Annotated in this window: 40 protein-coding genes and 4 pseudogenes; 17 read left to right on the top strand and 27 right to left on the bottom strand. The window is 70.3% G+C overall.

Features of this window, described 5'->3' with window-relative positions; genetic code table 11:
• Positions 1 to 347: 347 nt before the first annotated feature.
• Together QMO56_RS23295 and QMO56_RS23290 are read right to left on the bottom strand one after the other, a co-directional pair.
• Positions 348 to 1,256 carry a 3'-5' exonuclease gene (locus tag QMO56_RS23295; RefSeq protein ID WP_283529648.1) on the bottom strand — a complete coding sequence of 303 codons (909 nt, stop codon included), beginning with the start codon at positions 1,254 to 1,256 and terminating at the stop codon, positions 348 to 350.
• 482 nt (positions 1,257 to 1,738) lie between these two features.
• Positions 1,739 to 3,583, bottom strand: a complete 1,845-nt coding sequence (locus QMO56_RS23290; protein ID WP_283529647.1) for a DUF4209 domain-containing protein — start codon at positions 3,581 to 3,583, stop codon at positions 1,739 to 1,741.
• 208 nt (positions 3,584 to 3,791) lie between these two features.
• Here QMO56_RS23290 and QMO56_RS23285 point away from each other — a divergent pair.
• Positions 3,792 to 4,241: pseudogene (locus QMO56_RS23285) on the top strand (transposase); the annotation flags it as partial.
• Positions 4,242 to 5,147: 906 nt separating this feature from the next.
• Here the strand turns inward: QMO56_RS23285 and QMO56_RS23280 are convergent.
• Positions 5,148 to 5,669 carry an OB-fold nucleic acid binding domain-containing protein gene (locus QMO56_RS23280; protein WP_283529645.1) on the bottom strand — a complete coding sequence of 174 codons (522 nt, stop codon included), beginning with the start codon at positions 5,667 to 5,669 and terminating at the stop codon, positions 5,148 to 5,150.
• 543 nt (positions 5,670 to 6,212) lie between these two features.
• On the opposite strand from QMO56_RS23280, the gene QMO56_RS23275 reads away from it, so the two are divergent.
• The gene (locus QMO56_RS23275; protein WP_283529644.1) at positions 6,213 to 7,118 is read left to right on the top strand and encodes a replication protein RepA; all 906 of its coding nucleotides are present in this window, start codon (positions 6,213 to 6,215) and stop codon (positions 7,116 to 7,118) included.
• Positions 7,119 to 7,324: 206 nt separating this feature from the next.
• Here QMO56_RS23275 and QMO56_RS23270 read toward each other — a convergent pair whose 3' ends face one another.
• From QMO56_RS23270 to QMO56_RS23250, 5 genes are all read right to left on the bottom strand, one after another.
• Positions 7,325 to 7,843, bottom strand: a complete 519-nt coding sequence (locus tag QMO56_RS23270; RefSeq protein WP_283529643.1) for a hypothetical protein — start codon at positions 7,841 to 7,843, stop codon at positions 7,325 to 7,327.
• Complete coding sequence (locus QMO56_RS23265; RefSeq protein ID WP_283529642.1) at positions 7,819 to 8,535, bottom strand: hypothetical protein; 717 nt, start codon at positions 8,533 to 8,535, stop codon at positions 7,819 to 7,821. The genes QMO56_RS23270 and QMO56_RS23265 overlap by 25 nt, the downstream gene beginning before the upstream one ends.
• A 177-nt stretch (positions 8,536 to 8,712) precedes the next feature.
• Positions 8,713 to 9,273 carry a hypothetical protein gene (locus QMO56_RS23260; protein ID WP_283529641.1) on the bottom strand — a complete coding sequence of 187 codons (561 nt, stop codon included), beginning with the start codon at positions 9,271 to 9,273 and terminating at the stop codon, positions 8,713 to 8,715.
• Between the two features lies 1 nt (position 9,274).
• Entirely contained in the window at positions 9,275 to 9,928 is a 654-nt protein-coding gene (locus QMO56_RS23255) for a ParA family protein (protein ID WP_283529639.1), read from the bottom strand.
• Positions 9,929 to 11,536: 1,608 nt separating this feature from the next.
• The gene (locus tag QMO56_RS23250) at positions 11,537 to 12,433 is read right to left on the bottom strand and encodes a recombinase family protein (RefSeq protein WP_283529638.1); all 897 of its coding nucleotides are present in this window, start codon (positions 12,431 to 12,433) and stop codon (positions 11,537 to 11,539) included.
• A gap of 269 nt (positions 12,434 to 12,702) precedes the next feature.
• Here QMO56_RS23250 and QMO56_RS23245 point away from each other — a divergent pair, with 269 nt between their 5' ends.
• The 4 genes from QMO56_RS23245 (at position 12,703) to QMO56_RS27040 (ending at position 19,623) form a co-directional block, all read left to right on the top strand.
• The gene (locus QMO56_RS23245) at positions 12,703 to 13,869 is read left to right on the top strand and encodes a hypothetical protein (protein WP_283529637.1); all 1,167 of its coding nucleotides are present in this window, start codon (positions 12,703 to 12,705) and stop codon (positions 13,867 to 13,869) included.
• Entirely contained in the window at positions 13,866 to 14,171 is a 306-nt protein-coding gene (locus QMO56_RS23240; protein ID WP_283529636.1) for a hypothetical protein, read from the top strand. Before QMO56_RS23245 ends, QMO56_RS23240 begins: the two co-directional genes overlap by 4 nt.
• A 789-nt stretch (positions 14,172 to 14,960) precedes the next feature.
• Entirely contained in the window at positions 14,961 to 18,401 is a 3,441-nt protein-coding gene (locus tag QMO56_RS23235) for a DEAD/DEAH box helicase (RefSeq protein ID WP_283529635.1), read from the top strand.
• A gap of 406 nt (positions 18,402 to 18,807) precedes the next feature.
• Entirely contained in the window at positions 18,808 to 19,623 is an 816-nt protein-coding gene (locus tag QMO56_RS27040) for a hypothetical protein (protein WP_408906548.1), read from the top strand.
• Between the two features lie 157 nt (positions 19,624 to 19,780).
• On the opposite strand, the gene QMO56_RS23220 is transcribed toward QMO56_RS27040, so the two are convergent.
• From QMO56_RS23220 to QMO56_RS23200, 5 genes are all read right to left on the bottom strand, one after another.
• Positions 19,781 to 22,882, bottom strand: coding sequence for a molybdopterin dinucleotide binding domain-containing protein (locus QMO56_RS23220; RefSeq protein ID WP_283529634.1), 3,102 nt, complete (start codon positions 22,880 to 22,882; stop codon positions 19,781 to 19,783).
• Positions 22,883 to 22,885: 3 nt separating this feature from the next.
• Positions 22,886 to 24,028, bottom strand: coding sequence for an NrfD/PsrC family molybdoenzyme membrane anchor subunit (gene nrfD, locus QMO56_RS23215; protein WP_283529632.1), 1,143 nt, complete (start codon positions 24,026 to 24,028; stop codon positions 22,886 to 22,888).
• On the bottom strand, positions 24,025 to 24,747 hold the full coding sequence (gene dsrO / locus QMO56_RS23210) for a sulfate reduction electron transfer complex DsrMKJOP subunit DsrO (protein WP_283529631.1): 723 nt from the start codon (positions 24,745 to 24,747) through the stop codon (positions 24,025 to 24,027). The genes nrfD and dsrO overlap by 4 nt, the downstream gene beginning before the upstream one ends.
• Before the next feature lie 169 nt (positions 24,748 to 24,916).
• On the bottom strand, positions 24,917 to 25,258 hold the full coding sequence (locus tag QMO56_RS23205; RefSeq protein ID WP_283529630.1) for a helix-turn-helix transcriptional regulator: 342 nt from the start codon (positions 25,256 to 25,258) through the stop codon (positions 24,917 to 24,919).
• Positions 25,248 to 26,780, bottom strand: coding sequence for a multicopper oxidase family protein (locus QMO56_RS23200; protein ID WP_283529629.1), 1,533 nt, complete (start codon positions 26,778 to 26,780; stop codon positions 25,248 to 25,250). Before QMO56_RS23200 ends, QMO56_RS23205 begins: the two co-directional genes overlap by 11 nt.
• 136 nt (positions 26,781 to 26,916) lie before the next feature.
• On the opposite strand from QMO56_RS23200, the gene QMO56_RS23195 reads away from it, so the two are divergent.
• The 9 genes and pseudogenes from QMO56_RS23195 to QMO56_RS23155 all read left to right on the top strand — a co-directional run bounded on the left by QMO56_RS23195 (position 26,917) and on the right by QMO56_RS23155 (position 34,281).
• Positions 26,917 to 27,309 carry a DUF302 domain-containing protein gene (locus QMO56_RS23195; protein ID WP_283529628.1) on the top strand — a complete coding sequence of 131 codons (393 nt, stop codon included), beginning with the start codon at positions 26,917 to 26,919 and terminating at the stop codon, positions 27,307 to 27,309.
• A gap of 196 nt (positions 27,310 to 27,505) precedes the next feature.
• The gene (locus QMO56_RS23190; protein WP_283529627.1) at positions 27,506 to 28,291 is read left to right on the top strand and encodes an OBAP family protein; all 786 of its coding nucleotides are present in this window, start codon (positions 27,506 to 27,508) and stop codon (positions 28,289 to 28,291) included.
• Between the two features lie 25 nt (positions 28,292 to 28,316).
• Entirely contained in the window at positions 28,317 to 28,793 is a 477-nt protein-coding gene (locus QMO56_RS23185) for a YgaP-like transmembrane domain (protein ID WP_283529626.1), read from the top strand.
• 221 nt (positions 28,794 to 29,014) lie between these two features.
• Positions 29,015 to 29,491: a DsrE family protein gene (locus QMO56_RS23180; RefSeq protein ID WP_283529625.1), complete on the top strand. Its 477-nt coding sequence runs from the start codon at positions 29,015 to 29,017 to the stop codon at positions 29,489 to 29,491.
• Positions 29,401 to 30,234, top strand: coding sequence for an MBL fold metallo-hydrolase (locus tag QMO56_RS23175; RefSeq protein ID WP_283529624.1), 834 nt, complete (start codon positions 29,401 to 29,403; stop codon positions 30,232 to 30,234). Before QMO56_RS23180 ends, QMO56_RS23175 begins: the two co-directional genes overlap by 91 nt.
• Positions 30,195 to 30,635, top strand: a pseudogene (locus tag QMO56_RS27035) (rhodanese-like domain-containing protein); the annotation flags it as partial. The gene QMO56_RS23175 and the pseudogene QMO56_RS27035, both read left to right, overlap by 40 nt.
• 145 nt (positions 30,636 to 30,780) lie before the next feature.
• Positions 30,781 to 31,635, top strand: a complete 855-nt coding sequence (locus QMO56_RS23170; protein ID WP_283529623.1) for a substrate-binding domain-containing protein — start codon at positions 30,781 to 30,783, stop codon at positions 31,633 to 31,635.
• Between the two features lie 36 nt (positions 31,636 to 31,671).
• Positions 31,672 to 32,858: pseudogene (locus QMO56_RS27030) on the top strand (IS701 family transposase).
• Between the two features lie 310 nt (positions 32,859 to 33,168).
• Complete coding sequence (locus tag QMO56_RS23155; protein ID WP_349362382.1) at positions 33,169 to 34,281, top strand: IS481 family transposase; 1,113 nt, start codon at positions 33,169 to 33,171, stop codon at positions 34,279 to 34,281.
• On the opposite strand, the gene QMO56_RS23150 is transcribed toward QMO56_RS23155, so the two are convergent.
• From QMO56_RS23150 to QMO56_RS23105, 10 genes are all read right to left on the bottom strand, one after another.
• Complete coding sequence (locus tag QMO56_RS23150; RefSeq protein WP_283529622.1) at positions 34,259 to 34,849, bottom strand: phosphatase PAP2 family protein; 591 nt, start codon at positions 34,847 to 34,849, stop codon at positions 34,259 to 34,261. The two genes, QMO56_RS23155 and QMO56_RS23150, sit on opposite strands and share 23 nt — an antisense overlap.
• Positions 34,850 to 34,961: 112 nt before the next feature.
• Positions 34,962 to 36,452 (bottom strand): HAMP domain-containing sensor histidine kinase, encoded by a 1,491-nt coding sequence (locus QMO56_RS23145; protein WP_283529621.1) that lies wholly within the window; start codon positions 36,450 to 36,452, stop codon positions 34,962 to 34,964.
• A gap of 3 nt (positions 36,453 to 36,455) precedes the next feature.
• The gene (locus QMO56_RS23140) at positions 36,456 to 37,058 is read right to left on the bottom strand and encodes a DedA family protein (RefSeq protein ID WP_283529620.1); all 603 of its coding nucleotides are present in this window, start codon (positions 37,056 to 37,058) and stop codon (positions 36,456 to 36,458) included.
• Positions 37,059 to 37,140: 82 nt separating this feature from the next.
• A complete protein-coding gene (locus tag QMO56_RS23135; RefSeq protein WP_283529619.1) occupies positions 37,141 to 37,473 on the bottom strand; it encodes a hypothetical protein in 333 nt (110 codons plus the stop codon).
• A gap of 29 nt (positions 37,474 to 37,502) precedes the next feature.
• Positions 37,503 to 38,263 (bottom strand): IS5 family transposase gene (locus tag QMO56_RS23130; RefSeq protein ID WP_408906547.1). Its coding sequence is split into 2 segments (ribosomal slippage): positions 37,503 to 37,940 and positions 37,943 to 38,263, totalling 759 coding nucleotides; the frame shifts between segments, so codons are not numbered across the junction.
• A gap of 71 nt (positions 38,264 to 38,334) precedes the next feature.
• Positions 38,335 to 38,745: a hypothetical protein gene (locus tag QMO56_RS23125; RefSeq protein ID WP_283529616.1), complete on the bottom strand. Its 411-nt coding sequence runs from the start codon at positions 38,743 to 38,745 to the stop codon at positions 38,335 to 38,337.
• Between the two features lie 162 nt (positions 38,746 to 38,907).
• On the bottom strand, positions 38,908 to 39,609 hold the full coding sequence (locus tag QMO56_RS23120) for a response regulator transcription factor (RefSeq protein WP_283529615.1): 702 nt from the start codon (positions 39,607 to 39,609) through the stop codon (positions 38,908 to 38,910).
• On the bottom strand, positions 39,606 to 40,223 hold the full coding sequence (locus QMO56_RS23115) for a cytochrome b/b6 domain-containing protein (RefSeq protein WP_283529614.1): 618 nt from the start codon (positions 40,221 to 40,223) through the stop codon (positions 39,606 to 39,608). The genes QMO56_RS23120 and QMO56_RS23115 overlap by 4 nt, the downstream gene beginning before the upstream one ends.
• Positions 40,224 to 40,694: 471 nt before the next feature.
• Positions 40,695 to 40,877 (bottom strand): hypothetical protein, encoded by a 183-nt coding sequence (locus tag QMO56_RS23110; RefSeq protein WP_283529613.1) that lies wholly within the window; start codon positions 40,875 to 40,877, stop codon positions 40,695 to 40,697.
• Positions 40,878 to 41,330: 453 nt separating this feature from the next.
• Positions 41,331 to 42,884: a multicopper oxidase family protein gene (locus QMO56_RS23105; RefSeq protein ID WP_283529612.1), complete on the bottom strand. Its 1,554-nt coding sequence runs from the start codon at positions 42,882 to 42,884 to the stop codon at positions 41,331 to 41,333.
• A gap of 822 nt (positions 42,885 to 43,706) precedes the next feature.
• On the opposite strand from QMO56_RS23105, the gene QMO56_RS23100 reads away from it, so the two are divergent.
• Positions 43,707 to 43,868 (top strand): hypothetical protein, encoded by a 162-nt coding sequence (locus QMO56_RS23100; protein WP_283529611.1) that lies wholly within the window; start codon positions 43,707 to 43,709, stop codon positions 43,866 to 43,868.
• Between the two features lie 13 nt (positions 43,869 to 43,881).
• On the opposite strand, the pseudogene QMO56_RS23095 reads toward QMO56_RS23100, so the two are convergent.
• Positions 43,882 to 44,642 (bottom strand): annotated as a pseudogene (locus tag QMO56_RS23095) (IS5 family transposase).
• Positions 44,643 to 44,933: 291 nt separating this feature from the next.
• On the opposite strand from QMO56_RS23095, the gene QMO56_RS23090 reads away from it, so the two are divergent.
• Entirely contained in the window at positions 44,934 to 45,140 is a 207-nt protein-coding gene (locus tag QMO56_RS23090; protein WP_283529610.1) for a heavy-metal-associated domain-containing protein, read from the top strand.
• Positions 45,141 to 45,264: 124 nt separating this feature from the next.
• Here QMO56_RS23090 and QMO56_RS23085 read toward each other — a convergent pair whose 3' ends face one another.
• From QMO56_RS23085 to QMO56_RS23075, 3 genes are all read right to left on the bottom strand, one after another.
• Positions 45,265 to 45,930, bottom strand: a complete 666-nt coding sequence (locus QMO56_RS23085; protein ID WP_283529609.1) for a hypothetical protein — start codon at positions 45,928 to 45,930, stop codon at positions 45,265 to 45,267.
• Positions 45,930 to 46,733, bottom strand: a complete 804-nt coding sequence (locus QMO56_RS23080) for a DUF4396 domain-containing protein (protein WP_283529608.1) — start codon at positions 46,731 to 46,733, stop codon at positions 45,930 to 45,932. Before QMO56_RS23080 ends, QMO56_RS23085 begins: the two co-directional genes overlap by 1 nt.
• A 169-nt stretch (positions 46,734 to 46,902) precedes the next feature.
• Complete coding sequence (locus tag QMO56_RS23075; RefSeq protein WP_349362381.1) at positions 46,903 to 47,286, bottom strand: hypothetical protein; 384 nt, start codon at positions 47,284 to 47,286, stop codon at positions 46,903 to 46,905.
• Between the last annotated feature and the right edge of the window lie 198 nt (positions 47,287 to 47,484).

Below are 47,484 nucleotides of genomic sequence, written 5' to 3'. Positions count from 1 at the left end.
CATCCGCAGGCGCGCTCGCCCGGCGGAACGGCTCCGGGCGGGCTACGCCCACCCTCCGCCGCACCGCCGGGCGCTCATCATAATTGCCGATTACCGCTCATCGTAATCGCCGGGCGCCATGGCGGACCCGTCTACGCTATCTACTCAATGATCACCTACTTCCACGCAGGTCTTCGGCCACAGAATTTCGCCCGACTGAACAGAAATGCAGTCCCACACCGCTGAGCGGAGGGCCGCTCAGAGCACGGGCCCGAAGAGCCCTTTGAGGAGGCTCAATTTAGCCTCGCGATCCGATCACGTTTTCAACGGCGCAGAAGAAGCCGGTGCCGGGGGGAGCCCTCATCTCCTCAGCACCGGTCGGAGAAGCGCTCGTAGGCGGTCAGCGGTCGCATCGGCAGCTGGACGTCCTGGCGGTAGATCTCCGCCTGCAGGAAGGCCAATTCCGCCGCCCTTTGGTCTTCCGCCACGTCGATGAACCAGGCTCGCGGCTGCCCTTCGCCGTTCCAGCGGTAGCCGCGCGCCTTCAGGCGGTCCTTCGCCTCGAACGGCGCCTGCTCCGCCCAGATCCGCCAGCGCGTCTGCCGCGCGCCCTGCAGCAGCTGCGTCAGCGCGGTCCCTCTGGACTTCGGCAGCGGCCGCGCCAGGATCGCCAGGGTCGCCTCGCGGTCGTGATGCGCCCGGTGCTCGTCGAAGAACAGCCCGTGCCGCATGGCCAGATACCCCAGCCGGGTGCCCTCGAACCCCTCCCCCGCCCAGTCCACCCCGGAAAGCGAACAGGCCCAGGGCTTGGTGACGAAGGCCTCGCAAAACCGCTCGGCGAAGCGGCGGTCGAAGGATGTGTTGTGCGCCACGATCAGCGCCGCCGCCGCGACGAAGTGCGCCACCTCGGCCGGGTCGATCTGCTGCCCGGCGACCATCGCATCGGTCAGGCCGGTCAGCGCGGTGACCGCCGGCGGGATGGGCCGGGAGGGCTGGCGCAGCCGGCTGAACGGCGCGCCGACGTCGTAGAGGGTGCCGTCCAGCCCGTAGGTGAAGGGCAGCATGGCGAACTCGATGATCTCGTCCTGCGCCGGATCCAGCCCAGTGGTCTCGAGGTCGAGCAGGATCCCCAGCCGGGTCGGGGTGCCGGGCGGGCAGTCGCTGGCCGGCCGCGGCACGATCCGGCGCAGCACGCGGTAGCACCCGCTCGCCTCCAGGGCGGCAGCCATGGCCTCCAGCGCGTCGGGAGCAGGAGAGTTGGGTAGCGGCACGTCCATCGCCGCTCCATGGACCAGGATGCGCCAGACTGCCAAGCTTGCTGTGTGGCTCTCGGCGGTCTGCTCGTGGGCGGCGGCTTCAACGTTCTCGGGGTGGACGAATTCGTCGCGCTGCTCCTCCCGCTCGCCGCCTGGAGGCAGGGTCCGACCGGCGGCTTTGCCGCTGCGTCCGCCCGTACCAACAACTTCCTGGTTGTGCTACGCGGCGGCACTGCGCTCCTTTGGCTCGGACGGGCGGATGTCCTGGGACTGGTATGAGGCGAATGCGGCGGCGGTCGTGCCGCGCTACGAGGCGGCCGATCCCCGGGCGGTGCACGGCTGGCTCGCCGACCTGCTGCCGGACCGGCCGGCGGCGGTGCTCGACATCGGCGCGGGCAGCGGACGCGACGCCGCCTGGCTCGCCGGCCTTGCTCACTCATCTGCCTCAACGCGCTTCAGCGCAGGTTTTGAAAGGCGCTGTAAACAGACCGGCGATGCTGGCGTCACGCGATGGTGCCAAGCGCCGGGGCAATCTTCTCCTTCCAATGCCGGACGAGTGGAAGGCAGGTCAGGCGATAGATGAGCCAACAGGCATAGATCGCGTCCGTGTGGTAGCATCCCCCGGCTGACAGCTTCCCGTGAGCAATCTCGTGCCGGAGTGCTGGCCCCGGCTTATGGTTAAACAGCAAGTCGATCTCGTTGATCAGATCCGGCCCGAACACCTGCTCCAGCTCCACTCGGAGGTTCTCGAGCAGACCGCTGAGCGAGCGATCCTCCTGCAGGAGGTCCGGCTTGATCTTTGACGTCTCGCGACTGGCGTTCAGCAGGACATGGCGTAACGAGTTCTCCAATTGCGGCACCAGCAAGTGTACCGCCGACGCGAAGTCTCCCTGCCAGAACCGGGCGAAGCCCAGCGCGAACAGATGCTCGTGGCCGGGTGGCACAAAGATGCTTGCCTGCACAATGGGGTCGAAGTGCCGTTCCTCAAGCGGAAAACTTGCTACCCCTAGCCGCCGCGCCACCTCAATACGGCCGCCGACGACATGGTGCCGCCAAATGTCTAGATAGCGCATCGACTGTTCAGCCACCCACTTGGAGCCCGGATCACCGTCGGGCAGAGCAGGTGGAAGCTCGGCAACGGTCTTCCCTTCCGCGTCGACGTATGTCGAGCCGAAGAGAGTGCCCGAGAGCCAGCCGTCTCCGCGCGTCTTGACGGCCTGCTCGTACAGTTTGGCCTGCGTAAGGGGGCTGACGATTAGCGCAAACCGGAGGAGAGTATCGGCCAGCCCCAACCCTGCGAACCTCTCCTCCGTAGCCTTCACCTCCTCGGTGAGGTCAAGCTCGTACGTGAATTGCGCAATCTCATCGAGCGATGCGTCCTGGAGATCGCGCAACTCGCGCCGTAGCGCCTCGATGCGCTCGCGTGGTCCACGGGCGGCCCGAAGCTCCCCAATAGCCTTTCGGGTCCAGTATGCGCGCGCCGACGCGCCGCTAACCGCGTTGCGCATTCGCAAGGTTTCCTCAACCGCCGCCAACTGACAGCGGGTCTTAGCTTCGGCATCCTTCTGCTTGCCGTGGCATTCGGCTGCCAACAGCCATGCAGGCTGTACAGCCATAGGGTAATCGATGCCGTTGCGTGCGGAGGCCACGCGCTCCGCGTCCTCAGCAACAGTGGCTGCATCCAGTAAGCCGTAACCAAGCCCGAGCCGGGCAACCTTGACGTAAGGGACACAACGCTCGCCTTCCCGGACCCGGCGGTAGAGCGCGGCGAAGGTTGCGCGCACCTGCTCCGGCACGTCGCCCCGCTTCCGCGTGAGTGCAACAATCTGCAGGGGCCGCTGCATCGTTTCTACCACGTCCAGGAGAAGGTCCTCCCGGTCGCTGAACCGCGACGCTAGCCTGCCAGCAAGACGCCCCGCCGCGATCTCAAGGTACGCCGCGATCGCAGCTTCCGCAGCATCCCGCCGTTTGCGTTCGTTGTACCAGACGACATCCGCCACCCGGGCGCGGAGGGCCGGATGCTTGATGGACTCGAGCGCGTCGGCGAGCACGCTCGTTTGCTCGCCACGAAGATCGCTTGCGGTGTAGCTGCGGCCATTCTGGCCTTGCCAGCGTGGTCCCCAGGACTGAGCAGGATCTTCGAGCCGCAAGTGGAAGGAGCATAGCACCGCGAAGAGAGCGTATCCACGCTGCGCGGCGGCGTCCCCGCCAGTCTCCGCACCTTTCGCCGCGCGGAGCAGGGCGCTTTCAACCGCATAGACGTCGCCATGCTCGACACCGCCGAGCACGGCATTCAGGTCCAAGACGGCTAGATCGCCACGGGATGCCAATAGCACGTTGTCGCTCACTGGAGGTTCTTCCATGCTCGTGCAGCTATCCGTTTCGAAATAGGCCAAGGTTATGCTTAGACTATCCGGACGAAACACGCGACATGGGGAGGAGCATAAGAGCAGACGGGGCGCACCTCCCTCGGCAGCCGCTCTCGCCAGTTCCTTGGCCGTTGCTTCCTCAGCTCTCGGGCTCTGTGACGCCGGGTAGCGGAGTTGGCGTTACGCCGAGGTGTTGCTGGTCGGGGCTATCCTGGCGCCAAGCGAGCGCACGGTGACCAGCCTGCTCCGGGTCACCAGGCTCGCGCGGGAACGGTACTTTGTGAACTTCCATCGGGTGCTCAGCCGGGCGGTCTGGAGTTCCCGGGCGGCATCGCGCCTCCTGCTGGGGCACCTGATTGAGACCATCGCGCCGAGCGGGCCGGTGGTGCTGGACATCGACGACACCATTGAGCGCCGCCGCAGTAGCCGGATTGTCGCCAAGGACATCTACCGTGACCTGGTGCGCTCTTCCCACGGGCACTTCGTGAAGGTCTCCGGCCTGCGCTGGATCAGCCTGACGCTGCTGGCTCCTGTTCCCTGGGCCGGGCGGATCTGGGCACTTTCCTTCCTCACCGCCCTGGCCCCTCTCCGAGCAGTATGGCCGGGTGCCTGGTCTCCGGCACAAGAAGTTTACTGACTGGGCCCGCCAGCTGGTGATGCAGGCCCGCCGCTGGCTGCGGGGCGCGACATCGCCGTGGTCGGCGACAGCGGCTTCGCCTCCCTGGAGCTGCTGGCCGCCTTGACCCGCCACAAGGTCACCGGCAGCACGCGCCTGCGCCTCGATGCGGCGCTCTACGACCCGGCGCCGCTCCGTTTGCCTCGAACCAATGGCCGCCCCCGCACCAAGGGCGCCCGGCTCCCCAACCTGTCAGAGGTGCTGAGGGACGGCGACACGCGCTGGCAATCGCTCCTGGTCCCAGACTGGTACGGCGAGGGCGAACGCAAGGTCGAGATCTGCTCAGCGAGTGCCGTCTGGCGCCATGGCGGGATGCGTGTCGTGCCGATCCGCTGGGTGCTGATCCGAGATCCCCACGCCGGTTCAGCCCGCAGGCCCTGCTGTGCACTGACCTCTGCCACACGCCCGATCAGATCCTGGACTGGTTCGTCCAGCGCTGGCAGCTGGAGGTCACCTTCCAGGAGGCCCGTGCCCATCTCGGCGTCGAGACCCAGCGACAGTGGTCGGACCTCGCTATCGCCCGCACGACGCCGTGCCTGCTCGCCCTGTTCTCCCTCGTCACCCTCCTGGCCGCAAAGCTCAGACCCTCAGAACGCAACGCTACAGCGAGCAGCGCCTGGTACCACAAGGAACGCCCGACCTTCAGCGATGCCCTCGCCGCCGTGCGACGTCACATCTGGTGCGAGCAAGGTTTCCTCACCTCCCGGCCCAGCGGCCACGGCGCAAAACCTCGGCGAGCGCTCCAGCACGCCTGGGCTTACGCCCTCTGCCACGCCGCCTGATGGCCAAAGTCGAGGTAAGCAGCCCACACACCGCGTTGGCCGTCTATTGGAAGTCTCCTGTCGGCACCTTGATGCCCGGCCTCAGTCACGGATCCGGAATGGAGATGTCCTGCGCCTGGTGAATGGCTCGGTCCGCGGTATCTCCCTGGCCGCCTTCCCGCTGCACGACGCCCTGAAGCATCGCCGTGAAGCCTTCCACCTGCTTGACGATGACGTGGATGACCTCGCCCTCCCGCTGCACCCGGCCGCGGATGCCCATCATGCCTGCCGACAGGATCACCCGGCGCCGCTCCTCGAACAGGGATGGCCAGATGATCAGGTTGGCGATGCCGGTCTCGTCCTCGACGGTGATGAACATGACGCCCTTGGCCGAGCCGGGCTTCTGGCGCACCAGCACCATGCCCGCGAGTGCAATCCGCTGGCCGTCCCGGGTCGAGGCCTGGTCGCCGCAGGGGACCATGCCCATGGCCGCGAGGTCCCGCCGCAGGAAGGAGAGCGAGTGTGCGCGCAGGCTCAGCCCGGTGCTGCGGTAGTCTTCCACCACCTGCTGGCCCTCGCGCAGGGCGGCCAGGCTGACCGGCGCCTCGACGATCTCGGGCTCCGGCATGCTGGCCTTGTCGGTCGCCGCGAAGAGCGGCAGTGCCGCCTCGGCCCTCAGGGTCGAGCCAAGTGGACGGCGGTGAATTGGATGGGCGCTCGGTCCCGGCGTCCGAGATTACCCAGAGAGATGGAACAAAAAAGAACAAGATTCGGCCCGGAGTCATGATCCGGTCCCTCCCTGGACTCCTGCGGGGCGACCAAGGGGAGGCTGGACTCCTGTGGGATCCGAGTCGCCTGCCGCACAACCGATGGATGAGCCGCCGTGCACAGGGCGAGCCTGGGCTCCTGCGGGTATCCCCTGGACTCATGCGGGAGGGCCGAAGCTCAGCTTCAACGACTTACCGAGTTATCCACTGGGTTCCTGCGGGCCACTTCTAATAAAGTGTTCTAATACTTCTCAAATAGCTCATCCCGCAGAAGTCCAGGTGGACGCGGCAGCCCCAGCTGGAGCAAGTTCGAAGCGTGATTTGGGGCAACTGCATTGGAGGACGGCGCAATGGGGACGGTCCACCGGCTCATCGAAGAGCACGGTCGACAAGGGGCATTGAGAATGGCTCCGACCGACGGGGACCGCCGCGCCATCGAAGCCGCCATCCAGTACATGGCCGACGAGGACGCCGGTGTCGGTTTCCTCTACAGCGGGTGGTGCCAAGCCGCCCTGCCCCACAAGAAGCTCGCAGACGACGCCGCCTGGAAGATTGAGACTGACCGGGTCACGCTGATCGTCGAGCCTGGGCGCCGCAACATCCCCGGCGGGGGCATGGAATGGGTCGGCGCGCCTTACGGCTCGCGAGCCCGGCTCATTCTGCTGTTCCTGCAGAGCGAGGCACTCCGGACCAATTCCCGGGACATCGAACTCGGGAGAAGTCTGCACATGTGGCTCGGGCGCCTCGGGATCCCTATCGGCGGCAAGAGCTTCAAGGACGTCCGGGAGCAGGCTGAGCGCCTTTCCAGGTGCCGGATGACCTTCCACATCACCGCGGGCGACAGGGCCGGGCTGGTCAACCAGAACATCGTGGACACCGCGATGTTCGTGCAGGAGCCTTCGGCCGAAGGGCAAGGGTCCCTCTTCGTCGAAACAGCTCGGTTGTCGGAGACCTTCTTCGAGCAACTCCGGAAGCACCCGGTGCCGCTGGAGGAGTCTGCGATACGGGCGATCTCAAACAACTCGCAGGCGCTCGACATCTACTGCTGGCTTGCCTACCGGCTGCATGTCCTGCCGTCAGGGAAGCCGATCTCGGTGTCCTGGCGGGCGCTGTTCGGACAGTTCGGGGCTTCCTACAAGCGCATCGACCACTGGAAGGAGCGCTTCATAGACAGCCTGAAAATTGCGACCGCGGTCTACCCGCACGCAAACATCGAGGTGGCACCCGCGGGCCTCGTGCTGAGCCAGTCCCGCCCACCGGTAGCTCCCCGCCTCGTTTCTGGCGGGTCTCCCGCAAGAGCCCAAGGATAAGCGGCGCCGTTTTCCTCGGCCCCGCAGAAGTCCAAAGAAAACGGCAAGCCGAGCCGTGGCTTCCGCGCTCAAGGAAAATCCCGGACGCCTCAAACGGCCGCTAGCATTTCGTGCGCTGGAGCCCGCAGGCGTCCATGACGCCTTCCCCTCGCTCCCCGCAGGAGTCCAAGGATAACCGGCACGCTTTTCCTTACGGCGCGAGGGCGTCAGGCGCCCGAACGGTCCCGTCGGGGCTTCGCCTTGGAGATGTCGACCACCTCGGCGCCCTTAGCCCGCAGACCTGGCACCTGCGGCGTGACAAGCCGGATGGCCTTGGGAGGCATCGGCACCTTGTGGGGGACGGTCCAGGCGGTGCCCGGCTGCGCAGCCGTCGCCTGCTCCACCATCAGCGGCCACCAGTAGACCAGGGCCCGTGTCAGGTCGTGGATGGGGAGCTGCCCCCAGCGGCCGTCTAGCAGCATCAGGACGAGGCCGGAGGCGCGCCAAGCGTCGAGGCGGACCGAAGCCCGGAGGATCTCGCCATCGCGGGTGATGACGGCGTAGCGCCCCCTCGCCCCCAGCAACGGCATCCACTCCTCGTCCGGGGCGTCCGCGGCGAAGCCGAGTTCGGTGAGGGTCGTGATGCGCCCGAGGGGCTGCATCCTGCCGATCTTGAGGAGATCCAGCGTCCGCGGGCCGAAGTTCTGGTCCAGGACGAAGGTCAGGCTGCCTGCTTCGCCTGCCATGCCCCCTCGAACTCGACGGCATCCCGCACCTGGGCGGGACTTAGCTCGTACCAGTCGGCGACCACCTTCACGCCCGCATCCCCGCCGCCCTCGGCCGCTACTGCCTGGGCGAGGATGTCGGTGCGGATCCCCTTCCCAGCGATGATGGGGGCACCGAACTGCCGGTCCGGGGCCAGCACCACCGTGTGGTCGCGGCCGAGCGGCCACCACTCGCCCGCCTCGTCGCCCACGAAGACGACGTCGCGGAAGAGGGACGGTTCCACGACCTCGCGGAACTCCCGCTGGTCGGAGAGCACGTTGATCAGCTCCCGCTCGCGCCCCTTCGCCTCGAGGTCGATGAAGACGTGGTTCCCGTCGCTGCGGAACTGCTTCGTTACGAAGGGGTTCGGCGTCCCGTAGACCCCCTGCGCCTTGGCGGCCGCCCGCTTGATGGTGGGCAGCCCGAGGCCGCGATCCTTAAATGCCTTGACGAGCATCAGGGTCAGGAGCTGCTCGAAGTCGAGAACCAGGCCGCCGTCAGCCGAGCGCGCCTTGGCGAGGTAGCTGATGGGGGCGGACTGGCGCCGCTCACCGCGGTAGGGGTACTCGTAGCCCTCGACCCAGCGGCGCGCCGTCTGAGGGTCGAGGTGGGCCAGCCGAGCCGCGACGCGGATCGGATAGGCACCCCTCCCGTAGACCTTCGGCCGCTGCATCTCCGCCACCATCGCCTCACGCCCTCAGGGCGCCTCCCGTTTCGAATCCGATTCTCCACCACTCTCGGCTTCTCGCAAGGAAACGCAAGGCCAATCGGATGTTGGCAGCCATCCTCGCGTGGAAACTTAGGGCCACCGCTGAAAACATGTTTGCAAGCAATCCAGCAGCAAAGCAGGTCAGAACCCTAGCTTCTTCAGATAGGCAACTATGGCGTCGTTGATGATGTCCTGGTGCTTCATTCGTAGAGAGTAGGCCGCATCCTCGAGGCGCTCCTTTGTGCTCACCGCAATCCTGGTGGTGAAGGGGACCCGAGGCTCGTCGGCCGGACGCGGCACCCTCCGCGGCTGCGCCGGGACCCCTGCCCTGCCCCGTGCGGGGGCGGTGGCGCGTCGCGGCAACGGTGCTTCCCCTTCCTCGTCATCCTCCGCATCCGGGATGTCGTCGGCGCGCCAGCCAGGAGCCCGCGCGCCCTCCCCTGCCTTCCCGGCGGGCTGCGGCGCCTCAGCTGCCGGGGCCGGTGACGGGATGGGGTCAGCCGCAGGGGGCTGGGGCGGAGGAGCCACCTCCCCTTCCCGGCGGTCGCGGAGGAACTTTGGGAGCGGCGGCTTCTCCGGCGCGGCTGGGGTCTCGGCGGGCTGCGCAACCTCCTCCTCGATACCCGGGCTGCCATCGGTCGGGGGCGCACCAAGGCCGCGGCGTCGGCCGAGCGCCTTCAGCTTGTTCTGATCGACGGCCATGTCAGGAGGTCCCCTCTTCGCTCTCCTCGCCGCCCACGGCGGCGTCGACGAGAGCCTCTACGACGCTCTCGGCGGCCGACTTCAGCTGGGGATACCGAACCTCAGTGATCGCCCTGCCCTCATTTTGGATGGCGCGGAAGGCGGGGCGCTCCGGTACGTAGCCCGGCGCCACCCGGTAGCCCGCCTCCTTAATGTATGCGCGGGCGGCATCGGCCTCGGCGTCGGTGCCAATCCGGGACAGCACGAAGAGCAGCCGGGCCGCCGGAATCCCCGCCTTTGTGAGACTGTTCGCAGTCCTCACCGCGGGTCGGAGGTCGTCAAGGCTCGCGCCGGTTGGCAGCGCAACCAAGTCGCTGACCTTGGCGATCTCGACCGTCTCCTTGTCTGCCCGCGCGGGGCCGTCGAGGACGAGCAGGTCGACGCCGTCCGAAGCGCGCAGAGCTTCCTTGGCGGTCTTGTGGAGTTGCACGGAAACGGCCGGTTCGATTCCGGCGGCAAGGCGGTCCCGGTGCCAATCCACGGTCGTCCCCTGCCCCACGTCGAGGTCGCCAATCTTAACGGTCAGGCCACCGCGGGCCGCCTCAACGGCAAGAGCACGGGCCAGCGAACTTTTCGACACGCCGCCCTTTTGGGAACAGAACGAAACCGTTGCCAACCCGTTGCTCCAATGATGTTTCCGGCATGCGGGATTAGCTGCCTCCTGGCTGGACTGTCAACGTTCTTGCCTGAATGCCGCGCTCCTTGCACGCAAACATGTTTGCAAGAAAGAAACTAGACGCCCCCCCCCCCCTCGCCCCTCCCAAAAAATCTGCGGCCCTTAGCAACCGGGCTCCGGCACGAAGTCCTGAGCCTTCGGGCTGCGCTGGACCGAGCGGGGCGCGTCAGCCTCAAGCGTGCGGGCACCGCGGGTCCCCGCGCTCCGGGGAAGCCGTCCGTAGTAGCGCTGCGAGGCCCCGGTGTCCCCGAGCCACTTGGCGCAGGTCTCAAAGTCCGCGCCGCTGCTGCGGAGATCCGCCGCCCGCTGGTACCTGAGATCGTAGAAGCTGATCCGCTGTCCTCCATCGGTCACCGGCGACGTCTCCGATGCCCATCAACCGGGCCGCCGGGCTCTGCAGCGCGCCCGCACCCGGACGACCCCCCCCTGGGAGCGGCGGCCGCAAGCCGTGCCAGGTGCCGGGCAGGACCGCCCTCAACGGCGACGGGCAGGCGTCGCCAGGGCTGACCGTGGTCGCCCCGAACCTTAGCCACGGAGATTGCGACCTCCAGGATATCCGGTCCGGCGAGGCGGACTGCGACCTCGGCGCATATCTCCGACAAACGGCATCCGCTCACCGTGAGGACGGTAAGGGCATCCAAATGGACGAAGCGGCGCCCCTTGGCCGCCGCCCAGAGCTCCTCCATCCAGTCGGCCGGGAGCGAGCGGCTCCCTGCGCGCTTCGAGCGACCAGGCGCCTCCTGGCGCCCGTTCTCGACGAGGCGGGTTGCCCAGACGCTGGGGTTGCCACCTCCAGCACCCGGGGCTGCGCGGGTGATGAGGTCGGCTGTGGCGTCGAAGGCGGGAGCTGGGGGGCTCATGCGCCCAAAATTTTCAGTGGCTTTGTAAAGGTCCGGGTCGGGTAGGGGTCACACGGGAGCATGGCCGTGGATCGCAGATCTGGGGGTGGTGTAACGCTTGCCGCGATCGGGTTCCGGCGCGGCAGCGTGCCGGGTGCGGCAATGGAGCGCCGGTGGTGCAGGGGAAGGCGGGATCAAAAAATGTCGGTGCTCCGCACCGACGCCCGCGTTCCTCTCTGCCCGCGGGCACCGTGCGCGCGCCTACGAGGCGGAGGTAATGCGGAAAGCAGCGGAGCAGGAAGGTAAGTCAGAAGGATGGAAAGACAGGCGAATTGCAAACATGTTTGCAGACATACCGCACTGGAACTGAAGGGCCGGGCAGGCAGCTATCTGGAATGAGCAAAGCCATACAGCCTTCCAGAGGGAGGTACAGCAATCATGTTTGCAAACAACATTGCTGCACAGGGGCTCGCCAGGCATTCATGAGCCTGCCCGCTCGTTCGATCTCGCCGCCGCTATTAGCTGCCCCGGCAGCCCTCGGGGGCAGCCGCGACGCGCCGATTCCGTCTATCAAGCGGACTTCGTGCCTGAAGGTACGCCGAGGGCCGGTGGCCTGGTCGCGCACCGAGAGAGGCCGCCCGGCGGCGATGCCGCGCCGAGCGCGGCTGCTCCGAGGTGACCCGCCCGCTGGTTACGGCGGCGGATCGGTCTACGGGGCCGGCAGCAGGCCGGCCTTCCGGGCGCGGGCGAGGACATGCGCGACCGAGCCCGGGCGCCAGGTGGTGCCGCCGCGGGGCGTCCGTTCTCGGATCGCCTCCAGCCGGGCGCCGATCGCGCGCAGCGTCGCCCCCGGGTCGGAGCGGACAATGCCAGCCACCACGGCGAGCAGCCGGTCGGGCGCCGGGGCCGGCCGGGCCGGGGCGAGCAGCTCCCGCTCGGCCAGCCCCTCCGCCACCAGCCGCCGCACCGCCCGGACCAGCCGCTCGCCGGTCCAGCCGGGCACCCCCGCGGCGCGGCGTGCGTTGAGGTAGCGGACGACATCCTCCCAGGGCCGGCCATCCTGCCGCAGCCGCCGCACCGCCGGCAGCCAGGCGTCGGCGCCGGCGATCAGCCGGGCGAGGTAGGACGCCCGGCGCGCCGCGGAGGCCTTCTGCCGCGCCGCCGGATCGCCCGCCCGCAGGCCCGGATTGCCCGGCCGGCTGCCCCGGGCGACGGCGGCGCGCATGCCGCTGCGGGTGCGCTCGCGGATCAGCGCGCGCTCGAGCTGGGCGGCGGCGCCGAGCACCTGCAGCGTGAACAGCCCCTGCGGGCTGGCGGTATCGACCGGATCGCGCAGGCTGCGGAAGTGCACGCCGCGGGCCTGCAGGCCTTCGACCACCGCCAGCAGGTGCGACAGCGAGCGGGCGAGCCGGTCGAGGGACACCACCACCAGGGTGTCGCCGGGGCGGAGCTGGGCGAGGGTGCGGGCGAGCACCGGCCGGTCGCGGTCGCCGCCCGAGGCGTGCTCCTCGGCCACTGTGTGGCAGCCGGCGGCGTGCAGCTCGTCGCGCTGCCGCGCCGTCGCCTGCTCCTCGGTGCTCACTCGCGCGTAGCCCACCCACGCCATCCGACGATCCTCCTCGCCTGCGGCCTGGAAGGGAACGCCGCGCGGCGGGTCTGTCAAGTTGCACAAGATGCGACGAACCGGTCCTTTGCCGGCGCATCAAGAGCGACGAAACCCGCGCCGGGGCGGCCAATCGGCTGGTATGGCGCGGGACGGCGGCGGGTCGGGAGCCGGTGGGCAGGGGTGGGCCGCACGGCGGCGCTAAAAAGCCGTCTTTTGAAGGCAAGGCCCGTTTAGGGTAAATTCCGGGCGCAACCGGGGGGAGGGGGCCGATGGTCCTGTTGGCGAGGACACGGCATGACGGCCCGCCGCCGCTGGGCGACCCCGCCCTGCTGGCGGCGCTCGCCACGGCCAGCGCGGCAGTCGCGCGCCTCGACGCGATCGCCCCCCTCCATCCGCTGCGGGAGGCGCTGCTGCATCGCGCGCGCCTCGAGGCGGCGCGGCGCCAGGCCGCGGCGGACGGGGCCCTGATCGATCCCTGGCAGCTCGCCGCCGTGCTGGAGGGCCTGCCGCTGCGAGCGATGCGGGACAGCACGCGAGCGATCGACGCCGGCGCGCTGCACGACGCCGCGCGCCTCGCCCTCGACTACCACGGCTGGCTCGCCGCACCCGGCGTCTCGGCGGAGGGCGCGGTGCGGGCGGCGCTGGCCGCGCTGGACAGGGAGCGGCCCACCGGCGTCCCGCTGCTGGACGCCGCCTGGGGCGCCTGGCGCTGGATCGAACTCGGCGGGGCGCGCCCGCCATTGCGCGCCGCACTGGTGCGGCGCTGGGAAGCGGCGGGCCTGCTGCGCGCGCCCCTGCCGCTCACCGGGGCCGCGGCGCTCGGGGCTGGCCAGCCCTGGGAGCCGTCCCGCTGGATCCCGGTCTTCCTGCGGGCGATTGCCGCCGAAGCGGGGACGGCGCTGGACCTGCTCGTCGAGATGGAGCGGCGCTGGCGTGCGGCGCGGGCGGCGGTGGCCGCCGGGCGGCGCAAGACCTCGCGCATGCCCGCGGCGGTCGACCTGCTCGCCGCCGTCCCGCTGGTCTCGGCCACCACGCTGGCCGCCGCGCTGGACCTGTCGGTGAAGGCAGCCTGTGCGATCCTCGACGACCTCGTCCGCCACGGGGTGGCGGTGGAGGTGACGCACCGCCAGAGCCGCCGCCTGTTCGGCCTCGCCGGCCTGGCGCCGCTGCGCGAGGCCGCCGCGCCGCCGCGCCGGCCGGTGCCCGGGCGGGGGCGAGGGCGGCCCCGCGCGCTGCCGCCCGAGAGCGAGGCGCTACCCGCGGCGGAGACAGTGCCGCCCCTGCCGCCCGCCGCTCCGCTCGCGCGGCCGGCCTTCGACTACAGCGACCTGGCGGCGGCGATGCAGGCCGTGGACGCGGCGCTCCGGACGGCGCGGGCGGGGCTCGCCCGGGCGGCCGGGAGCGGCGGGACGGAGGACGACGGCGCGGCGGGGTGAGGGGCGCCGCAGGAGCGTTCCCGGGAGGCCTGGTCGCACCGGCTCCGCGCGATCTCCTGCTGGCGCGGGGGCGCCGGCCGCGCGTTGCTCTGGCGCCGCTCTCCATCACCACGCTGACCGACCCGTTCGTTGCTGCCCTGGAGACCAGCGCCGGACGGGTGCCGCTGGAGCAGCGCAGCGTCTGGTTGATGCTGGCGGCCGAGCTGGTGCGGGTGAAATCGCAGCTGCTGGCGCCGGCCTGGCTCGCTGCCCGGCCGCAGCTCGGGCGCGACGTGCCCGCGCGCGGCCACAAGCCGCGATGATCCTGGCCTTTTGGGAGGCCTCCCTCGTCAGGCTCGAGGGATGGCCCGCTCCGGAGAACGCGGCGCCGGCTCCGCCTTCCCTGCCGCTCGACCTCGATCGCCCCGCCGGCGGCGCTGGCGCGGATCCGCCGCCGGCTGGCCGACCATCCGGAGAGCGGGCTTCTATCGTTTTTTCTGCCGGCGGTCCTTCTCGATCAGCCCCAGGCCCTTTTGAAACGACGGGCCGCCCTCGCGTCCACCTATATGGCCGGGCTCGAACTGGCGCGGGAGGAGAGGTTGGAACTCGAGCAGTCGAAGCCGTGCGCGCCCGGATGCGGGGGGCGCTTCCGGTCTCATCGCCCGGAGCGTCCCGGCAGGCCGGCTGCTCGGGTCGGGCCGGATCAAAGTTGGGTTCTTTTTGCGTCCAAGGCCCCTACCTGGAGCCAACCTGTCCCGACTTTCCGCCCCTCCAGTCCGACCACTGCCGCAGCGGATGCGGGGGCAACGGAGGCGGCTGCGCTGGCGTCCTCAGGCGCGGCGGAACTCCGGCCACCGCTCAGGATGTCGGGTAGGGTAAGGAAGGCAAGTCGGGGTAAGTCGGGTGGGGTGATCTCCCCGCGACCGCCCTGTTCCGTTCGTGGCACCGCATCAAGAGGCCCGGACATGCCCTGGCCGAGATCACCCGGCCGACGGGAACCGGTTCCGCCGGCTATCCGGCGGGCCTCTCGCCGGATCGCTCCCGGTTGGCTGGTCGCCCGTCGGGGCGGTATCAGTGAAGCTGCCAGGGTCGGAGGAGCGGAGTGAGCCGGGGTGCACATCACGGACAAGGACATCCGTCAGGCCGTCTCCCGCAACGCCTTCCAGGCCGGCCTGGAATACTGGTCCGCCCGGCGGGAAGCGGCTTTCCTCTCGCCTGACGGCCGCCTGCTCAGCGCCAAGGTTCGCGGCAGCGCGCGCAGACCCTATCAGCAGACCGTGCATCTCCGTCGCAGCCGCGACGGCGGCGTCGTGATCAGCGGCACCTGTACCTGCCCGATTGGCTTCAATTGCAAGCATGTGGCGGCCGCGCTGTTCGCCTGCCGGGAGCAGCCGTCGGCCGGCGCTGAGGATGCTGTCGAAGCGGAGAGGGCAAGGGGTTCGCTTTCACCCTTCCCGGGCATGGCGCGCCCGGCTTCCGCATCCCTCTGGCCTCCAGGGTCTGGCCAGCACAGCGCTGTCCCGGCCGGAAGCGTATCGCCGGCGATCGCCGCCTGGCTGAACCGGGTCGAGGCCGCCGGCGAGGAGGAGAGCGAGGACTACCCGCCTGCCATCCGCCGGCGCCTCCTTTATGTCCTGCGGCCCGAGCCAGGCTTGGGCGGTCTCGGGGTGGAGCTGGTCTCAACCGAGCTGAAGCGCGACGGAACCCTGTCGGGCCGGACGAAGCACTACACGCCGTCCCAGCTCCTGCACCCGGCGCAGCAGCCCCGCTTCCTGCGCCCTTCCGATCGCCGCATCATCCGCCGTCTCGCCGCCCTGGGCAGTACGGGCGAGAGCGGCGAGGAGTTCATCGAGACGCTGCGCCGCATCCTGGCCACGGGCCGCGGCCGCTGGGGCAGGCATGACGGCCCGGTCCTTTGCGAAGGACCGTCCGTCGCTGCCCAGCTGGCCTGGTGCATGTCCGAGAGCGGGGCGCAGCACCTGGATCTCGGTCTGCCGGCAGGGCTGCAGGCACTACGGCTGGCCGCACCCTGGTACCTGGACACCGCGGCCAGCCGGATCGGGCCGGTGCAGCTGGACCTGCCGCCCCGTCTCGCCCACGCTCTGCTCGCGGCGCCGCCCCTGCCGCCGGAGGCGGCCCGCCATGTGCAGGCCGAGCTGGCCCGCCGCCTGCCGGACCGGCCGCTGCCATCGCCGCAGGAACTGCCGCCGCCGCAGGACCTGCAGGCCCCCCCGGTTCCCCATCTCTGCCTGACCTCCGGCGAGCTGCCCTTCGACCCGCATGCGCCGCTGCGCCACAGTGGCCTGCTTGGGCGGGTAACGCCCGCACCGGTTCGGCTGCCTCTGGCGCATCTCTCCTTCCAGTACGGGCCGGTCCGGCTGCCGGATGCCTCCGGCGCTGCGTCAACCGTCCTGCAGGACGGACAACTCTACCGCGTCATCCGTGACCGCGCCGCCGAAGCCGCAGCTGCCCGTCGGCTGCAGGAGCTGGAGTTCGACCGCCTCGGCAGCCTGATCCTTTCATTGTCCCGGCATGCGCAGGCCGACGCATGGCTGCCGCTGGACCCGGACCCCGGCGTCTGGATCGACGTGATGCTGCACGAGGTGCCGGCCCTGCGCGCCGCCGGCTGGACGATCGAGGTTGCGGAGGACTTCCCGCTCCAGCTGGCCGAGGCTTCGGGCGACGTCATCGCGGAGGTCCACGAGGGCTCCGGGATTGACTGGTTCGACATCGGCCTCGGCGTGATGGTGGATGGCGAGCGGGTTGACCTGCTACCCGCGCTACTCGACCTCCTCTGCGAAGCAGGTCCTGACGCCTCGCGGCTGACGGAGAGCCCGGCGGAGGGTGAGGGCGATACTCCCTTCCTGCTTCCCCTGGCCGATGGCCGGCTGCTCGCCATGCCCGGCGCGCGGCTCCGCGAGTTCCTGGCGGTGCTGCTGGAACTCTTCGCCGGGCGTGATGTGGAACTGGCCGATGGCCGCCTGCGCCTGCCGCGCGCGCATGCCGCCGACCTCGCCCTGCTGGAGACGGCCAGTGCAGCGAGCGGTGTCGTCTGGCAAGGCGGCGAGGCCCTCCGCGCGCTGGGCCGTCAACTCCGCGACACCGGGGGCATCCCGCCGGCCGTCTTGCCGGACGGTTTCACGGCGGTGCTACGCCCCTATCAGGCCCGGGGCGTGGACTGGCTGCAGTTCCTGCGTGCCACCGGGCTGGGAGGCGTGCTGGCCGACGACATGGGTCTGGGCAAGACGGTGCAGGCCCTGGCGCACATCGCCATCGAGCAGGCGGCAGGCCGGCTGGACCGGCCGGCGCTGGTAGTCTGTCCCACCAGCCTCGTCGCCAACTGGCAGGCGGAAGCGGCGCGCTTCGCGCCGGGTCTGCGCGTGCTGGCGTTGCACGGCCGGGAGCGCGGGCGGCATTTCGACCGGATCGGCGCGCACGACCTGGTCCTCACCACCTATCCGCTGCTCACCCGCGACCACGCCGCGCTCACCGCGCAGGACTGGCACGTGGTGGTCCTCGACGAGGCGCAGACGATCAAGAACCCGCAGGCCGGAACCACGAAGCTGGCCGGACGGCTGCGCGCGCGGCAGCGGCTGTGCCTGTCCGGCACGCCACTGGAGAACCACCTGGGCGAGCTATGGTCGCTGTTCGATTTCCTGATGCCGGGCTTTCTCGGCGACCGGCAGGGTTTCGGGCGGCTCTGGCGGGCGCCGATCGAGCGCGGCGGCGACACGGCACGGCAAGCCGTGCTGGCCCGACGGGTGGCACCCTTCCTGCTGCGGCGGACCAAGGCGGAGGTGGCTGCCGACCTGCCGCCCCGCATGGAGATCGTTGAGGCGACCACGATGGAAGCCGGGCAACGCGCCGTCTACGAGAGCATCCGGCTGGCCATGCACGCCAGGGTGCGCCAGGCGATCGCGGAGCGCGGGCTGGCGCGCTCGGGCATCATCATCCTGGACGCATTGCTCAAGCTGCGGCAGGCCTGTTGCGACCCACGGCTGCTGAAACTCACCACGGCCAAGGCCACCAGGGCGCGCTCGGCCAAGCTGGAGCGCCTGATGGAGATGTTGCCGGCCCTGCTGCAGGAGGGCCGGCGCATCCTGCTGTTCTCCCAGTTCACCACCATGCTGGCGCTGATCGAGACCGAACTCGACCGCGCGCGCATGCCCTACGTCAAGCTGACCGGGCAGACGCGCGACCGGACGACGCCGGTGCGGCGCTTCCAGGCCGGCGAGGTGCCGCTCTTCCTGGTCAGCCTCAAGGCGGGCGGCGTGGGGCTGAACCTGACCGCCGCCGATACCGTCATCCACTACGACCCCTGGTGGAACCCGGCGGTCGAGGACCAGGCCACCGACCGGGCGCACCGCATCGGGCAGGAGAGGACGGTCTTCGCGCACCGGCTGATCACCGAAGACACCATCGAGCGGAAGATGGAAATGCTGAAGGCGCGCAAGCAGGCGATCGTCGCCGGCATCCTCGGCGCCGGCCCCGGCGTCACCCTCGACGTGACCGAGGCAGACCTCGAGGCGCTGTTCGCGCCCGTGGATCCCTGAGGGCCGGCTTCGGGCAGGGATCCCTCGCACATTTGCGCCGTCATCCTGACAGGGTACGGGTCGTGGCATGGCAAGATCGGTCCACCTCCTGAAAAGGAGGCCTTCCTGAAGTCGGGTCCTCAACCATGGGGAGGGCACTGCAACGGCCAGGACGTGGCATGCTGCGGAAGAGACCGTCAGCAAGCTGTGGCAGATTGACGTGCTGATGGCACAGGGGCGGCCGGGGCCGCGAAAATGGCCGCCAGCCGATCCAATGCCTCTCCACTCCACCGACGCAAGTCCAGTGACGGGTTTGCCCGGCACGTTGGGACCTCCGTTTGGCGACAGAGATCCTTCGCGTACCGGCCCGCAGCGGCCAGCACCCCACCCCCATCCCGGATCGAGACGGTCGTGCCGGTCACGATGGTTGTCGCTGAACAACGATTACTATCTCTGCCGGACCAAGACCCAGATGCGCTTGATGGTGCCTGGTGAACGCTGCTCAGCGCGCTACATTCCGGCACGCGCGCTGGAGGATCTGGTCTGGCAGGACCTGTGCAAGGTGCTGACCACGCCTGAGATCGTCACCCACGCCATGGAGCGCGCTCGGGGTGGGCACTGGCTGCCGCAGGAACTGCAGGCCCGCCAAGCCAACCTCCGCCGCGGCCGGGCAACACTGAGCCAACAACTGGAGCGGCTCACCGAAGCCTACTTGGCTGCCGTGCTGACCCTGGAGGAATACGAACGTCGACGGCGTGACGTGGAGCGCCGTCTCCTGGCCCTCGACGCCCAGGAGCAGGCGCTCCGACAGGATGCCATGCAGCATGACCAGGCTGCTCAGCTCGCCGCCCATGCCAAAGACTTCTGCCGCCGCCTCCGGGCAGGCTTGGCCGACGCCGATTTCGACCGTAAGCGCGTCCTCCTTGAACTGCTGGTCGACCGGGTCATCGTTACCAATGGCCACGTCGAGATCCGCTACGTCGTTCCAACCGGCCCGAACGGAGAAGGCCAGCCGTTTTGGCGATTGCGAACAGACTATCTAGAGCGTCTTGTGCGGACCATAGCTGGCGGGCGCATCAACCCAGCGACCATCGGAACGCGACACGTGGATGATGCCGCTGATCACCTCATTGGCCCGGGGCGGCAGTACGGGCGATATGGCTACCGCCGGATTACGGCCCTGCTCCAGGCTGAGGGCCGCCACTGCAACCACAAAGCGGGTGGAGCGGATCTGACGCCGTGAGGGGCTGAAGGTTCCTACTCGGCAGCCCAGGCTGGGCGGCTCTGGTAACCCGCTCAGCCATCGAAGGCTGACCGCCCATGATATGGTGCTCCACCGGGGACATGTCGTCCCGGCACGGCCGGATGGCCGGGACAGTGCCCGTCCCGGCCGTCTTCTCTCAAGCCCTGGCGATGCGCGCCGGCAAGCCTTGGCGCACGGCGGTGCCGGCCACGGGGTCCAGCCAGACCGAGAAGCCGGGCCGCGACGGATCCGGGATGCCGAGGTCGTTGAGGTTCACCCCGGTGGCGAGGCCCGGCCGCTCCTGCTGCCGAACGCCGCCGATCTCATGCGCCCGGGCACCGAGCTCGCGGTGGCCGAAGCCATGCTCCACCGCGAGCACGCCGCGCATGACACCGCGGCGCAGGATGGCCGTAGCCTCGGCGGTCCCGCCCGGGGTCTGAATGCGGATGCGCTCGCCGCTGCGGATGCCGAGACGCGCCGCGTCCTCTGGATGGATCGCCACCGGGTTGTCGGGCTTCAGCCCACGCAGCCGGTCGGCACCGATGGCATAGCTGTTCACCAGCACCGATTTCTGGCTGACCAGCAGCAGCGGCCACTCCACCTCCGGGTGGCGGGCGCGCATCGCCGTGCCGTCGGCAAAGGCGGGCGGCGTCCAGCCCGGCACGCCCGGGAAGCGACGGCCGGTGACGGCGCTGCGGGCGGCGGCCACCTGCTCGTTGTAGAGGTGCAGCATCCGCATCGGCTTGCCGGCGAAGCGCTCGCCCTGGAAGGCCTCGGCGGCATCCTGGTAGCGGCCGCCGCGCGCCAGCACATAGGCGACCTTGCGCCATTCCTCCGGCTTCAGGGTCGCTTCCAGGGCGCTGCGCAGCCGGTCTAGGCCGACCAGCTCCAGCTCCTCCTCCGGCGCGTTCGGCACCGACTGGCCGGCAAAGGCGATGTTGGCGCCGGCGCGCAGATACCAGTCCTCCGCCCGCTCCAGCGGGTGCGGATTGCCGTCCTTGTCCTTGATGGCCCGCGGGCCGAAGCCCGGCAGGCCCATCGCCGTGGCGCAGGCGATCAGGAAGGACTCCAGCCCGATCGGCTCGCCCGCCTCGGTCTTCGCGGTCTTCGGCTCCACCACCGGCCAGCGCGCGGTGGAGGCGCGCGTCGGCACGCCGCCCCAAGGTTGCGCCCAGCCCCAGCTCTCGTAGAGCAGGCTGTCGGGCACGATGTAGTCGGCATAGGCGCCGGTCTCGTTGATAAAGGGGTCGATCGCCACGACCAGCGGCAGACGCTTCGGATCGCGCAGCGCCGCGTCCACCTGGGCGCGCAAGCCGGGCACGCCGTAGATCGGGTTGGCGCCCCAGACAAAAAGCGCCTTCAGGAGATAGGGATACCCATCAAGGGCACTGACGAGCCACTCGCTGGCGAGTTGCGGCGTGCCGGCCGCATACCACGGGCGCTCGGCCGGATAGGCCTGCCCCGTCGCCTGCTTCCGCCTGAACTCGGAGGAGCGTTCGTAGGCCTGGTTGCTGCGCGACAGCGTCACCCCGCGCGGCTGCACCATGCCGTCGAACTTCGCCAAGTCGTAGCGCGAGCCGGGGCCGGCTTCGGGGAAGCCGCCGCCGCCCTGGAAGGTGCCGCCCTTCCAGTGCAGGTTGCCGATCAGCGTGTTCAGCGTGACCAGCGTGAAGGCACTGGCGAAGCCGTTTCCGGCCATGGTGCCGCCATGGGTGTTCACCGCGGCCTTGCGGCCATGGCTGGTGAACTCGCGCGCCAGCCCGGCGATGGTCTCGGCCGGGATGCCGCAGATCGCTGCATACTCGTCGAGCGTATGGGCGAAGGCGCTTTCCCGCAGCAGGTCGGCCGCCGAGCGCAGCCGCAGCGGCTGGCCGCCGATATCGGACACAGCGTCGTGCAGCAGCACCGCCGGACCCTCCATCGCCTCGGCTGGGCGCAGTTCGCCGGTCGTGGGATCGGCAGCGACCGGACTGTCCTCTTCGCCATAGCGCTTGCCCTCGAACGGCAGGCCGATGTCGGAGGCGCGCAGGAACAGGCCCTCGCGCGGATGGCCGGGCTCGGCCACCACCAGATGCGTGGCGTTGCTGAAGGACGGTTCGCCCGCCTTCTGCGCCGCCTTGGCCGAGGGCTGCGACAGATAGGCCTCGTTCCAGCGCCGGTTCTCGATCATCCAGCGCATCATGGCCATGGCGAGCGCGCCGTCCGTCGTCGGGCGAATCGGGATCCAGCGACCGCGGTCGCGGGCGGCTAGGCTGTCCGAATTGCCTAATACCGGATCTATGACGACGTAGTGCAGCCCGCCGTCCCGCCGTCCCTTGGCCAGTTGCCAGCCCTGGCGCTTGAACGGATTGCCGGCGTTGGCCGGGGCTGTGCCGCAGTAGATGACGAACTCGGCGTTCTCCAGGTCCGGCTTGGCATGCGGCATCTGCCGCAGATTGCCGAAGGCCGCGCCCGAGCCGGCCCGGTAGGAGCCGCTGCAATAGGCGCCGTGAACCGCAAAGTTGATGCTGCCGAAGGCCTGCTGCATGAAGCGGCGGGCGAAGCTCTCGCGCCCCTCGTTGGTCGCGTAGAGCATGGCCACTTGGTTCACCTTCGGGCCCAGCTCCGGTGCCGAGGGGTCGATCGGCTCCATGCTGCGGAGCGCGCGCAGGCCGTCCACATGGCCTTCCCCGAACAGATCGCCGCCCTCCACCACTTCGCGCACCAATTGGGCGAAGGAGATCGGCTCCCACCGCCCGGCGCCGCGTGGGCCGACGCGCTTCAGCGGCATCAGGATGCGGGAGGAGCTGTCCATCTGGGTCAGCACGGCCGCGCCGCGGCCGCAGGCGGTGGAGCGACCAGCCAAGCCCTTCTCCTCATGCCGCGACAGGGCGGCGAAGCTCTCCCGGACCGGGGTCTCGTAGGGCAGGTGCGGGTCCGTGGAGAGCGGGCTGTAGGGATTGCCCGCCACCCGCAGCACGCGGCCGCTGGCCTTGTCCACCCGCACCCGCACGCCGCAGAGGGTCGTGCAGCCCAGGCACATGGTGTAGCTGACCTGCTGGCCTGGGTTCGGCGTCACCGCACCGGTCGCGGTGTCCACCCGGAATTCGGGCGGCAGGGAGCGGCCATGAATGTTCGGCGCGGCATTGGCCGGCTTCGGCGCCAGGCTCCCGGCCACGCCCTCCACCACCTTGCGGGCGGTCTCGGAATAACCAGTGGCGAAGGCGACCAGCCCGGCGCCGGCGGCGCCGGCCTTCAGGACGTCACGGCGTTGGGTCACGGTTCAGGCCCTCCCGGGCGCGGCAGGGGTGACAGGCGCGGCGGCGGCCTCGGCGGCGCGGGCGGGGCCCGCCGCCTCCCAGGGCAGCAGCGCAGTCAGCGCGATCAGCAGGAACAAACAGAAGCCGCCGGTGCCGAGGATGCCAAGCAGCCCGTCATGCCCGAGCGGCAGGTGGTAGGCGTAGAGGCCGGCGCCGGTCTTCGGCACGGTCTGGCCGCCAATGAAGACGGTCCAGCGGAACATCCAGGCGGCATGCAGGGCGATCAGGCCTGACAGCCAGCCGGTGCCCGCCGGCCGCCACAACGCCAGCGCCGCCGGCACCGCCGCGGCGAGTGCGGCCCAGATTGCGGTCACCCGCCACTCCGGCGAATGCGCGACGCTCGCCAGCGCCGCCGCGTGCGTGGCATCCAGGCCGAGCAGGCCGGTGGCGAGCCAGGCGCCCCCCACTGCCAGCGCCGCGGCCAGCGAGAGGGCCAGCAGCCGGTTCAGCACCGCCTCCATGCCGCGGTCGCGCGGTGGCAGCAGCCGGTCCAGCACCAGCACCAGGCCGATGGCGCCCGCGAGCGCAGTGACGGCGAACTGCACCGGCAAGAAGGGCGTGGCCCAGAGCGGGCGCGCGCGTAGCACCATCACCTCCATGCCGGTGTAGAGCAGCACCAGCGCGGCGAAGCCGGCGGCCCAGGCGGCGGCCAGCGGCAGCAGCCGCGGCAGAGGCGGCAGCCAGGGCAGCGCGGCGAGGCGCCAGGCGCGGCGCAGCAGCCCCGCCCGCGCCGGCGCCGGCGCGGTGGCAAGCCCGGGGCGAAGCGCCGCCCAGGCATAGAGGCAGAGGCCGCCGAGATAACCGGGGATGAAGAAGGCGCCCCAGGCCATCCAGGAGTTCAGGTTGGGATGGGCATAGAAGCGCCAGAAGCGGCCCGGCTGGTGCAGGTCGGCCAGCAGCGCGACGGGCGCGGCGAAGCCGCAGACCAGCGCGCCGATGAGGGCGAGGCGGGCGAGGCGCAGCCAGGCCGGGCGGGCGAAGGCGAAACCCGGCAGGGTCAGCAGGAAGCAACCGACCGAGAGGCCGATCAGGAAGAAATACTGCACCGCCCAGGGCAGCCAAGCCGCCTCGCGGGTGACGTTCAGGACCTCGACGACGGGGTTCACGACCGTGCCTCCTGCCTATGGGAGGGATGCCACAGCGTCGGCTCCGCCTCGACCTTGCCCAAGAATGCGTCATCGAGGCCGAGGTAATAGACGCGCGGCCCGGTCTCCATTTCAGGCTTCAGGACCTTGGATTCGTTCTTCGCGAGAAGCCTGCTGACGGTGCTGCCCGGGTCGTTGAGGTCGCCGAAGATGCGGGCGCCGCCGACGCAACTCTCGACACAGGCGGGTAGCAGCCCGGCATCGACGCGATGGGCGCAGAAGGTGCACTTGTCGGCCTTCTGCGTCTCGTGATTGATGAAGCGGGCGTCGTAGGGGCAGGCCTGGACACAATAGGCGCAGCCAACGCAGGCATCGGCGTTCACCACCACGATCCCGTCGGCGCGCTGATAGGTCGCGCCCACCGGGCAGACCGGGATGCAGGGCGGATCCTCGCAGTGGTTGCACAGCCGCGGCAGCATCACCATGGCGGTGCGGTCGCCCTCGCGCACCTCGTAGGTGGAGACGATGGTGCGGAAACTGTCCTCCGGCACCGCGTTCTCCATGATGCAGGAGACGGTGCAAGCCTGGCAGCCGATGCACTTGGCCGTGTCCACTACCATGCCCCAGCGCGGGCCGCCGACCTGGGCGCGGATCCCGGGTGTCGCAGCCTCGGCCGCGCCGACAGCGCCCCCCAGGGAGGCAGACAGGCCGGAGAAGAACGACCGGCGCGAAACGGACATAAGAAAAGCCCCCTAACATCAGGCGATGCTGAAATAGCCGGGATGCCGGGGGTGAACGTTGATGTGGATCAAGGGGGATGCCGCCTTCGCGCAGCACGTCATCCGACACGCGCGGAGGCAGAGGGCGGGTGAGCTTCGGCTCACACCTCGCTGTGGCGCAGCGCCCAGTTCAGCGGGCGCAGAATGCTCGGTGCAGGACGGCGATCACCTCAGCCGCAGGCCCGCTCGTGAGGCTGTAGGTCACGTTGTGGCCGTTACGTTCGCCGCGGACCAGGCCCTCGGCGCGCAAGCGCATCAAATGCTGGCTGACCAGTCCCTCGCGCGCGCCGATCCGTGCGGCGAGCACGCCGACCGCCAGCGGCCCCTCGGCCAGCGCGCAGAGGATGCGTAGCCGCCAGGGGTTCGCCAGCGTCTTCAGGAAGTCCGCCGCACGCTGCGCGTCTTCCGTGAGGACGTGGCTGGCGTCGCTCTCGGCGAGCGCGGTCGGCCCGCCTTCCGCGTCAGGCGACAACGAACTGCGCCATCATGCCGTTGTCCTCGTGCTCCAGCACATGACAGTGGAGCATGAAGGGCGCGTGGTCCGGTGCCGGCTGGGTGAAGCGCACCAGCAGCTCGGTCGGCCCGCGCACCAGGACCGTGTCGCGCAGCCCCTGGTCCCGCGGGTCGGCCGGTCCGCCGTCCCGGCCCAGCACCTCGAAATGCACGCCGTGGATGTGCAGCGGATGCGCCATCATCTCTCCCGACGCTTCCCAGATCTCGACATCGCCGAGGCGGATCCGGGCGTCGATGCGCCCCATCTCGAAGGGGCGGCCGTTGATGCCGTGCATGCCGCCCATGGCTCCACCGGGGCCGCCTATGCCGCGGCGGCCCATCATGCCACCGCCCATTTCCCCCTGCATCATGCCCCCCATGCCCATCCCCATGGTGAGGGCGACGCGGCGGCGGCGCACGGCCTGCGACGGATCCGACCGCTCGCGGGAGACGAGGCGCCCGGGAATCCTCGCCGGGGCGGCCTGCCCGGTCAATCGCGGCTCGAGCCGCAGGACGGTCTGGCCCTCCCCGGTCATGTTCGGGGCGAAACCGCCCATCCGGGCCATCATCCCCATCATCGGCAGGTTGGTGTCCGGCGCGGTGCGCAGCGCCACCGGGCGCCCGTCGGAGAGGTCGACCAGCACCTCCGCCCTTTCGCCCGGAGCGAGGCGGATCGCGCGGAGCGGGACCGGGCGCTCCAGCAGGCCGCCCTCGCTGGCGATCCAGTGGAAGGCGCGGCCGTCCTCGAAGGAGAGGTCGAAGAGGCGCGCATTGGCGCCATTCGCAAGGCGCAGCCGGACCAGCCCCGCCGGCGGGCGCGCCACCGCGTCGGGCGTGCCGTTGGCCAGGATGGTGTCGCCCCGCCGGCCGAGCATCATCGCCGGCATGCCCCCGGGCAGCACCAGCACGCCCTCCTCGAACTGCCGGTCCTGCAGCACCACGGGGATATCGTCCACGCCGTAGTCGAAGGGCAGGCCCAGCGCCCGTTCCTCCTCATCAGTGACCAGCAGCAGGCCCATCAGGCCGGCATAGACCTGCTCGGCCGTGCCGCCATGGACATGGGAATGGTAGAGCAGGGTCGCCGCGGGCTGCCGGATGGGGAGGCGCGGCCGCCAGGTCGCGCCCGGCGCTATCATCTGGTGCGGCCCGCCATCCAGCGGCCCCGGGACGAGCAGGCCGTGCCAGTGCACGGTCGTGCCCACGCCAAGCGCGTTGGCGACCGCCACCTCCACCTCGTCGCCGCGGTGCACGCGAATGGTGGGGCCGAGATAGCTGCCGTTGTAGCCGAGCGTGCGGCTCGCCGGCCCGCCGGGGAAGAAGATCGTGCGCCCGGCCTGCGCGCGCAGCGCCACCGACTGGCCCTGCCGGCGCGCGTCAATCAGTTCGGGGATGCGCAGCGCCTGCGGTTCGGCGGATCGCGCCGGGCGCAAATGGATCGCCGGCAGGAAGCCAGCCAGCGTCGTGGCGGCGAGGAGGGAACGGCGCGTCGGGAGGATGGCCAAGTTCGAGATCCTGTTCGTCTGCCTCAAGCCCCGCCGATGTTTCGGGGCTGGCTTTGGCGGCGCTCGCTGCATGCGGCAGGAAACCATCACAGCCCCTGGCGGTTTCCTCACAACCTTTGAAAGTTAAGAGGTCCGCATGTCCTACTGCCACGCCCGGACGACCGGCCTGCCCTTCGACCGCGCGGTCGCTGCCGCCACCGAGGCCCTGGGACAGCACGGCTTCGGGGTGCTGTCCGACATCGATGTGCAGGCGACCCTGCGGAAGAAGCTCGGGAAGGAGACGCCCCCCTACCGCATCCTCGGGGCTTGCAACCCGCGGATGGCCGACCGGGCGCTCGAGGCTGAGCCGCTGATCGGCACGATGCTACCCTGCAACGTCGTGGTGCGCGAGCGCGAGGACGGCACCGTTGAGGCCGCAGCGGTGGACCCGGTCGCCTCCATGCAAGCCGTCAGCAACCCGCGCCTCGCGGAGACCGCCGGTGAGGTTCGGGATCTGCTGCGCCGGGCCGTCGACGAGGCCACCGGCTGAGCCGCGCCGCATCAGGGAGAAGGGCAGACCCATGCCGACCCTGCCCGCCACGCTGGCCCGCATGCGCCGGCTATGCGAGCAGCCAAAGCAGCGAGAAGCCGCAATTCATAAAGCGACGGCGTCTACACGACGTTGCCGCAACAGGAGACGCGCCATGCCGCAACGCACCAGGCCGGGCCGCTTCCGGATTTCGCCCATGGCACTTCTGCTGCTCCCGCTCGCGGCCTGCACCGGCTCCGGGGCCGTGGGTCCGACGGTCCAGCCCGCGGGTGGGCCGGAGAGCGCCCGGACCAGCGCGCTGGCGACGGCAGCCTCCGCCGTGCAGCGTGACGCACCGACAGCGAATCTCGACGTCTACCTCGTTGGCTTCCACCCGATGAAGGACGACCCCTCGCACCAGTTCGAGGCGCACCACTTCTGCCACGTGGCGAACGAGGACCTGATGCAGTGCGCCTTGTTCGACGGCAACACCCGCTCGGCCAATCTCACCGGCATCGAATACATCATCTCCGAGCGGCTCTTCGGGCAGCTGCCGCGGCAGGAGCGCCAGTACTGGCATCCGCACAACGGCGAGATCCTCTCCGGCCAGCTCGTCGCGCCAGGCATCCCGGCCGCAGCGGAGCACGCGCTGATGGCGAGCAAGATGAACAGCTACGGCAAGACCTGGCACACCTGGGACGTCTCCGCGGGAGGCGTGCAGGGCGGCTCGCTGCCGCTCGGGCCGCCGCGGCTGGCTTGGTCCTTCAGCCGCGAGGGCGAGGCGCGCCCCGGCCTCGTGGCGGCGCGCGACCGCCGCATGGGCATCGACACCGTCGAGCGGCGCCGCGCGCGCCAGGACCTGGTGCCACTCGCGCATCCGCAGGCGGGGGTGGACGCGCTGCGGGGCCGGTTCGGCCGGCCGACCCTGCCCATCCCCGGTGTGGTCGATGCCGGCGCTGGATCGCTGGCGCGGTCGGGCTCGCCGGCTTCGTCCGAACGGTAACGTTCCATTCCCCGGGAGAAAGACCATGCCCTTCCTGCCCCCGACGACCAGGCGCGTTGCCGAGCACAGCAGCGCGGCCATCAGCCACCGAATCCGTACTGATATTGAGCGCCGGGTCCGCCAACTCGCCGAACACCCGGAGGGCATCGACCGGCGTCTGCGCGAACTCGACCGGGAGTGGGACGTCGAGCGCACGCTGGAGGCCAACGCCGCCACCCTCGCCCTCGCGGGGGTCGTGCTCGCCGCGACCGAGGACCGACGCTGGCTGTACCTGAGCGGCGGCGTCGCGGCCTTCCTGCTGCAGCACGCGCTCCAGGGATGGTGCCCGCCGGTGCCGATCTTGCGGCGCCTGGGCGTGCGGACCGCCGAGGAGATCAACGCCGAGCGCACGGCCCTCAAGGCGCTACGCGGCGACTTCCGGGGTGTCGAAGGCGATGCCACGGCGGCGGAGGCTGGCCCCGACGCCCGGGCGAGCGCTGCCCTGGCGGGGGCCTGGGCGTGAGCGGGCCCATGCCGACCGCTCCCTTGCTCGGGCGCCGCCCGCTCCTGGCCGGTGCGGCGGTGGCGACGGTCGGAGCCGAAACCGCGGCGGCGCAGGACGCCGCAGGGGCCCCAGGATGCCATGGGTCTTCCCGGCGGTGCCGGGCTTACGGCCGGGTCGTCGCGCTGCCCGACGCGCTATAGCAGCCCGCTCCCGCGCTCCGCTACAGGGTGGCCTTCGGCGTGACGCAGGCACCGCGCGAGCGGGAGGGCCGGAATACCGGCCTTGACCACGTGGCCCGCCTGCTGAACCTGCTCGCGCTCCGGCACGTCACGCCCGCGCCCGACGACGTCGTCGCGGTCCTGTACGGGGCGGCCACGCCCGCCGCGCTCGCCGCCGGCGCGCACCAAGCGCGCTTCGGCGGGCCGAACCCGAACGCGGAGCTGCTCCGCCTGCTGCGGGAGCGCGGCGTTGCCGTCGAGGTCTGCGGCCAGGCTCTCGCCGAGCACGGCTTCCGCCCCGGCGACGCGGCGCCGGAGGTCACGGTGGCGCTGTCCGCGCAAATCGCGCTGGCGAACCGCCAGTTGCGCGGCTGGGCGGTGCTCGCCGCCTGCAAAGGAGAGACGACATGGCCCTGGTGTTCCGGAGCTTCTACACGGAAGGTATTTCGCAGCTCTCCTATCTGGTCGGCGATGACAGCGCCGGCCTCGCGGCGGTGATCGACCCGCGCCGCGATGTCGGCCTCTATCTCGACGCCGCGGCCGCGGCGGGGCTGCGCATCGCGCACGCCATCGAGACCCACATCCACGCCGACTTCGCCTCCGGCACGCATGAGCTCGCCGCCCGGACCGGCGCGGAGATCCTGGGCGGCGAGGGCGACTACGGCTTCCCCCTGCGCCGCCTGCGGGATGGCGAGGAGATCGCGCTCGGCGGCGTGCGGCTGCGGGCGCTGCACACGCCGGGCCACACGCCCGAGCATATCTGCCTGACCCTCTCGGCCGAGGGCCAGGGCGAGGCACCCTTCGGCGTCTTCACCGGCGACACGCTGTTCAATCTCGATGTCGGCCGCCCCGACCTGCTCGGCGACCAGCAGGAACGGCGCCACGCGGCGGCGCTGCACGAGAGCCTGTTCGGCCGCCTGCTGCCGCTCGGCGACGGTACCGAGGTCTGGCCGGGCCACGGCGCCGGCTCGGCCTGTGGCAAGCAGTTCGGCGACCGGCTGCGCAGCTTGATCGGCAACGAGCGGCGCGTCAATCCGGCGCTGAAGCCGCGCGGGCGGGAGGAATTCGTGGACTGGCTCCTGGACGGCATGCCGGAGCCGCCCCGGTGCGGGGCGGCGAGGTGCCCGTGCCGCCGCCGCTGCCGCCGGCCGAGCTGGAACGGCGGACGCGGGAGAGCGCCGTGCTGGTGGACACGCGCTCCATGTTCGCCTTCGGTGGCGGCCATATCGCCGGCGCGCTGAACATTGGGCTGGGTGAGGAATTCCCGACCTGGCTCGGCTGGATGGTGGAGCACGGCACGCCGATCCTGCTGGTCGCCGAGGGGCCGGCGCAGGCGCGCGAGGCCGCGGCGCACGCCTTCCGCCTTGGCTACGACGAACTGCCCGGCTATCTCGGCGGCGGCATGGCGGCCTGGGTGGCCTCCGGCCGCCCGATCGCGCATCTCGCGCAATGGAGCGTGCGGGATCTGGAGGCACGTCGTGCCGATCCGGCGCTGCAAATCCTCGATGTGCGCCGGCCCGACGAGTTCGGCGCGGGCTGCGTGCCGGGCGCACGCAACCTCTACGTGCCGCACTTGGCGGAGCGGCTGGGTGAGCTGGACCGGGAGCGGCCGGTCGCGACCTACTGCGGTAGCGGCTACCGCAGTAGGTCGCCGCCTCGATGCTGGCGGCGGCCGGTTTCCGGCAGGTGGCGAACATCCCGGGCTCCTGGAGGGCCTGGCGCAGCGCCGGCCTGCCGGTGGAGGGCTGAGGTCATGTCGCCCGTGCCGCGTCGCCTCCGCGGTACCCTTGCTCGGCGCCGCGGCGCTCGGCGGCTGCGGTGCGGGCGCCGCGCCAAGGAGCCACGAGAGGGCAGCGCCTCCTGCTCCTGCCGGCATCCCCGCTCCCTGGCGGGCGGAGCCGCAGCCGGGCCGTGCCTTCGCCGTGCCGGAGCTCGACATCGCCCTCGGCCTGCTCGGCGATGTCGCGGACCCGCAGCTCGTCGTGTTCTACGGCGGCAAGCAGTTCATGGCCGTGCCGGACCTGCTGCGCGCCTTCCGCGCGGCGCATCCTTGCTACGAGCGCATCTTCGTCGAGACGCTCCCTCCCGGGGTGCTCGGCGACCAGATCGAGCAGAGCGCGCTCGTGGTCGGGAATCTGCGCATCGCGCACCGCGCGGATGTCTTCGTGGCAGGGCGGAGCCGCATCGAGCGGATGCAGCGCGAGGCGGCCGGCCGCCGCTTCGCCGCGACGCGGGCGATCAACCGTAACCGCCTGACGCTGATGGTGCGCGAGGACAATCCCGCCGGGTTGCGCGCGATCGAGGATCTGGGGCAGCCACACCTCCGCGTCGCCATGCCGAACCCGGCTTGGGAGGGCATTGGGCGGCAGGTCGAGGAGGTTCTCCGGCAAGCCGGCGGCGGCGCGCTGCACCGGCGCGTCATGCGCGAGAAGGCCGCAGATGGCAGCACCGTGCTGACGGACATCCACCACCGCCAGACGCCGATGCGCCTGCTCCGCGGTCAGTCCGATGTCGGCCCGGTCTGGGAGACGGAGGTGTTGCACCAGCGCCGCCTTGGCCAGCCGATCACAGGCGTGGAGATCCCGGAGCCGCTCAACCGCACCGGCACGACCCTCGCCGCCGCCTTAGTTGTCCGGTTGTGAGACCTCCTTGGCGTCTGCGGGAGCGGAGGCTGGGTGATGTCTGTGGCGGCATGGTCTGGATCGCTGTTGGCGTGGGAGCAGGAGCTTGCGGCGCTAAAGGATCGGCTTGGGCTCGCCGTGCGGCGACGGGAGTTGCGAGAGTCGATCGGGCACTATGTCGACGGACTGCTGTCCGGGCTCGAACGCAAAACGGGCTGGCTGCTGGCCGAGCGCGCGGGCGAGGCCCGGCCGCACCGGCTGCAGGCGGTGCTGGGACGGGGGCGCTGGGACGCGGAGGCGGCGCGTGACCTGGTGCGCGCCTACGCCGTCGAGGCGCTGGCCGACCGCGACGCGGTGCTGGTGGTGGACGAGACCGGTTTCATCAAGAAGGGCGAGCACTCCGCTGGCGTGGCGCGGCAATACTCCGGCACGGCAGGGCGGATCGAGAACAGCCAGATCGGCGTGTTCCTGGCCTATGCCAGCCGCTACGGCCAGGCACTGATCGACCGGCGGCTCTTCCTGCCGGAGGCCTGGGCGGCGGATCGGGCCCGGCGCGCCAAGGCGGGCGTGCCCGAGGAGGTGACGTTCGCCACCAAGCCCGCGATCGCGCGTGACATGATCGCCACGGCGCTCGATGCCGGGCTGCCCTGTGCCTTCGTGCTGGCCGACGCGCTGTACGGATCGGACAAGCGGCTGCGGGTCATGTTGGAGGGGCGCGAGCAGCCCTACGTGCTCGCCGTGCGCAGCAATGAGCGGCTGATGACCACCGAGGGCAGCTGCGCGACCCGCGATGCCGCCGAGATCGCCGCCGCACTGCCCCCTCCGCTTGGCATCGTCACGCAACGGGCGAGGGAGCCAGGGGACCGCGGCTCTACGACTGAGCTCGGGTCCGCCTGCTGCGCCTGCAGCAGCCGCCCTGGGACCACTGGCTGCTGGTGCGGCGCAGCCTGCGCGATGCCTCCGACCAAGCCTACTACGTCGTCTTCGCGCCGATGGAGACCACGCTCGCCGAACTGGCCGGCGTGGCCGGGCTGCGCTGGACCATCGAAACCTGCTTCGGCACCGCCAAGGAGGAACTCGGTCTCGACCATTGCGAGGCACGCTCCTGGGATGGCTGGCACCGCCACATGACGCTGTGCATGGCAGCGCTGGCCTTCCTCGCGCGGCTCCGCGCCGAACTGGTCCGCAGCGCAGCCAGCAAACCGAACGAAACGAGGCCAGGCGCCGTCGCCGTGGCCGCCTAAAACCAGGACCAGGGCGCAGATCGCCGGAACACCTGCCGCCGCTCTCCACCCCGGAGATCAGGCACCTGCTTGCCCGCCTCGTGCTCGCCGTCGCCCCCATGCGCGAACTGCTGCTCGAGTGGTCCCTCTGGCGGCGGCAGCATCAGGCCGCCGCACGCGCGGCCCACCTCAGATCACGCCGTAAACAGCAACTGTAGTACTAAAGTGTCTGGTCGCAGAACATTGTTGGGATCCGGTGGGGCTGGCCATCGTAGACTACGCCTGCCGTTTCGAGCGCCTGAAGGGCGCCGTGCCGGGAGGCAGGTGAGCCATGCACCAGATCCACCCCAATGCCCGTACCACCCCCGCCGTCCGGGCCGAGATCGCCCGCTCTTCCGAGCCCTCGGGTGTCCTGGCCCGGCGCTTTGGGGTGAGCAGCGAGACCATCCGCAAGTGGCGCCAACGCGGACCGCAAGACTGCCTCGACCACTCGGCCCGGCCCCATAAGCTGCCCTGGAAGGCCACCGAGGAGGAGCGCGCCATCGTCTGCGCCCTGCGCCGGGCCACCAACTTCGCCCTCGATGACCTCACCTTCGTGGTGACCCACTTCCTGCCGCATCTGAACCGCGACAGCATCTGGCGCATCCTCAAGGCCGAGGGGCTGAGCCGAAGGCCACCATCTCCTCCCACCAGGCCGAGGCGAGGCCAGGGCACCTTCCGGGACTATGATCTCGGCTTCGTCCACATCGACATCAAGCACCTGCCCAAGCTGCAAACCGCCAATGGCGAGCGCCGCAAGCGCTACCTCTATGTCGCCATCGACCGCAGGTCCCGCTCCGTCCACCTGGCCGTCAAGGATGATGAGACCGAGCGCAGCGCCATCGCCTTCCCGCGCGAGGCGGCCAAGGCTTTCCCCTTCCGCCTCACCCACGTGCTGACCGACAACGGCAACTGCTTCACACCAGCCTTCGCCCGCGTCTGCGCCGAACTCGGCGCCGAGTACCGCCACACGCGGCCCTACTCGCCGCAGACAAATGGCATGGTAGAGAGGTTCAACGGGCGGGTCGGCAGCGAGGTGCTCGGCATCACCATCTGGTCCCATGCCCAACTGGAGCAGCTGCTGCGAGGCTTCAACGCCGCCTACAATGCCCGTCGTCAGCGCGTCCTCGACGGCAAGACACCCGATCAGGTCGTCAAGGAACGCCTCCGGGCGCGACGAAAGCTCGCCCGACCCAAACCCGAAACACCTGAAGGTCGCGCCGGCCCAGAGGACATCGCCCGCGCACGCCTCATTGCTGAAGCTGCCAAGGAGGTCTCACAACCGGACACCCTTGTGGTGGGCGGGCCTCGTCGCGCCGCGCTGGGGAGCGAGGAGCGGCCGGAATTGTCCGAGGGGAAGCGGCAAGACGAATGCTGGCCGGTCAGGGCGGCGCGCGCGGGTTGACCCTCTCCAGCCAGAGCGCGGTGGCCCAGCAGACTGCCGCCCAGGCGGCGCCCAGCGTCCAGCCCGCCAGGACGTCGGTCGGCCAGTGGACGCCGAGATAGACGCGGCTGAGGCCCACGATCAGCGCGAGCAGCGTGGCGACGGATGAGACGTAGACCTTGAGGCGCCGGTCCGGCTGCACGCGGGCGAGCAGCGCCCCGACGGTCAGAAACACGGCCGCCGACAGGGTGGCGTGCCCGCTCGGAAAGCTCGCCGTGAAGACCCGCATGGCATGCGGCACCAGGTCCGGCCGTGGCCGTCCGTACCCGTCCTTCAGCCCAGATTCGAGCGCCAGGGCACCGAGCGCGCTCGCGGAGAGGGTCAGTGCCTCCGCCCGCTTCCGGGCCAGCGCCAGGTACAACACCACCGTGACGACCAGGAAGGTCAGGACGCTGGTGCCGCCGAGCGCGGTGAAGTCGCGCCCCACCACCTCCAGCCAGGGCGGCCCGTTCGGGTTGGCGGCGTCACCCGGCGCGCGCAGGGCGAGGAGCAGCCTGAGGTCGAAGACCCGCGTGTCGCCCTCGGTCATCTCGCCCGCCAGCGCGAGGAAAAGCCAGACCGCACCCGCCGCGCCGCCAAGCAGTCCGATCGGCAGGTACTCCCGGCTGAGAAGCGGCTTCGGACGGCGATGCCTGGCATCCTCATCCCCGGCTCTCCGGCTGCCTGGTCGCGGCCTGGGCCGGGCCCCCGCGCGACGGGGAAGGAAAGCGCAGCGTGGCGCGGAGGCCGCGTCCCTCCCGCCCGGACGTGCCCAGCTCCAGCGCAGCGTCGTGCAGCTTCGCCACCGCCGCGACCAGCGCGAGGCCCAGGCCGCTGCCGCCGTCCGAGCGGCTCGGGTCCAGGCGGTGGAAGGGCCGTAGCACCTGTCCACGCGCTTCGGAGGGAATGCCCGGCCCGTCGTCCTCGACGACAAGCTCCGGTCCGGCAGGCGGCGCGGAGCCGGGCACCCGGACCCGGATGACGGTCCCCGGCGGCGTATGGCGCAGCGCGTTCTCCAGCAGGTTGGCCAGTGCCTGCATCAGCAGCTCGCGGTCGCCGCGCACTGTCACGCCCGGTGCGATGGCGGTGGTCAGGGTGCGTCCGCCATCCTCGGCCGAGGGGCCGTAGGCCTCCGCCAGATCGTTGGCGATGGCGGAGAGGTCGACCGGCGCGAAGGCGGCGCGGCGCGCTCCGGCCTCGACCTGCGCGATGCGCAGCAGCGCCGCGAAGCTGCGCAGGATCGCATCCGTCTCGGCGAGCGCCGCGTCCATGGCGATCTGGTACGCCTCGGGCGTCGCGGCCCCGTCGCGCGCCGTTTCCAGGCCCTGGCGCAGCCGCGCCAGCGGCGTACGGAGGTCGTGCGCGATCGCCGCGCTGGTGTGCCGCAACTCGTCCACGAGGTCGCGGATGCGGTCGAGCATCGCGTTGATGGCGCCGCCCAGGCGGTCCATCTCGTCGGCCGGGCCGGTGGCGCGGACGGGCACCCGGCGCTCCAGCTCGCCATGCGCGATCGCCTCGGCGGTCACGGCAATCGCATCCACCCGGCGCAGGAAGCCATGCGCGACCAGCACGCCGCCGCCGAGGCCGAGCAGCAGCATGACGCCGCCCGCCCAGAAGAAGGCGCCTTCGATCAGGTCGGCGGTCTCGTCGAGACTTGTCGCGTCGCGCGCCACCGCCAGCAGGCCGCCGCCCGACAGCGACACGGCCCGGCCCAGGATGGCGATCTCGTCCTCGTCCTCGCCCTTGATCTCGAACCAGCCGCCGGCGGCGCGAGGTGGCAAGGCGGGCAGGTCGCCCGCCAGGCGCCGCCCCGCGGCGTCCTCGACCGCGAAGCGCAGGCCCGAACGCAGCCTCTCGGCGCCTTCCTGGCCTGTCAGGATTCGCGCGAGGTCTTCGGCGGTGGTGGTGCCATGGTTCTCGCCGCCCGGCAGCAGGTTGGCGATGTCGGCGGCCACGGCGTCGCTGATCTGCTGCCGCAGCGCTCCCACCGTCGCCCAGTGAACCAGGCCGAACAGGATCGCCGAGGAGAGGACGAACACGGCCGCGTAGAGCAGGGCGAGCCGGACGCCCGACGAGTTGCGCAGCCGCGCGAGGCCAACCACGGCCTGCCGCCAGGATCTCCACGCGCCGCGGCCGGAATGGTCGGTGCGCATCCCTCAGGGCTGCTGGGGCCGCAGGTGGCGCCAGAGGAACCAGCCGAGGCCGAGCGCGAGGGCGGCAAGGATGGCGGCATCGAAGCGGTGCATGACGGCGCGCAGCCGCGGGTCGGCGTTCCACCGCTCGCCGAGCCGGTAGCCGACATAGGCGAGTGCGTAGCACCAGGGCCAGGAGCCCAGGAAGGTGTAGAGCTGGAAGGGAAGCTGGCGCATCCGGGTGATCCCGGCGGGCAGCGCGATGAAGGTGCGGATCACCGGCAGCAGCCGGGCGACGAAGACCGCCGGGGCACCGAACCGCTGGAAGAAGCGGTCGGCGCGTTCCAGCGCCTCCGGCCTGAGCAGGACGAAGCGGCCCCAGCGCTCGACCAGCCTGCGGCCGCCGCGGGCGCCGAGTGCGTAGGCCGCCGAGGAGCCGAGGCTGCACCCGACCGCCCCCGCCGTCGCCGCCAGGGCGAGGCTGAAGCGGCCCGTCGAGGCGAGATAGCCCGCGAAGGGCATGATGACCTCGGACGGCAGCGGGATGCAGGCGGATTCGGCGGCCATGAGCGCGGCGACGCCGCCATAGCCGGTGGCCGAGATGAAGGCGACGATCCAGGTCGCCATCGAGCTCAGAATGCTGTCCAGCAGGATCGTTCTCCTTGGCCGCGGGTGCGGTTCCATACCTGGCGGCGATGCCCCTGGTGGCTCAGGGGGTTTGTTCGGCTTCGACGCCGCCGCTTTCCACCAGGCGGGACAGCAGCAGGATGCAGGCCAGCATGAAGGCGCCAAGCACCGCTGAAGTCGTGGCCCGGCTCAGCGCCATCCCGCCATCCGCAACCGGCTTGCCGAGGAAGCTGCCGAGCGGGCGGGCCAGGATGAAGGCCGCCCAGAACAGCAGCGTGCGGGACACGTCCGTCTGGAAGTAGGCCGCGGCGACCACCGCCAGGCCCGCGCCGAAGACCAGGGCGCCGCCGCCGTAGCCGAGGCTCGTGTCCGCGAGGAAGTCGCCCAGCGCCGTTCCCAGCCTTTGCGAGAACATGATGGCCGCCCATTACGGTGTCGACTCAATCAGGTGATCCAGAAACAGACGCTTGCGACGAGGGCGATGGCGGAGAGGAAGTTTCTGGCGAGGCGGTCGTAGCGGGTAGCGATGCGGCGCCAGTCCTTCATCCGGCAAAACATCCGCTCGATGACATTGCGGCCCCGATAGGCTTTGCGGTTCAGCGGATAGGGGTGGCGGCGCGCGCCGCTGGAAGGGATGACGACCTCGGTTCCCTGGGCTTCCAGGCGCTGGCGCAGATGGCCGGCGTCATAGGCCTTGTCGGCCAGCAGGCGGCGAGGTGGTGCGATGTCATCCAGCAGCGTGGCGGCCACGCTGATGTCGGCGACGTTGCCGGGCGTCAGGATGAAAGCGAGCGGTTTGCCTTCAGCATTGGCCACCGCGTGGATCTTGCTGGTCCGCCCGCCACGTGAGCGGCCGATCGCCTGCGCGGCTTCGCCCCCTTTTTCGCCCCCGAAGCGGAGCGATGGGCTTTCACATGGGTGCTGTCGATGGAGATCTCATCCGGGATGTTCCCGGCGGCCGCCAGGCGCTCGAAGAGCCGCTTCCAGATGCCCTGGGCACTCCAGCGATTGTAGCGGTTGTAGATGGTGGTGGGTGGGCCGTACTCGGGCGGGCAGTCGCTCCAGCGGCAACCCGAACGCAACACGTGAAGGATGCCGCTGATGACCCGCCGGTCATCCACCCGATGCGCGCCCGCTCGACCCTTTGGCAGATGCGGCTCGAGCACCGCCCAGGCCTCATCGCTCAGCCATTCCGATCCGCTCATGCTACCTCCCGCGAAGCATGCAGCGAATCAGAACATGACATGAAAATCAATTACCTGATTAGGTTGTCAACCTAGAACACCTCTGCCTTGCGCGACCGGATCCCTTCCACCGAGACCGAGCCGAGCGAGCAGTGCCAGAGGCCGAGCGTCGCCATCAGCGGCGCGAAGAGGAGCAGCGACCCGCCGGTGTGGCCGATGCCGAGGGAGCGGTCGGCGAAGTCGGCCAGGACGGTCCCGGCCGTCGTGGTGGCGATGCTCGCATTCCAGGAGACCAGCGGATGGAACCGCTGCGCGCTGGCCTGGGCAGTGACGGCGACGGCCACGGCGAAGATGGCGGTGCCCGCCAGGTAGCCGAGGCCCAGGGACATGGTCACCGCGTCGCCGCCGGTCTCGCCGAGCGTGCTGGCGGCGATCTTGATGAGCCGGAATCCGGGGGTGACCTCGGGGACCTTGCTCAGGCCGCTCCCGGTGCTGCCTCTCATGCGCATCCTTTCGCGCCGTCGGCGCGGGCGGGGGCCGGGTTGGCCAGCCTATCCGCCCGGCCGCACCCTGGCCGCCGCCGCCTTGGAGGGTCCTTCCCAAGAGATTGGGATTTCCCAATGTGGCAAGGGGCGGGCCGCCCCGGCGGCCGTGCCCGCCACGCGTCAGGTCGGGAGGGGGGGCTCGGCCTGCTCGGGCGCGCGGAGGCAGTAGCCCGCGCCCCGCACCGTGTGGATCAGCTCCGCGCCGAAGCCGCGGTCGACCTTGCCGCGCAGCCGGCTGACATGCGTCTCGACGATGTTCGTCTGCGGGTCGAAGTGGAAATCCCACACCTTCTCCAGCAGCATGCTGCGCGTCACCACCTGGCCCGCGTGCCGCATGAGGCACTCCAGCAGGCGGAACTCGCGCGGCTGGAGCTCCACACGCTGCCCGGCACGGCGGACGGTGCGCCTGAGCAGGTCCATCTCGAGGTCGGCCACCCGCAGGCGCGTCGGCTCGGCGCCGAGCGGGGGACGGCGGGCGAGGGCGTTGAGGCGGGCGAGCAGCTCGGCCAGGGCGAAGGGCTTCACCAGGTAGTCGTCGGCGCCCGCGTTGAGGCCGTCGACCCGGTCGTCGATCCCGCCCATCGTGGTCAGCAGCAGGATTGGCGCGCGGACCCCAGCGGCGCGGACGGTGCGGACGATCCCCGCGCCGTCCAGCCCGGGCAGCATCCGGTCGATCACCATGAGGTCGTAGGGCTCCGCGGCGGCGAGGAACAGCCCGTCGCGGCCGTTCGCGGCGGCGTCGACGACGTATCCCGCCTCGGTCAGCCCCTTGGCCAGGTAGTCGCGTGTCGACGCGTCGTCCTCCACCACCAGGATCTTCATCGGATGCTCCCCTGCCTGGCGCGCGCCCGCGCCAGGAACATATAGCCCAGCCGCCCCTCGCCCGAGAGCTCATGGATGAGGGCCACGCCGACATGGCCGCCGAGATAGGCCCAGAGCACGGTCACCAGCGCGGAGTGCAGCGCCAGCAGGGCTTCAAGGCCGCCGAACCAGCCGAGCGCGCCCGTCAGCGCCACCGCCGCCACGACGAGCAGACCCAGCCCATGCACCGCCGGGGCCAGGGCCGCGCCGGTGTCGGCCGCCTGCGGCAGGCGTGCGGCGCGGAGCTTCCGGGCCGCCCGGAGCGCGTCTGCCCGGAGCGCGGCGCGGCGGCCCGCCGAGAACCACGGGAAGAGCGCACCCGGCGACACTGCCCGGCGCCCGGGTCGGACCAGGGCGGCCCACCAGAGCAGCGCGACGGCGCCGACGGCGCCCAGGCCAACGAGCCTGTGCGCCAGGAACCAGACGTCACCGCCACCGCCGCCTTCCATTGGCGACGACATGATCGATCCGGTCGTGAGTTGCGCGGCCACGAGGGCTGCGACCGCCAGATGCGCCAGGCGGGTGCCGGTCGCGGGCTCATGCGCCGCCGGGGCGGAGTGATCGGTCTCAGGCACCGTCGTCTCCCTCGGCCGTGGTGAGGCGCAGCACCAGGAGGCCGCCGAGGGCGAGGGGGAGCCTGAGCGCGACCGGCAGCACACCGCTCAGCACCGGCCGCGCTGCGCGGCACACACGCAAGCTCTCGACGTCGAGCAGGAGGGGCGCGGCCCTGCCGGAGCCGCTGCGCGGCCTCCCGGTGCCGCCTGAGGAACGAAGCCGTGGGTCCGAAGCGGTTGCCGGAGGTGCTTGCGCCACGTTGTCTCGCGTGGCCGCCGCGATGGCTGGCGCCATGCCTTGCATCATGGTCGAACTCCTTCCTGCCCGCGATTCTCCGGGGACCCGATCGCGCGAACGAAGACTGCCGCTGTCGCGAAGACAGCGCGTTGGATGCGACTATACGCTTTGCCAATGTGGCCCCGCCTTCCAGCCGGCGGCCGAATCCAGGCAGGAGGGCGAGACCCTTCCGGGAGTTCCTGGAGGCCCTCAGTTCAGCGCGCCGCCGCGCGGGGTGCCGAACCGGCTTCGCTGGCGCCGCGGCTGAGGTGGAGGACCAGGCCGCCGATCACCAGGAGGAACAGGAGACTGGTCGGGACCGTTCCGGAGCCCATGCCTCCCTCGGCCACCGGTTGCGACAGGCGATCGCCGAGCGACGCGCCGAGCGGCCACGTCATCGGGTTCGTCCTTCTCCGGCCAACCGAGCTTATCCAACCGTCGGATTTCCGGGGACCACCTCACCGGCCCACCTGGGCGCCGTCGGGACAGGGCATGCCCGGGCGATGCGGCGGCTGTTCCGCGTCAGGTGTCGAAGGCGTCGGAGCACTCTGCACGACCGTGGCATCCGGATGGCGGGCGTCGTGATCGGCTCCAGACGGGGCCTGGGCCGTTGCGGGCGCCGGCACCGCCGTTCCAACGGCGAGCGCGACGGCGGCCATGCCGCCGCTGGCAGCCCGGATAAGCCTCTGGGCGTCCTCCTTGTTCTCCCCGCCGGTGCGGCGGGTGGAAATTTCCCCCGCGGTTCGGAGCTGCCCCCTTTGGGACCTCAGCGCCTTGATCTGCCTCAGAAGCCGACGCGAGGAGTGGCCGCTCCCGCACCCGGTGGAGCATCGAGAGCGGCCGCACCTGGCTCAGACGAAATCGCTGTAGGCCAGCTCGGTCATCATGCCGGTCGCCATATGGTAAAGGTTGTGGCAATGGAACAGCCAGCGACCCGGATTGTCGGCGTCGAAGGCGACCCGCACCGAGCCGTGGACCGGCACGAGCACCGTGTCGCGCATCGCTCCGGCGATGGGCGTGCCGTTCAGGGCGAGAACCTGGAAGTGGTGCCCATGCAGGTGCATCGGATGGGCCATCTGGCTCCGGTTCACCATTTCCACTTCCACGCGCCAGCCCTGCGAGACCACCAGCGGCTGGCCATGTGCCCAGGTCCGCCCGTCGATGCCCCACCGGTAGGGCTGCATCATCCCGGTCAGGGCAATCCGGTGCACGATGTCGGCGCGGCGCGGCGCCAGCGGCTGCATGGCCTGGAGGCGCCGCTCCAGGGAGAGGTCCACCGCACCCACGGCCTGCCCGGCCGCCTCTGCGACCTTTTCGACGCGGGCACCCGGCGTGGCCAGGATGATGCCCGTCCGCTGCCGGTCGCCCTCGCGTTGGGCGAGAACGGGAAAGGCGCCGCCGCTGGATGGCATCTGGAGGACGACATCGACGCGCTGCCCCTGCGCTATGGGGAACTGCCTGGCGGCGAGCGGCCGGACTGGGTTGCCATCCACCGCCACAATGGTGCCCTCAAGCGCGCCCAGGTCGAGCCAGAAGGCGGTCGAGGTCGCCCCGTTGATCAGCCGAAGGCGGACACGCCCCTTCCGCTCCGTTCTCACCACCACGGGATCGGCGAGCGTCCGGTCGTTGGCCAGGTAGGCGTCGTAGTCGATGTCGTTGAGGTCCATGACCATGCCGGTCCTGGCCGTGCTGCGGCCGCCGGGCATCGCAGCCATGGGCGCCTGCGCATGGCCGCCCATGCTCATCCCGGACATCGCGTGGCCGCCTGTCGGCATGCCCTCCATATGGCCGGAGCCCATCGGCAGGCCGGATGTCGCGCCACCCGGCATTGCCTGGGCGGCTCGCGCAGCGTCGGCGGCCCCGGTCAGCCCGGCCAGGATCTCGCGAGGGTCGCGGAAGGTGAAATCATGCAGGAGCACCACGACCTCCTGAAGGTCGGCCCGTGCGTCCTCTGCCGTCCGCACGACAAGCGGAGCCGCCATGAGAATCTGCTCCTGCAGGCCGTGGTGGGAGTGCATCCAGTGTGTGCCGGGACGCGCGGCATAGTCGTAGGCTTGGCGGCTGCCCGGCGGGATCAGGGCTTCAAGCCCGGTATCCGCCACGCCGTCCTGACGCACGGGGGGCGTTTGGCCGTGCCAGTGCACGATCGTCTCTTCGCTGGTCTGGTTGGCCAGTTCCACGAGGAAGCGTTGACCGGAGGCAAGCGAGATGCCTGGGCTTCCGTCCGGTTGGCGCAGGCCGAAGACGGTGGCCGCCTTGCCGTTGATGTCCAGTGTCCGACGCTCGGCGGCAAGCCGGATCGGTGCTGCTGGCTGGGCGCGAACGCGCGCGCCGCCCCCGAGGGCGAAAGTGGATGCGGCCGAAGCCGTGGCAAGCAGGCCGCGTCGTGTGAGCTTGATGGTCATGGGGCGTTCCGTTCGTCTGAGGTGATTCGCGTGTCGCGGTCTCAGACCGGAAGCCTGGGCGGAGGAACGGAAGGCGCGATCGGCAACCCGGCGCGCAAGGGCTGGGGAGCCGGATGGACTGCTGCGGCGGTCGCTGCGGGCAGGGAGATTGTCCCTCCCACGGGACTGACCCACTGGCTCAGGCAGGGGCCGCAAGCGGCGCAAGCGGCCGGCATGCGGCGAGGCGCCTGGTGGCCTGAGTCAGGCTGAAGCGCCGACTGCGATCCAGCTTGGTGCCACATCGCCGGGCACGGCGACCGTTCAGCGCTGGCCGCCGCCAGAGCAGCCGGGAACCACACGAGCAGCGCCGCCGTCAGCAGGATGCGCGCCAAGTGCACGACTCTGGTCACCCTCCACTCCTCTCGACGGCCTGCATCGGTTTGGCAGGCGTCCGGCGCCCAACCACTCCGGCAATGCGAAGAGGCATCTGGAGGGCGCGTGGGCCATGGTCAACAGGCCTTTCGGGTGAAGGCGTCCTTGCCGAGATCCATCGACTGGAGGGATGCGCGGTGCCGCTGCCAGGCCTCCCACCCGACGGCGCGGGACACCTGGTTTTCACCACTGATGACGCACGCAATTTGGTTCCCCTCCAGGACAGCAAAGGCCAGGGACGGGCAGGGAAGACCACGCTCTCGGAAATGATTTGTCGCAATGTGACAAGGAACCGCTGCCTTGCCGCGCATGTTGGGGAGATGCGGGCTTGTCTGTCGCGGCCTTTGCGTTGCACGGCCGGTCCTCTGCTGCTTCTCAGAGCTCGAAAGGCATCCCATGCGCGCGCAAGAGATGATCCGTACGCACCCGCAGGTGAAGGGCAACATCAACGATGCGCTGATCCGGTGTATCGAGGAATGCTATGCCTGCGCGCAGACGTGCACCGCCTGCGCCGAGGCCTGCCGCAGCTGCGAGAAGGCCTGCCAGGAGGCTGCGGCCAGCGTCACCCCCTAGGTTTTGTGGGCACTTACCTGAGCCAGAGGACGGTGGCGGCGAGGGTGACCATGGCAAGGTAGTTACGGGCGGTCTTCTCGTAACGGGTGGCGACACGCCGGAACTGCTTGAGCTTGGAGAAGCAGCACTCGATGAGGTGGCGCTCCTTGTAGAGCGTCTTGTTCAGCGGGTGCTTGAAGGTGCGCGACGGGTTGTTCGGGATGACGGCGATGGCGCCCGCCGTGGCGATAGCTTGGCGGAAGTGGTCGGCGTCATAGGCGGCGTCGGCCATGACGGCTTCGGGGCGGTCGTCGCCGAGCAGGGCGGCGGCCTGCGGCGCGTCGCCGCGATGCCCGGCCGTGAGCATGATCCGGGCGGGGCAGCCGAGCCCGCGGACGGCCAGGTGGATCTTCGTGCTCAGGCCGCCGCGGGAACGCCCAATGGCCTGATCGCCAGACCCTTTTTTGCCCCCGCCGCGTGCTGGTGGGCGCGAACGATGGTGCTGTCGATGATCAGGTACTCGAAGTCCGGATCATCAGCCATGGCCGCGAAGATGCGCTGCCAGACGCCTTTGGCGCTCCAGCGGCTGAAGCGGCGGAAGGCGCTGTTCCAGGCCCCGAACGCCTCCGGCAGGTCGCGCCAGGGAGAGCCGGTCCGCACGATCCACAGCACCGCCTCGACGAACATCCGGTTGTCACGCCCAGACGTGCCGCAGCTCCGCTCGTCGCCGATGATGTGCTCCGAGATCCGGCACCACTGCGTGTCACTCAGGATCAGCCGGTCCGCCACGCCCATCCGCGCCTCCAAAAGGCAGCCTTGAATCACACCGGAACGGCCGCGGGAAGCCCGAGAGTCCACAAAACCTAAGGGTTGTTGCCGCGCCGGGGTGCCCGAGGCCACCGGCGCTGCCGCCTGCCTCAGCCGAAGGAATCCGACTGTGGCCAGTCGCCCCGACGACCTTCCGTCCAGCCGCATGCTGGCGGGGCGAGGCGCCGAACCTTGCAAAGCCTGTCAGCGGCAGGCTTGACCTTCCCATAATGGGAATCCCCACCTTCGTGGTACGATTGCAACGCGAAGGAGGCATCCATGCTGCGCTTCAAAATCCCGAACATGGCCTGCGGCGGCTGCGCCAAGGGCGTGACCGCCACCCTCCGCGAGGTGGACCCGAACGCCGTGGTTCAGGTCAGTCTTGAGCATCGCGAGGTCACTGTGGAGAGTAAAGCCGCCGGTGCCGACACCTTGGACCGCGCCCTCCGCGATGCGGGCTGGAAGAGCGAGCGCGTGGCGGCCTGACCTTCACGGGGGTCGAGCCTGCGCAGTACAGCAGGCCCGGCCTCCATTCGGTGCTGCCGTCCTCGGGCCAGCAAGCGGTCCTCAAGCCGGAAAGTGTCGAACTTCCCGGCTTGAGGCGGGGCGTTCACCCGCCGCCAGCGGCCCGGGCGGGGTCCGCCAAGGTCAGGGCGTAGTCCTGGCCCAACAGAACCTGGCCGGCGGGCAGCCGAACCGTGTCGGCGCCGATGCCCAGGAAACCGCCCCGGGAGACGAGGATCTCGCCGGTCTCGGCGGCGTAGCCTTTCAGAGTCCCGGCTTCCTCGCCCCTGGCGTTGAGGACCGTGCGACCCTCCGCCTCGGCCACCGCCTGCGCGTCGAGCCTGCGGGGCTCCGCCTCGCCGAGCGGCGCCTGGGCCAGTGCCCGGGAGGCGGACTGGAAGGTGTCCGCCGCCTTCTCGGGCTCGCCGTTCTGCAGCGCCGTGCGCCCTTCCTCGACGCCGCGGCGGGCGTCCCGGAAGGCCTTCCACCCTGGCTCGTCCAGCATCCAGGCGGTGTCGCCGAAGCGCGCCAGGCGGCGCGCCCGGTCCAGCGCGCGCGTCGCCTCGTGCCGGCGCCCTGCGCGCAGCCCCTCGGCGCTCTGCGACATGGCGGTGGCGAGAGCTTGCCGGGCGGCGTCGAACCGCGCGGCCGCTTCGCTCGCAGCCTCCGCGGCCGCGCCCGTTGCCTGCGCCATCGCGGCAGGGGTCAGCGGCAGGGCGGCGGCGATCCAGGCTGCGCCCAGCAAGGTACGCAGAGTGCGATGCGGCCTCATCACCGGGCTCCCTGCGGCGCCGCTTGGCCCTGCTGGGGCTTCCGGTCCTCGCCCTGGCTGTCCTGCATCTGCTTCAGCATGTGCTCCATCCCCTGTCCGTGCTTCCAGCCCATCGAGACCAGCCACCAGTTCATCGGGTAGGTGAAGACGAAGCCGACCATCAGGCCGAGTGCCCCGAAGGTCCAGAAGGCATAGGTGGTGGGCATCGGCTGCATGCCGACCACTGCCGGAGTGACGAGGCGCATGACCAGGCCCATGCCGACCATGACGGTGATCATGGAGAAGAACTCGGCACGGCCGCCCTTCCAGATCGCGGCCAGCCAGCCATTGCCGTGCAGGCGCATCGCCCAGGTCTGGAAGATGAACCAGCCGAAGGCGTAACCGACCGCGTACTCGAACCAGAACTCCTCCCAGAAGAAGAAGCCCATCAGGCGGGCGCCCACCATCGCCGTCATGATGCCGAGGCCGTCGCCCGCGACGCAATGCGTGGCCGAGGCCATCACCTTGCGCCAGCGTGGCTTCGAGAACTCGGTGAAGCGGCGCATCTTCTCCATGCGGCCCTGCACCCTGCCGATGCCCGGCGGCCGGGAGGTGATGAAGTAGAGCGCGATGCCGATGACCGAGAAGAAGAAGATGATGATGGGCCAGCAGGCCTTCAGTGGCGGGTTCAGGGCCGTGTTGGCGGTGAAGGAATCGTAAATCATCCAGGCGGCGCCCAGCGCGCCGACGGCGTACCAAGTAAGCGCAAACCAGGGCTCCGCCATGAAGGGAAGCGTGTTCGCGATGACGTCGAGGATGCTCATGCCTGGGTCCGGCGATCGCCGCCTCCGTTATCCTGTGATGGTGCCGGCCCGGCCGCCAGCGGCAGCTCCTCCAGCCCGACGGCCCGGAAAGCCTGTCCCTCATCCGCCTCCCTCCCTCCGGGCAGGCGTCCCGGGCGGGCTCGCCGCGCCCGGGGTGCCGCCATGCCGCCTAGCTGCCTTTGCTGCCGGGCGCGGCCAGGCTGGTCTGCGGGTAGTCGGACCACTGCTGCGCGCCCGAGGGCGTCGCCGACTTCACCTCGCCGCTGCGCTGCTTGCTCAGCTCGGCCTCCTTCGCCTGCACCTCCTCCGGGGTGTGGGTGGTGCCCTGCGGCTTGTGCTCGACCTCGCCCTTGGTCTGCACGACGTGCTGCTGCGGGTCCTCGACATAGGTCCAGTGCTCGCCCGGGCCCCAGGGACCCTGGCCCTGGTTCCAGGGACCGCGCGCGTCGGCGCCGTTGGACATGTTGAAGTAAGTGTGGGTGTGGCGTGGATCGCCTTGCAGAATGCCAGGCGGGAAGTTCGGCTGGATTGTCTCCAGCGCGGCCGAGAACATCTGGAAATGGGCGATTGTTGATTTTCGGTGAGACCTGACCCGGGAATGGTCAGAGTTTTCGCTGAGAAATGACCCGTGTCTGGAGTGAACCCCTGCGGCTGGACCACTTGGCGCTCCAGAACTGATACACTGGCTGGACCTTCCATCAGGAGAAGGTCATGCCGTCACGAGGCACCTACCGGCGCCATTCGCCGCAGT

This window comes from Roseomonas sp. E05 (genome assembly GCF_030063475.1).
In the GTDB taxonomy this organism is placed as follows: domain Bacteria; phylum Pseudomonadota; class Alphaproteobacteria; order Acetobacterales; family Acetobacteraceae; genus Pseudoroseomonas.
Note: the sequence above shows the minus strand (reverse complement) of the source record. Positions and strands in the feature narration are given on the sequence as shown.

Bases quoted from the DNA above. Each gene is read 5' to 3' on its own strand.
- QMO56_RS23295 (WP_283529648.1), bottom strand. From the start codon at position 1,256: ATGGACGTGCCGCTACCCAACTCTCCTGCTCCCGACGCGCTGGAGGCC.
- QMO56_RS23280 (WP_283529645.1), bottom strand. From the start codon at position 5,669: ATGCCGGAGCCCGAGATCGTCGAGGCGCCGGTCAGCCTGGCCGCCCTG.
- QMO56_RS23275 (WP_283529644.1), top strand. From the start codon at position 6,213: ATGGCTCCGACCGACGGGGACCGCCGCGCCATCGAAGCCGCCATCCAG.
- QMO56_RS23270 (WP_283529643.1), bottom strand. From the start codon at position 7,843: ATGGCAGGCGAAGCAGGCAGCCTGACCTTCGTCCTGGACCAGAACTTC.
- QMO56_RS23265 (WP_283529642.1), bottom strand. From the start codon at position 8,535: ATGCAGCGGCCGAAGGTCTACGGGAGGGGTGCCTATCCGATCCGCGTC.
- QMO56_RS23260 (WP_283529641.1), bottom strand. From the start codon at position 9,273: ATGGCCGTCGATCAGAACAAGCTGAAGGCGCTCGGCCGACGCCGCGGC.
- QMO56_RS23250 (WP_283529638.1), bottom strand. From the start codon at position 12,433: ATGGCGTGGGTGGGCTACGCGCGAGTGAGCACCGAGGAGCAGGCGACG.
- QMO56_RS23245 (WP_283529637.1), top strand. From the start codon at position 12,703: ATGGTCCTGTTGGCGAGGACACGGCATGACGGCCCGCCGCCGCTGGGC.
- dsrO (WP_283529631.1), bottom strand. From the start codon at position 24,747: ATGTCCGTTTCGCGCCGGTCGTTCTTCTCCGGCCTGTCTGCCTCCCTG.
- QMO56_RS23195 (WP_283529628.1), top strand. From the start codon at position 26,917: ATGTCCTACTGCCACGCCCGGACGACCGGCCTGCCCTTCGACCGCGCG.
- QMO56_RS23190 (WP_283529627.1), top strand. From the start codon at position 27,506: ATGGCACTTCTGCTGCTCCCGCTCGCGGCCTGCACCGGCTCCGGGGCC.
- QMO56_RS23185 (WP_283529626.1), top strand. From the start codon at position 28,317: ATGCCCTTCCTGCCCCCGACGACCAGGCGCGTTGCCGAGCACAGCAGC.
- QMO56_RS23175 (WP_283529624.1), top strand. From the start codon at position 29,401: ATGGCCCTGGTGTTCCGGAGCTTCTACACGGAAGGTATTTCGCAGCTC.
- QMO56_RS23155 (WP_349362382.1), top strand. From the start codon at position 33,169: ATGCACCAGATCCACCCCAATGCCCGTACCACCCCCGCCGTCCGGGCC.
- QMO56_RS23150 (WP_283529622.1), bottom strand. From the start codon at position 34,849: ATGACCGAGGGCGACACGCGGGTCTTCGACCTCAGGCTGCTCCTCGCC.
- QMO56_RS23145 (WP_283529621.1), bottom strand. From the start codon at position 36,452: ATGCGCACCGACCATTCCGGCCGCGGCGCGTGGAGATCCTGGCGGCAG.
- QMO56_RS23140 (WP_283529620.1), bottom strand. From the start codon at position 37,058: ATGGCGACCTGGATCGTCGCCTTCATCTCGGCCACCGGCTATGGCGGC.
- QMO56_RS23135 (WP_283529619.1), bottom strand. From the start codon at position 37,473: ATGTTCTCGCAAAGGCTGGGAACGGCGCTGGGCGACTTCCTCGCGGAC.
- QMO56_RS23125 (WP_283529616.1), bottom strand. From the start codon at position 38,745: ATGAGAGGCAGCACCGGGAGCGGCCTGAGCAAGGTCCCCGAGGTCACC.
- QMO56_RS23120 (WP_283529615.1), bottom strand. From the start codon at position 39,609: ATGAAGATCCTGGTGGTGGAGGACGACGCGTCGACACGCGACTACCTG.
- QMO56_RS23110 (WP_283529613.1), bottom strand. From the start codon at position 40,877: ATGACGTGGCCGCTCGGCGCGTCGCTCGGCGATCGCCTGTCGCAACCG.
- QMO56_RS23105 (WP_283529612.1), bottom strand. From the start codon at position 42,884: ATGACCATCAAGCTCACACGACGCGGCCTGCTTGCCACGGCTTCGGCC.
- QMO56_RS23100 (WP_283529611.1), top strand. From the start codon at position 43,707: ATGATCCGTACGCACCCGCAGGTGAAGGGCAACATCAACGATGCGCTG.
- QMO56_RS23090 (WP_283529610.1), top strand. From the start codon at position 44,934: ATGCTGCGCTTCAAAATCCCGAACATGGCCTGCGGCGGCTGCGCCAAG.
- QMO56_RS23085 (WP_283529609.1), bottom strand. From the start codon at position 45,930: ATGAGGCCGCATCGCACTCTGCGTACCTTGCTGGGCGCAGCCTGGATC.
- QMO56_RS23080 (WP_283529608.1), bottom strand. From the start codon at position 46,733: ATGAGCATCCTCGACGTCATCGCGAACACGCTTCCCTTCATGGCGGAG.
- QMO56_RS23075 (WP_349362381.1), bottom strand. From the start codon at position 47,286: ATGTTCTCGGCCGCGCTGGAGACAATCCAGCCGAACTTCCCGCCTGGC.